Origin of the sequence: Bradyrhizobium sp. Arg816 (assembly GCF_029989365.1) — a bacterium.
Taxonomy (GTDB): domain Bacteria; phylum Pseudomonadota; class Alphaproteobacteria; order Rhizobiales; family Xanthobacteraceae; genus Bradyrhizobium.
Genome location: NZ_JAPRAQ010000004.1, coordinates 513,130 through 561,602, shown reverse-complemented (window position 1 = coordinate 561,602; position 48,473 = coordinate 513,130). Strand labels below are relative to the sequence as shown.

At 65.2% G+C, this 48,473-nt stretch carries 44 protein-coding genes and 1 riboswitch (1 of these 45 running past the window's edge); of the genes, 15 read left to right on the top strand and 29 right to left on the bottom strand.

The annotated features are described in order from the left end of the window. Positions 1–1,013 precede the first annotated feature (1,013 nt). On the top strand, positions 1,014–3,077 hold the full coding sequence (locus OWC48_RS14050; RefSeq protein ID WP_282520515.1) for a M23 family metallopeptidase: 2,064 nt from the start codon (positions 1,014–1,016) through the stop codon (positions 3,075–3,077). Positions 3,078–3,232: 155 nt separating this feature from the next. Further along, positions 3,233–4,852 carry a hypothetical protein gene (locus OWC48_RS14045; RefSeq protein ID WP_282520514.1) on the top strand — a complete coding sequence of 540 codons (1,620 nt, stop codon included), beginning with the start codon at positions 3,233–3,235 and terminating at the stop codon, positions 4,850–4,852. 96 nt (positions 4,853–4,948) lie between these two features. Here OWC48_RS14045 and clpB read toward each other — a convergent pair whose 3' ends face one another. Continuing rightward, positions 4,949–7,588 (bottom strand): ATP-dependent chaperone ClpB, encoded by a 2,640-nt coding sequence (clpB, locus tag OWC48_RS14040; RefSeq protein WP_282520513.1) that lies wholly within the window; start codon positions 7,586–7,588, stop codon positions 4,949–4,951. Positions 7,589–7,829: 241 nt separating this feature from the next. Between clpB and OWC48_RS14035 the strand changes: the two genes are divergently transcribed. Further along, positions 7,830–8,618, top strand: coding sequence for an MOSC domain-containing protein (locus OWC48_RS14035; protein ID WP_282520512.1), 789 nt, complete (start codon positions 7,830–7,832; stop codon positions 8,616–8,618). 113 nt (positions 8,619–8,731) lie between these two features. Here OWC48_RS14035 and OWC48_RS14030 read toward each other — a convergent pair whose 3' ends face one another. Continuing rightward, complete coding sequence (locus tag OWC48_RS14030; protein ID WP_282520511.1) at positions 8,732–9,418, bottom strand: TIGR02594 family protein; 687 nt, start codon at positions 9,416–9,418, stop codon at positions 8,732–8,734. Between the two features lie 215 nt (positions 9,419–9,633). Between OWC48_RS14030 and OWC48_RS14025 the strand changes: the two genes are divergently transcribed. Next, positions 9,634–10,497: an alpha/beta fold hydrolase gene (locus OWC48_RS14025; RefSeq protein ID WP_282520510.1), complete on the top strand. Its 864-nt coding sequence runs from the start codon at positions 9,634–9,636 to the stop codon at positions 10,495–10,497. A gap of 147 nt (positions 10,498–10,644) precedes the next feature. On the opposite strand, the gene metW is transcribed toward OWC48_RS14025, so the two are convergent. Continuing rightward, positions 10,645–11,307, bottom strand: coding sequence for a methionine biosynthesis protein MetW (gene metW / locus OWC48_RS14020; protein ID WP_282520509.1), 663 nt, complete (start codon positions 11,305–11,307; stop codon positions 10,645–10,647). A 15-nt stretch (positions 11,308–11,322) separates the two neighbouring features. After that, on the bottom strand, positions 11,323–12,525 hold the full coding sequence (locus OWC48_RS14015) for a homoserine O-acetyltransferase (protein ID WP_282520528.1): 1,203 nt from the start codon (positions 12,523–12,525) through the stop codon (positions 11,323–11,325). Positions 12,526–12,616: 91 nt separating this feature from the next. After that, positions 12,617–12,696: riboswitch (SAM riboswitch) on the bottom strand. Positions 12,697–12,900: 204 nt separating this feature from the next. On the opposite strand from OWC48_RS14015, the gene OWC48_RS14010 reads away from it, so the two are divergent. Genes OWC48_RS14010 through OWC48_RS14000 form a run of 3 tightly spaced genes read left to right on the top strand, consistent with a single transcriptional unit; the run spans position 12,901 to position 15,815 of the window. Beyond that, complete coding sequence (locus tag OWC48_RS14010; RefSeq protein ID WP_282520508.1) at positions 12,901–13,749, top strand: chorismate mutase; 849 nt, start codon at positions 12,901–12,903, stop codon at positions 13,747–13,749. 36 nt (positions 13,750–13,785) lie between these two features. Continuing rightward, positions 13,786–14,880: a histidinol-phosphate transaminase gene (locus OWC48_RS14005; protein WP_282520507.1), complete on the top strand. Its 1,095-nt coding sequence runs from the start codon at positions 13,786–13,788 to the stop codon at positions 14,878–14,880. Then, entirely contained in the window at positions 14,877–15,815 is a 939-nt protein-coding gene (locus tag OWC48_RS14000; RefSeq protein WP_282520506.1) for a prephenate/arogenate dehydrogenase family protein, read from the top strand. The genes OWC48_RS14005 and OWC48_RS14000 overlap by 4 nt, the downstream gene beginning before the upstream one ends. Before the next feature lie 104 nt (positions 15,816–15,919). Here the strand turns inward: OWC48_RS14000 and OWC48_RS13995 are convergent, their stop codons facing one another. Further along, complete coding sequence (locus tag OWC48_RS13995) at positions 15,920–17,104, bottom strand: DUF2125 domain-containing protein (RefSeq protein WP_038942666.1); 1,185 nt, start codon at positions 17,102–17,104, stop codon at positions 15,920–15,922. 110 nt (positions 17,105–17,214) lie between these two features. On the opposite strand from OWC48_RS13995, the gene OWC48_RS13990 reads away from it, so the two are divergent. Further along, positions 17,215–17,826: a gamma-glutamylcyclotransferase gene (locus OWC48_RS13990; RefSeq protein WP_282520505.1), complete on the top strand. Its 612-nt coding sequence runs from the start codon at positions 17,215–17,217 to the stop codon at positions 17,824–17,826. Here the strand turns inward: OWC48_RS13990 and OWC48_RS13985 are convergent. From OWC48_RS13985 to ftsE, 4 genes are all read right to left on the bottom strand, one after another. Then, the gene (locus tag OWC48_RS13985) at positions 17,823–18,596 is read right to left on the bottom strand and encodes a 1-acyl-sn-glycerol-3-phosphate acyltransferase (protein ID WP_282520504.1); all 774 of its coding nucleotides are present in this window, start codon (positions 18,594–18,596) and stop codon (positions 17,823–17,825) included. The genes OWC48_RS13990 and OWC48_RS13985 overlap by 4 nt on opposite strands. An 11-nt stretch (positions 18,597–18,607) precedes the next feature. After that, positions 18,608–19,312 (bottom strand): YdcF family protein, encoded by a 705-nt coding sequence (locus OWC48_RS13980; RefSeq protein ID WP_282520503.1) that lies wholly within the window; start codon positions 19,310–19,312, stop codon positions 18,608–18,610. Positions 19,313–19,552: 240 nt separating this feature from the next. Then, positions 19,553–20,521: an ABC transporter permease gene (locus tag OWC48_RS13975; RefSeq protein ID WP_282520502.1), complete on the bottom strand. Its 969-nt coding sequence runs from the start codon at positions 20,519–20,521 to the stop codon at positions 19,553–19,555. Continuing rightward, positions 20,514–21,173, bottom strand: coding sequence for a cell division ATP-binding protein FtsE (ftsE, locus tag OWC48_RS13970; protein WP_014491659.1), 660 nt, complete (start codon positions 21,171–21,173; stop codon positions 20,514–20,516). Before ftsE ends, OWC48_RS13975 begins: the two co-directional genes overlap by 8 nt. A 181-nt stretch (positions 21,174–21,354) precedes the next feature. On the opposite strand from ftsE, the gene OWC48_RS13965 reads away from it, so the two are divergent. Together OWC48_RS13965 and OWC48_RS13960 are read left to right on the top strand one after the other, a co-directional pair. After that, a complete protein-coding gene (locus tag OWC48_RS13965) occupies positions 21,355–22,233 on the top strand; it encodes an MJ0042-type zinc finger domain-containing protein (protein ID WP_282520501.1) in 879 nt (292 codons plus the stop codon). 59 nt (positions 22,234–22,292) lie between these two features. Beyond that, positions 22,293–22,667 carry a response regulator gene (locus tag OWC48_RS13960; protein WP_282520500.1) on the top strand — a complete coding sequence of 125 codons (375 nt, stop codon included), beginning with the start codon at positions 22,293–22,295 and terminating at the stop codon, positions 22,665–22,667. Positions 22,668–22,821: 154 nt separating this feature from the next. Here OWC48_RS13960 and OWC48_RS13955 read toward each other — a convergent pair whose 3' ends face one another. Both OWC48_RS13955 and OWC48_RS13950 read right to left on the bottom strand, forming a co-directional pair. After that, entirely contained in the window at positions 22,822–23,910 is a 1,089-nt protein-coding gene (locus OWC48_RS13955) for a Zn-dependent alcohol dehydrogenase (RefSeq protein ID WP_282520499.1), read from the bottom strand. Between the two features lie 44 nt (positions 23,911–23,954). Beyond that, entirely contained in the window at positions 23,955–25,739 is a 1,785-nt protein-coding gene (locus OWC48_RS13950) for an acyl-CoA dehydrogenase family protein (RefSeq protein WP_282520498.1), read from the bottom strand. A 231-nt stretch (positions 25,740–25,970) separates the two neighbouring features. On the opposite strand from OWC48_RS13950, the gene OWC48_RS13945 reads away from it, so the two are divergent. Further along, on the top strand, positions 25,971–26,672 hold the full coding sequence (locus OWC48_RS13945) for an SDR family NAD(P)-dependent oxidoreductase (protein ID WP_282520497.1): 702 nt from the start codon (positions 25,971–25,973) through the stop codon (positions 26,670–26,672). A 123-nt stretch (positions 26,673–26,795) separates the two neighbouring features. Then, a complete protein-coding gene (locus tag OWC48_RS13940) occupies positions 26,796–27,626 on the top strand; it encodes an enoyl-CoA hydratase (RefSeq protein ID WP_282520496.1) in 831 nt (276 codons plus the stop codon). 197 nt (positions 27,627–27,823) lie between these two features. Here the strand turns inward: OWC48_RS13940 and OWC48_RS13935 are convergent, their stop codons facing one another. After that, positions 27,824–28,447: a GNAT family N-acetyltransferase gene (locus tag OWC48_RS13935; RefSeq protein ID WP_282520495.1), complete on the bottom strand. Its 624-nt coding sequence runs from the start codon at positions 28,445–28,447 to the stop codon at positions 27,824–27,826. Positions 28,448–28,516: 69 nt separating this feature from the next. Then, a complete protein-coding gene (locus tag OWC48_RS13930) occupies positions 28,517–28,720 on the bottom strand; it encodes a DUF1127 domain-containing protein (protein ID WP_282520494.1) in 204 nt (67 codons plus the stop codon). A gap of 110 nt (positions 28,721–28,830) precedes the next feature. Between OWC48_RS13930 and OWC48_RS13925 the strand changes: the two genes are divergently transcribed. Both OWC48_RS13925 and OWC48_RS13920 read left to right on the top strand, forming a co-directional pair. Next, on the top strand, positions 28,831–29,730 hold the full coding sequence (locus OWC48_RS13925; RefSeq protein ID WP_282520493.1) for a transcriptional regulator GcvA: 900 nt from the start codon (positions 28,831–28,833) through the stop codon (positions 29,728–29,730). 143 nt (positions 29,731–29,873) lie between these two features. Continuing rightward, a complete protein-coding gene (locus OWC48_RS13920; RefSeq protein ID WP_282520492.1) occupies positions 29,874–31,199 on the top strand; it encodes an MFS transporter in 1,326 nt (441 codons plus the stop codon). Between the two features lie 197 nt (positions 31,200–31,396). Here the strand turns inward: OWC48_RS13920 and OWC48_RS13915 are convergent, their stop codons facing one another. Genes OWC48_RS13915 through OWC48_RS13905 form a run of 3 tightly spaced genes read right to left on the bottom strand, consistent with a single transcriptional unit; the run spans position 31,397 to position 34,058 of the window. Then, positions 31,397–31,810 carry a Rieske (2Fe-2S) protein gene (locus OWC48_RS13915; protein WP_282520491.1) on the bottom strand — a complete coding sequence of 138 codons (414 nt, stop codon included), beginning with the start codon at positions 31,808–31,810 and terminating at the stop codon, positions 31,397–31,399. 52 nt (positions 31,811–31,862) lie between these two features. Beyond that, complete coding sequence (locus tag OWC48_RS13910) at positions 31,863–32,975, bottom strand: amidohydrolase family protein (RefSeq protein WP_282520490.1); 1,113 nt, start codon at positions 32,973–32,975, stop codon at positions 31,863–31,865. 24 nt (positions 32,976–32,999) lie between these two features. Next, complete coding sequence (locus OWC48_RS13905) at positions 33,000–34,058, bottom strand: amidohydrolase family protein (RefSeq protein ID WP_282520489.1); 1,059 nt, start codon at positions 34,056–34,058, stop codon at positions 33,000–33,002. 141 nt (positions 34,059–34,199) lie between these two features. Here OWC48_RS13905 and OWC48_RS13900 point away from each other — a divergent pair, with 141 nt between their 5' ends. Continuing rightward, the gene (locus OWC48_RS13900) at positions 34,200–34,682 is read left to right on the top strand and encodes a CinA family protein (RefSeq protein WP_071916839.1); all 483 of its coding nucleotides are present in this window, start codon (positions 34,200–34,202) and stop codon (positions 34,680–34,682) included. A gap of 169 nt (positions 34,683–34,851) precedes the next feature. Here OWC48_RS13900 and OWC48_RS13895 read toward each other — a convergent pair whose 3' ends face one another. The 13 genes from OWC48_RS13895 to OWC48_RS13835 form a co-directional block, all read right to left on the bottom strand. Then, positions 34,852–35,127, bottom strand: a complete 276-nt coding sequence (locus OWC48_RS13895; protein ID WP_282520488.1) for a DUF1488 family protein — start codon at positions 35,125–35,127, stop codon at positions 34,852–34,854. Between the two features lie 135 nt (positions 35,128–35,262). After that, complete coding sequence (locus tag OWC48_RS13890; protein ID WP_282520487.1) at positions 35,263–35,880, bottom strand: M48 family metallopeptidase; 618 nt, start codon at positions 35,878–35,880, stop codon at positions 35,263–35,265. Positions 35,881–36,000: 120 nt separating this feature from the next. Next, entirely contained in the window at positions 36,001–37,470 is a 1,470-nt protein-coding gene (locus tag OWC48_RS13885; RefSeq protein WP_282520486.1) for an AMP nucleosidase, read from the bottom strand. 215 nt (positions 37,471–37,685) lie between these two features. Then, on the bottom strand, positions 37,686–39,020 hold the full coding sequence (locus tag OWC48_RS13880) for an HlyD family type I secretion periplasmic adaptor subunit (protein ID WP_282520485.1): 1,335 nt from the start codon (positions 39,018–39,020) through the stop codon (positions 37,686–37,688). Then, the gene (locus OWC48_RS13875) at positions 39,017–40,765 is read right to left on the bottom strand and encodes a type I secretion system permease/ATPase (protein ID WP_282520484.1); all 1,749 of its coding nucleotides are present in this window, start codon (positions 40,763–40,765) and stop codon (positions 39,017–39,019) included. The genes OWC48_RS13880 and OWC48_RS13875 overlap by 4 nt, the downstream gene beginning before the upstream one ends. A 261-nt stretch (positions 40,766–41,026) precedes the next feature. Continuing rightward, positions 41,027–41,296: a GlsB/YeaQ/YmgE family stress response membrane protein gene (locus tag OWC48_RS13870; RefSeq protein WP_282520483.1), complete on the bottom strand. Its 270-nt coding sequence runs from the start codon at positions 41,294–41,296 to the stop codon at positions 41,027–41,029. A 417-nt stretch (positions 41,297–41,713) separates the two neighbouring features. Next, positions 41,714–42,688, bottom strand: a complete 975-nt coding sequence (locus OWC48_RS13865) for an ABC transporter ATP-binding protein (RefSeq protein ID WP_282520482.1) — start codon at positions 42,686–42,688, stop codon at positions 41,714–41,716. Next, positions 42,685–44,100, bottom strand: a complete 1,416-nt coding sequence (locus OWC48_RS13860) for an amidase (protein WP_282520481.1) — start codon at positions 44,098–44,100, stop codon at positions 42,685–42,687. Before OWC48_RS13860 ends, OWC48_RS13865 begins: the two co-directional genes overlap by 4 nt. Next, positions 44,097–44,294 (bottom strand): hypothetical protein, encoded by a 198-nt coding sequence (locus tag OWC48_RS13855; RefSeq protein ID WP_071916846.1) that lies wholly within the window; start codon positions 44,292–44,294, stop codon positions 44,097–44,099. Before OWC48_RS13855 ends, OWC48_RS13860 begins: the two co-directional genes overlap by 4 nt. Beyond that, positions 44,291–45,352, bottom strand: coding sequence for an ABC transporter ATP-binding protein (locus OWC48_RS13850; protein ID WP_282520480.1), 1,062 nt, complete (start codon positions 45,350–45,352; stop codon positions 44,291–44,293). The genes OWC48_RS13855 and OWC48_RS13850 overlap by 4 nt, the downstream gene beginning before the upstream one ends. Positions 45,353–45,355: 3 nt before the next feature. Further along, a complete protein-coding gene (locus OWC48_RS13845) occupies positions 45,356–46,258 on the bottom strand; it encodes an ABC transporter permease (RefSeq protein ID WP_282520479.1) in 903 nt (300 codons plus the stop codon). A gap of 3 nt (positions 46,259–46,261) precedes the next feature. After that, positions 46,262–47,215, bottom strand: coding sequence for an ABC transporter permease (locus OWC48_RS13840; RefSeq protein WP_014498430.1), 954 nt, complete (start codon positions 47,213–47,215; stop codon positions 46,262–46,264). Positions 47,216–47,468: 253 nt separating this feature from the next. Then, on the bottom strand, positions 47,469–48,473 hold the 3' portion of the coding sequence (locus OWC48_RS13835; RefSeq protein WP_282520478.1) for an ABC transporter substrate-binding protein. It continues 651 nt past the right edge of the window; only the last 1,005 of its 1,656 coding nucleotides appear in the window; the start codon falls outside the window, past its right edge; the stop codon is at positions 47,469–47,471.

Genomic DNA, 48,473 nt, shown 5'->3' with positions numbered 1-48,473 from the left:
ACCGCCGAAGTCTTTCGTCCCCTCTCAGAACTCAAAAGCCGAAGCTCTTCAGTGTCCGAGAGGCGCAAGGACTCCGCCGTCCACGTTTCTCTTTCTTCATCTTCACTTGTCAAACAGCCCGAGACCGGAGAGGTCTCAACCTTCCCGAGAGGAAGGGTTCCGACACCCTTACCGACGATGAATGAACTCCAATCGACTTACGTCGACTGTTGTGTCACTCAACAAGGTGAGGAGCATCAGTGGCGCGTTCGCTCGCCTTGGTCAGTGACCCGGCGGCGCCGCGCTCAGTGGTCGGGTTATAGGCCCCCCCGCCCGGGATTGTCAACGCCCATTGTCAACAAATCGTCGCACGGTGGATCATCGAAAAAAAATCCAGCAATTCCAGCCAATTAGAGGGGCAGCCAACGGCCGGAGCGAAGCTGCACCGCAAAAAAATCTCAAAAAAAGTTTGCTCGCCGGCGGGCTCCGGAGGGGGCTTTGGACGCCTCTCCGGGCACCCTCCCCCTGCGTCCTTCCAGACGCCCCCGATGTCCTGGCAGGCGAAGGCCCCTCCAGGCCGGACCCAGTCCTCGTCCATGGCAGACGAGCCCATCCCCCAGGCCGGACCGAGCTCTACCCAGGCCAGACCTGGTCCCGCGGCCCCGGCCAGACGGGGCTTCTTGCGCCCGGCCGTTCAGGAAACTTTTTCCATATTAGGCGCCGTACTAGAGCCACAATCCCGCGGCGTTCTGGTACAGACAAGCTTGAATCGCAGGATGCCAGTGGGGGCTGCCGGCGATTTTCATGGGGTCAGAGGAAGGCGATCTTGCAGATGACGCAGCCTTCCTCCGACATTCGAGAGACATCGAGAGACCTTTACCCGTCCAGCTGTTCGTAATTTCGGCCGGCCCCATCGAGGGCTTTCTGAGCGCGGGCGCCTGTGCGGCTTGCCTTTTCCGGCGATCCCCCTTCAAGAGGGCGGCCGGGAGAGGTTCGAAAGCGGGCATCTCGGGTCGTTGATTGGGGGACTTAGGTTGAACCACAGGACGTCACGCGGCGCTTACGGGCGTGAGACCGGGATCATCGATCTCGGCCACGAGCCGCCGCTGTCCGTCGATGGTTCCGAGGCCGCCGTCATCGATCGCCGCCGCGTTTCGGTGCAATGGTTCAGCGGGACAATTCTGACCGGACTCTGCGGCGCAGCCCTGATCGGCGGCGCCGTTTTCGCTTCTCTCGACGGTGAGATGACCTTCGCCAAGGTGCCTGAGCGCGTCGAAGGCGCGCTGCGCGGCGCATTCGGCGCGGCCGATCGCGCCGCCACGCTGCACAAAAGCGACCGCCTGCCGCCGCCGAACGAATCCACGGCCTCGCGCAACATCGTGCGCGTCTCCACCGTCGCCCGCGTCGGCAACCGCGACGTGATGCGGGTGCGCCCGTTCGTCCGGATCGCCGGCAATCTGTCGATGACGACGAGCGATCTGTCGGCAAAGATCCCGCCGTTCAACGCCCAGCGCCTGCTCACCGATGTCGGCTCCGATCCGAAGACCGCGGCGGAAGATCCGAACAATCCCGAAGCCGTCGAGCCCGATGCCGAAGTCTCCTTCGTCACTAAAGACCTGTCACCGGTGCTGCCGAAGGCCAAGATTTCCGCCGTGGTGGCGCTCGACGACATCCTGATGCGGGTGCGCGACGCCGCCAACTGGCGCGGCAATGGCGGGGTGCGCTACGCCTCGCTCGCCAAGGCCACCGCCGACGTCTCCGGGGCGACCGGCCCCTCCGACATGAAGATGGCCTACGCCAGCGAAGTGTCGCCGTCCGATCCCTATGCCGGCTTCGAGACGCGCGTGGTGCCGGAAAACGTCACGCTGCTGCCGAAGACCAAGGAGCAGATCACCGGCGGCAATCCCAACGGCGAACGCGTCCACATGGTCAAGAAGGGCGACAGCGTCGGCTCGGTCCTGCGCGATCTCGGCGCGACGGCCGAGGAGATCAAGGCGATCACCGCGACGCTCGGCCCGCGCGGCCGCGACGGCGGCCTGAAGGAAGGCGAAAAACTCCGCATCCTGATGGCGCCCGCAAGCCCCGGCGCCCGCCTCCAACCCTATCGCGTCGTGGTTGCAAACGACACCATGGTCGAGGCGATCGCGGCGCTGTCCGATCTCGGCAAATACGTCGCGGTCGACGTCTCCAGCATGAACACCGTCGCCGATGCCGCGGCCAGCGCCAACAGCGACGACGATGACGACGATGACGGCACCGGCGTGCGGCTCTACCAGAGCATCTACGAGACCGCGATGCGCAACAAAGTGCCAATGCCGGTCATCGAGGACATGATCAAGATCTACTCCTACGACGTCGATTTCCAGCGCAAGGTGCAGCCGGGCGACTCGTTCGACGTGTTCTATGCCGGCGAAGACGAGGGCGTGACGTCGAGCGAAAAGAACGACGTGCTGTTCGCTTCCCTCACGGTCGGCGGCGAGACCAAGAAATACTACCGCTACCAGAGCCCCGACGACGGCGTCGTCGACTACTATGACGAGACCGGCAAGAGCGCGAAGAAATTCCTGGTCAGGAAGCCCGTCAACAACGCCATCATGCGCTCGGGCTTCGGCGGTCGCCGCCACCCGATCCTGGGCTATGTGAAGATGCACACCGGCGTCGACTGGGCTACCGCCTACGGCACGCCGATCTTCGCCTCCGGCAACGGCGTGATCGAGAAGGCCGGCCCTGAAGGCGGCTACGGAAAGTATATCCGGATCAAGCATTCCAACGGCTATGAGACGGCCTACGGCCACATGTCGGCCTTCGCCAAGGGCATGGAGATCGGCAAGAAGGTGCGGCAGGGTCAGGTGATCGGCTTCGTCGGTTCGACCGGCCAGTCGACCGGCCCTCACGTCCACTACGAAATCCTGGTCAACGGCCGCTTCGTCGATCCGCTGCGCGTGAAATTGCCGCGCGGCCGTTCGCTGGAAGGCACGGTGCTGGCGGGCTTCGAGAAGGAACGCGACCGGCTCGACGCCATGATGAGCGGCCGCAACGGCGCCATCGCCCGCATTTCGGACGCAACCGGCGGCCCGTTGCAGGTCACCAACCGCTGATCCCCTAACCGGCCGAAATCGACCGGACATCTCTGGAAAACATGATCTGGATGCGACGTCGTCAAGCGACGTCGTTTCACCGCGTTACAACGTCAAGTTTCGTTTGCCAAAGCGGCACCAGGGGCGAATACTTTCCAAAAAAGGGAGGTCTCGCCATGAAGAACAGGCTCGCCTGCGCAAGCTTCGTTGCTGCGATTTTCGCCACCACGAGCGTATTTGGCGAGAGCTGGGAGGTCAGCAAGCTCGTCCCCGGCTCGGCGTTCCACGGCGTGCACGGGCTCGGAATCGACAAAGCCGGCCATCTGTTTGCCGGCAGCGTCGCGGGCGCGGCGCTCTACGAGGTCGACATTGCAGGCGGTACCGCCAAGGTTGCAATCCCGTCTCCCGTGGGCATGGCCGACGACATCGCATTCGCGCCCGATGGCACCATGGCCTGGACCGGCTTCCTGACCGGCGATCTCTATTCGCGCAAGGGCGACGGCCCGATCAAGAAGCTGGCTAGCGGCCTTCCCGGCATCAACTCGCTCGCCTTCCGCAAGGACGGCAGGCTTTACGCGACCACCGTCTTCCTCGGCGACACGCTCTATGAGATCGACGTCGAGGGCGTCAAACCGCCCCGCCAGATCATGGAGAAGATGGGCGGCCTCAACGGCTTCGAGTTCGGCCCCGACGACAAGCTCTACGGTCCGCTCTGGTTCAAGGGGCAGGTCGCAAAAGTCGACGTCGACAAGGCCGAGCTGACCGTCGTCGCCGACGGATTCAAGGTCCCGGCCGCGGTGAACTTCGATTCCAAGGGCAATCTCTGGGTGGTCGACACCGCGCTCGGCCAGCTCGTTCGGGTCGATCCCAAGTCGGGCGCCAAGACCATGGTCGCGCAGCTGAAGCCGTCGCTGGACAATCTCGCGATCGATGACAAGGACCGCATCTACGTCTCCAACATGGCCGACAACGGCATCCAGGAGGTCGATCCCGCGACCGGCCAGGCCCGGCAGGTCATCATCGGCAAGCTCGCTTTGCCCGGCGGCATCGGCGTCACCTCGGACAACGGCAAGGATACGATCCACGTCGCCGACGTGTTCGCCTATCGCACGGTGGACGGTGCGACCGGCGAGGTCACCGAGAGGGCGCGCATGCACGCCGCCGGAGCCACGCTCGAATATCCGATGAGCGCGACGGCGAAAGGCAACGACGTGGTCCTGTCGAGCTGGTTCACCGGCACGGTGCAGGTGATCGACGCCAAGACCGGCGCCACCCGCGACATGCTGCACGACTTCAAGGCGCCGCATGACGCAATCGTGCTCGAGGACGGTAGCATCCTGGTGGCCGAGCTCGGCACCAAATCGCTGGTCCGCGTCAGCGGCGAGCACGGCAGGGACCGCACCACGCTGATTGGCGGCCTCGAAGGTCCGGTCGGGCTCGTCGGCGGATCGCGCGGCGAGGTCTACCTCACCGAAGCCTTCGCAGGCGTCGTTTCCAGGATCGAGACAAACGGCGAAAAGACCGTGCTCGCCAAGGAGTTGAAAATGCCCGAAGGCATCGCGCGCGGGAGCGATGGCAGGCTGATCGTGGCGGAAGTAGGCGCCAGGCGGCTGATCGAGATCGCGCCGGACAGCGGCAAGGTCACCGAGGTCGCTGCCAATCTTCCGATCGGGCTGATGGGCGCCCCCGGGGGCCTGCCCAGCAACATCCCGACCGGCGTCGCCATCGGCGCCTCCGGAATCATCTACTTCTCGTCCGATATCGAGAACGCGATCTACAAGGTCGTGAAGAAGTAGCGAGCTCGCTCGAGCGAGCCGCACCCTGCCAAAAAAGATCGCCCCGGAGAGGACGACCCCTCCGGGGCGGATTTATTTAGCGGTGCGCATCAGCGCTCAGTTCAGCTTCCGCTTCGACACCGGCGCCTCGAACTGGGCGATCTCCGCGGTCTGCGGCGCCTTGCCGTTGAAGGTGAGCACGTTGCCTTCGGACGAGATCGCAACCGTATCCCCGTCCCTGACGTCGCCGGCCAGGATCATCTCGGCGAGCGGATCCTGGAGGTAGCGCTGGACCACGCGCTTCAGCGGCCTTGCGCCGTAGGCGGGATCCCAGCCCTTCGCAGCAAGCCAGTCGCGGCCCGCGGCATCGAGCGTCAGCACGATCTTGCGATCGGTCAACAGCTTCTGCAGCCGGGCGAACTGGATCTCGACGATCCGGCCCATCTCGCTCCTCTGCAGGCGGTGGAACAGGATGATCTCGTCGACACGGTTCAGGAACTCGGGCCGGAAATGCCCGCGCACCATTCCCATCACCTGCTCACGCACGGCTGAGGTGTCTTCGCCCTCCGGTTGATTCACCAAATACTCCGAACCGAGGTTCGAGGTCATGATGATCAGCGTGTTGCGGAAATCGACCGTGCGGCCCTGACCATCGGTCAGGCGGCCGTCGTCGAGCACCTGCAACAGGACGTTGAAGACGTCAGGATGCGCCTTCTCGATCTCGTCGAACAGCACCACCTGGTAAGGCCGGCGCCGCACCGCTTCGGTGAGCGCGCCGCCCTCGTCATAGCCGACATAGCCGGGGGGCGCACCGATCAGCCGCGAGACCGAGTGCTTCTCCATGTACTCGGACATGTCGAGGCGGACCATCGCGGTCTCGTCGTTGAACAGGTACTCCGCGAGCGCCTTGGTCAGCTCGGTCTTGCCGACGCCGGTCGGCCCCAGGAACATGAACGAGCCGGTCGGCCGGTTCGGGTCCTGCAGGCCCGCGCGCGAGCGGCGCACGGCGGTCGCGACCGCACGCACGGCCTCGGCCTGGCCGACGACGCGCTTGCCGAGCTGCTCCTCCATCTTCAGGAGCTTCTCCTTCTCGCCTTCCAGCATCTTGTCAACGGGCACGCCGGTCCAGCGCGAGACCACCTGCGCGATGTGGTTGGCGGTGACAGCCTCCTCCATCATCTCGCCGGAGCCCTCACGCGCCTCGATCTCCGCGAGCTGCTTCTCAAGCTGCGGGATCCGGCCATAGGCCAGCTCGCCGGCCTTCTGGAATTCGCCGCGCCGCTGTGCGTCGGCGAGATCGACGCGCAGCGCGTCCAGCTCCGACTTCAGCTTCTGGGCGTTGGAGAGCTTGTTCTTCTCCGCGCTCCAGCGCGACGTCAGGGCCGCGGACTTCTCTTCGAGCTCGCTGAGCTCCTTCTGAAGCCCCTCGAGACGGGTCTTGGAGCCGAGATCGCTCTCCTTCTTGAGAGCTTCCTGCTCGATCTTGAGCCGGATGATCTCGCGGTCGAGCGAATCCAGCTCTTCCGGCTTGGAATCGACCTGCATCTTCAGCCGCGCAGCCGCCTCGTCCATGAGGTCAATCGCCTTGTCCGGCAGGAAGCGGTCGGTGATGTAGCGGTTGGACAGCGTCGTCGCCGCCACGAGCGCGGAATCGGTGATCCGGACGCCGTGGTGCTGCTCGTACTTGTCTTTCAAGCCGCGGAGGATCGAGATGGTGTCCTCGACGGAGGGCTCGCTCACGAAGATCGGCTGGAAGCGCCGCGCCAGCGCCGCATCCTTCTCGACGTGCTTGCGGTACTCGTCGAGCGTGGTGGCGCCGATGCAGTGCAACTCGCCGCGCGCGAGCGCGGGCTTGAGCAGGTTGGACGCGTCCATCGCGCCGTCGCCCTTGCCGGCGCCGATCAGCGTATGCATCTCGTCGATGAAAAGGATGAAATTGCCCTCGCTCGCGGTGACTTCCTGGAGCACGGCCTTCAGCCGCTCCTCGAACTCGCCGCGGTACTTCGCACCCGCAATCAGCGCGCCGAGATCGAGCGAGAGCAGCTTCTTGTCCTGGAGGCTCTCGGGCACGTCGCCGTTGACGATGCGCAACGCGAGGCCCTCGGCGATGGCGGTCTTGCCGACGCCGGGTTCACCGATCAGAACGGGATTGTTCTTGGTCCGGCGCGAGAGCACCTGGATGGTGCGGCGGATCTCCTCGTCGCGGCCGATGACCGGGTCGAGCTTGCCGTCGCGCGCAGCCTGGGTCAGGTCGCGGGCATATTTCTTCAGGGCGTCATAGGCGTTCTCGGCGGTCGCCGAGTCCGCCGTGCGGCCCTTGCGCAGCGCCTCGATCGCGGCATTGAGGTTTTGGGGGGTGACGCCGCCCTTGGCCAGGATCGCGCCGGCCTCGCTGGTCTTTTCCAGCGCGAGGCCGAGCAGCAGCCGCTCGACGGTGACAAAGCTGTCGCCGGCCTTCTCGCCGGCCTTTTCGGCGGCATCAAAAGTGCGGGCGAGTTCGGGCGCCAGATAGATCTGGCCGGCGCCGCCGCCGGAGACCTTCGGCACCTTGTTGAGGGCGTCCTCGGTCGCCTTCAGGATTGCGCGGGAATTGCCGCCGGCGCGGTCGATCAGACCGGCGGCGAGGCCCTCATTGTCGTCCAGCAGAACTTTCAGGACGTGCAGGGTCGAAAACTGCTGATGCCCCTCGCGCACCGCAAGCGATTGCGCGGACTGGACGAAGCCCCTGGAGCGTTCGGTATATTTGTCGATGTTCATGTCTTTTCTTTCCCTCGGCCTGCCCCTGGAGCCCTCTAAGGCACTCCAAACGGCATCTTCATTGGGTTTCCGGTGCCTGCGTTGATGGTCGTCAACCGGCAACGGTCGTTAGCAGCCGGCGCTGGCGCCGGCCTGACCCAGATGTGGGAAGCTTGGCCTCGGATCGGAAGAGGCGCGTTCACAATTTCGTGCACGGGTCCGCCTGCTTGGCGCCGGCAGGTCGAATCCCTTAAGTAGCGACATGACAGCCAGCCAGACCGCCGAAATCACCGGCCTTTACCGTTACCCGATCAAGGGCCTGACGCCGGAATCCCTGCCCCGGGTCCCCTTGCGGATCGGCCAGACCCTGCCGGCCGACCGCCGCTACGCCATCGAGAATGGCCCGAGCGGCTTCGATCCGGAGGCGCCGGCCTGGAAGCCGAAGATCCAGTTCCTGATGCTGGCGCGCAATGAGCGGCTGGCGTCCCTCGACAGCCGGTTCGAGGACGCGACCAACCGCCTGACCATCCGCAAGGACGGCCAGATCGTCGCCAGCGGGGACCTCGAGAGCACTGCCGGGCGCGCCGCCATCGAGGATTATTTCACGGAGAATTTTCAGCCGGAGCTGAAGGGCCCGCCAAAAGTTCTGTCCGGCCGCGACCACAGCTTTTCCGACGTCGCCCGCAAGGTCGTGTCGATCATCAATCTCGACAGCGTCCGCGCGATCGAGACCATGCTCGGCGGCGCCGCAGTGAATCCGCTGCGCTTCCGCGCCAATCTCTACGTGAAGGGCTGGCCGGCCTGGTCCGAGCTCGACCTCGTCGGCGAGACGTTGGCGATCGGTCAGGTCCGGCTCAAGGTGGTCAAGCGCATCGTCCGTTGCCCGGCGGTCAACGTCGATCCCGAGACCGCGCAGCGCGATCTCGAGATACCACCGACGCTCTCGCGCAATCTCGGGCACATGGATTGCGGCATCTATGCCGAGGTCATCGCCGACGGCGACATCGGCGTCGGTGACGCGATCGCGGTGGAAGCGCCGAAGCTGGTGTGACGGCACGCCGCCTCAACACCCTCCGTCATTGCGAGGAGCAAAGCGACGAAGCAATCCAGACTGTCTCCGCGGTGGGATTCTGGATTGCTTCGCTTCGCTCGCAATGACGAGCCTCAGTTCGGCATCACATACGCATAGATCCGGCCGCGCGAGACCGGCGCCTCGCGAACACGATTGCCGTTGTTGCCGGAGATCATGATCGGATTGCCCTGCGCGTCCACGCCGGTGATGATGCCGACATGGCCGCCCCGGCGACCGCGCGACATGACAGCGATGGCGCCGACCTGCGGACCGGAGACACGCGTGCCGTAGCGCGCGAACGAGCTCGCCATGTCGGAGCCGGTGCCCTGATGGCCGGTGTGCTGCAGCACCATGTTCATGAAGCGCGCGCACCACAGGCTGCCGCGCCCGGTCGGATTGCCGCCGACATAGCGGCGCGCCTCGGACACGAGGCCCGATCCGCCGCCGAAGCCGCCACCGCTATTGGCCATTCCAGGATTGGTCATTCCGTTGTTGGCCATGCCGCCGACATTGGCGTTGGGATTGTAGCTGGCCTGGGTGTCGGCGAAGCCGCTCGCCTGCAACTGCGCCGCGCCGCGCTCGAAGCGCGAGCTACGGGCATGGTGGCGATAATGACGGTCATGATGATGTCTGGCGTGGTGCACGTAAGCGTGCCGCTCTGCGCTATGACGATGATGCGGCCGCGCTGAGGCCGGAGAAACGAACGCGGCAACCGCCGCGGAGAAAATCGCCAGCGCGACAACACAACGCGACAGGCGAGACGCAAACAACTCGAACATACTTCATCCTTCTTGACACCCCCACTTCCCCAATCGGCCGTGCGATGGCCGACATCCGTCTGGCCGTTAAGCCGCCGGATGTGGCGAGAAAAAGACGCCACGCCCGCGAATAGCTGCGATGATTTTGTGCAGGTGCTGGCGTGAGGCTGCCGCATTGCGGACAACAGCATTAACTGCAACTCTCCAAAGGCGGCTTGAAGAGAGGGAAATAGTTAATGCCCCACGCCACGACCAGCGATGACGTCCGCATCTATTTCGAAGAAGCGGGCCAGGGAACGCCGATTATTTTTCTGCACGAGTTCGCGGCCGACTACACCAATTGGGAGCCGCAGATGCGCTACTTCTCGCGCGGCCATCGCTGCATCACCTATTCCGCGCGCGGCTACACGCCGTCGGACGTGCCTGACGGCGAGGTCTACACCTACAAGCACTTCTACACCGACGCGCTCGCGGTGCTCGATCATCTCAAGATCGAGCGCGCGCATCTCGTCGGCCTGTCGATGGGCGCCTATTCGTCGCTCCAGATCGGATTGAACGCGCCGCAGCGCGCGCTGTCGATGACGCTGGCCGGCGTGGGCTCAGGATCGGAGATCGAGAATCTCGACAACTGGCGCAAGCAGTGCCGCGCCAATGCCGAGCAGTTCGAGACATCAGGCTCCGCCGAGGTCGCAAAGGTCACGCGCGAGGCGGCGAGCCGGATTCCGTTCCTTGTGAAGGACCCGCGCGGCCATGCCGATTTCTACGCCGCGCTGGCGCGCCACGATGCCAAGGGTTCGGCCAACACGATGCGCGGCTTCCAGGGCGGCAGGCCATCGATTTACACGATGCCGGATGCCATTCGAGGTGTGGCAACGCCCGCGCTGATCATCTGCGGCGACGAAGACGATCCCTGCGTCGGGGCAAGCCTGTTCTTGAAGAAGCACCTGCCCGCGGCGGGCCTGTCGATGTTTCCGAAATCAGGCCACGTGCTCAATCTCGAAGAACCCGCGCTGTTCAACGAGAGCGTGGAGCGGTTCGTGACTTTGGTGGAAGCCGGGCGCTGGCCGGTGCGCGATCCGCGGTCGCTCGCAGCGCATTAAGCACAGTCGCGGCCAAGTACTCCGTCATTGCGAGCGCAGCGAAGCAATCCAGAATCCCTCCGCGGAAAGACTCTGGATTGCTTCACTACGCTCGCAATGACAAAGGATAGACCTCAGCTCCTCATTTTGAGGAGCGCGGGCGAGTAACTATTTCCTTCCGCCCCGGCTCAGCAGAAACACGCCCTGCTCGCCGAACATGTTCCACACCCACCACGGCAATCGCAGCCGCAATGGACGGCCGTAGAGATCCAGCGCCTCGGCGCGCTCCATCTTGACGTGGATCGCGTCGCAGAGCTCGACGAAATCCTTGATGGTGCAGAAATGGATGTTGGCGGTGTCGTACCAGGTCGCGGGCAGATTCTCGGTGCGCGGCATGTGGCCGCCGACCAGGAGCTGAAGCCGCATCTTCCAGAAGCCGAAATTCGGGAACGACACGATGGCGCGGCGGCCGATGCGCAACAGATTCTCCAGCACGACCCGCGGCTGCCGCGTCGCTTGAAGCGTCTGCGACAGGATGACGTAATCGAAGGCGTCGTCGGGATAATTGACGAGATCGGTGTCGGCATCACCCTGCACCACCGCGAGGCCCTTGGCGACACAGCGGTTGACGCCCTCGCGCGACAGCTCGATGCCGCGCCCGTCGATGCCGCGGGTCTCCAGAAGCTGAAGCAGGTCGCCCTCGCCGCAGCCGACGTCGAGCACTTTCGAGCCGGGCTTGACCATCTCGGCGACCAGCAGATGATCGGCGCGAAACGGGCCGGACTGCTCCGTCGCAACGCCGCCCAGCGGCAGCACTTCCTGCACAGACATCGCTAGCCGTCCTTGTCAGTCATTCCTGGCGGTGAGCCCGCGCGCCTTCCCTGCCGATTGCAGGAAGGCACGGGCGATATCGAAGAATTCGGGCACGTCGAGCAGGAAGGCGTCATGGCCGCGATCGGTCTCGATCTCGGCGAACGACACTCGCGCGCTCGACGCGTTCAGCGCGTGCACCAGTGCGCGCGATTCCGAGGTCGGGAACAGCCAGTCGCTGGTGAAGGAGACCACGCAGAAGCGCGTCTCGATGCCCGCGAACGCTTTCGCCAGCACGCCGCCGTGGTCGCCGGCGATGTCGAAATAATCCATCGCACGGGTCAGATAGAGATAGGAGTTGGCGTCGAACCGCTCAACGAAGGACGAGCCCTGGTAGCGCAGATAGCTCTCGACCTGGAAATCGGCGTCGAACGAGAAGGTCGGCAGCTCGCGGTCCTGCATGCGGCGGCCGAACTTGCGATGCAGCGCGGCGTCGGAGAGATAGGTGATGTGCGCGGCCATCCGTGCCACCGCAAGTCCGCGATGCGGATGGATGCCCTGATCCGTGTAGCGGCCGTTGTGCCAGTCGGGATCGGCCATCACCGCCTGGCGGCCGAGCTCGTGGAAGGCGATGTTCTGCGCCGAGTGCCGCGTCGCGCAGGCAATCGCCAGCGCGGAGTACACGCGCCTTGGATAGGCCGAGGTCCATTGCAGCACCTGCATGCCACCCATCGAGCCGCCGACCACCGCGAACAACGTGTCGATGCCGAGCCGGTCGATCAGCATCGCCTGCGCGCGCACCATGTCGGGAATGGTGATGACGGGGAAATCCAGGCCCCACACCTTGCCGGTCGCGGGGTTGATCGAGGCCGGCCCGGTCGAGCCCATGCAGCCGCCGATCACGTTGGCGCAAATGATGAAGTAGTGCTGAGGATCAAGAGGTCGGCCGGGACCGACCAGCGTCTCCCACCAGCCCGACTTGCCGGTGACGGGATGCACGTTGGCGACATGCTGATCGCCCGTCAGCGCATGGCAGATCAGCACCGCGTTGGAGCGATCGGCGTTGAGCTCGCCATAGGTCTGGTAGGCGATCTGGAACGGGGTGAGATCGATGCCGCAATCGAGCCGCAGCGGCTGCTCGGCGCCGAACTGCGCGAGCTGCGAATTCGGATGATCCGCCTCATGCGACCGGTCGTCGGCACTGATCGCGGGGCTCGGCACAGACTTGACGCCACCCATCTCTGACATCGACCTCGTTTGCGATCAGACGTTCGATCGCAGTGACATCAGGCCATGAAAAACCCGGCCTGAACGATAGGTTCGGCCGGGATCGAAAGGGTCCCCGGCCTGTTTAGCGAGTTTTTTAACGTGGCTGCAAGCCGGCCGGCTCAAATGACCACGGAACAGGCAAAACCTACTGTCTTGGGCGGTTTTCGTCAAGTCGCGGTCCGGATTAGCCAAATTCGTCTCTGTCACATCAGCCCAAAAGGACGTCATTTCTCTTTGCTTTCGCCGCCCCGACTGCCTAATCAGGATATCGATCGCAGCGGATCCGAACCTACCAGCTTGCCTGGTCGATCCGCATTGGAACGCCTCTCAACAGTCCAGTCAGATATGTCCCAACGTCCGCCCGCGCCACCATCACTCCAGGAATTGCGCAAGGAGATCGACGCGATCGACGAGGGCATGCATCGTCTCCTGATGCAGCGCGGCGACATCATCGACCGCCTGATCCAGGTGAAGCAGACCCAGGAGGTCGGCTCGGCGTTCCGCCCGGCGCGCGAGGCCGCCATGATGCGTGACATCGTGCAACGCCATCGCGGCATCCTGCCGCTCGACACGGTCGAGAGCATCTGGCGCGTCATCATCTCGACCTTCACCTATGTCCAGGCGCCGTTCTCGGTGCATGCCGACATCTCGGTGAGCGAGCCGGCGATGCGCGATTCCGTGCGCTTTCATTTCGGCTTCACGGTGCCTTACGTCGCGCATTTCAGCGCGCAGGCGGCGGTCGAGGCGGTGGCAAAATCCAAGGGCGACCTGGCGCTGGTCTCGGCAACCTCGAGCCGCACGCCGTGGTGGCTGGAGCTGGAGGCGGACGGCGCGCCGAAGATCATCGCGCGGCTGCCCTTCGTCGAGCGCGCCGACCATCCGGCCTCGCTGCCGGTGTTCGCGATCTCGCGCGTCGCCGACAGCGCCGTGGTGACGGAGGTCGAGACCTTCAGCGTGCGCGTGTCCGGCTGGAACGCCGAGGTCGCCCGCGCCCTGTCGCCGCTCGCCGAGATCGTGGCGGTGCCCGATACCGCCTTCGACGGCGCGGCGCTGCTGGTCTCGGTCACGAGCGCGACCAGCATCGACAAGATCAAGGCTGCCCTGATCGAAGCGGGGGCCTCGGTGCGCTCCACGGCCCTCGTCGGCAGCCACGCAACGCGCTATACGGTGCCCTCGACCGGGTCGAAATCGTAGATCGCGAACCGCCTAAAGCTACTTCCGGAGTTGAAGATGTCCCGCCCCGTGCCGAATCCCGGCATTCTCGATATTGCGCCCTACACGCCCGGCAAGAGCCCGGTGGCCGAGCCGGGCCGCAAGGTGTTCAAGCTCTCGGCCAACGAGACGCCGTTCGGGCCCTCGCCCAAGGCGATCGAGGCCTTCAAGAACGTGGCGGCGCATCTGGAAGACTATCCGGAAGGAACCTCGCGCGTGCTGCGCGAAGCGATCGGCCGTTCTTTCGGGCTCGACCCCAACCGCATCATCTGCGGCGCGGGCTCGGACGAGATCCTCAATCTGCTCGCCCACACCTATCTCAGCCAGGGCGACGAGGCGATCTCGACCACGCACGGCTTCCTGGTCTACCCGATCGCGACCATGGCGGTCGGCGCCAAGAACGTGGTCGCGCAGGAGACCAACCTCACCTGCAATGTCGATGCCATCCTCAACGCGGTGACGCCGAAGACAAAGCTGGTCTGGCTCGCCAACCCGAACAATCCGACCGGCACCTATGTGCCGTTCGACGAGGTCAAGCGGCTGCGCGCCGGCCTGCCGTCGCACGTGCTGCTGGTGCTCGATGCCGCCTATTCCGATTACGTCTCGCGCAACGACTACGAGATGGGGATCGAGCTGGTCGCCACCACCGAGAACACCGTGGTGACGCACACCTTCTCCAAGATCCACGGCCTCGCCGCGCTGCGCGTCGGCTGGATGTTCGGTCCCGAGCACATCATCGACGCGGTCAACCGCATCCGCGGTCCCTTCAACGTGTCGACGCCGGCGATGTATGCCGCGGTCGCTGCGATCGAGGACACAGCGCACCAGGCGATGTCGAAGCAGTTCACCGAGACCTGGCGCAACTGGCTGTCCGAGGAGATCGGCAAGCTCGGTCTGAAGGTGACGCCCGGCGTCGCCAATTTCGTGCTGATCCACTTCCCGGAAAATGGCAAGACCGCGGACGAGGCCGACGCGTATCTGACCAAGCGCGGGCTGGTGTTGCGCGCGCTAAAGAACTACCGCCTGCCGCATTCGCTGCGCATGACCATCGGCACCGAGGAGGCGAACCGCCTCGTCGTCGAGGGCCTGCGCGACTTCATGGCCGGCAAATGAGCACCACACCGCACTTCCAGCGCGTTGCGCTGATCGGCTTCGGCCTGATCGGCGGCTCGATCGCGCGCGCTGCGAAGCTCCAGGGCTTGGCCTCCGAGATCGTCACCACCGCGCGCTCGGAGAAGACGCGCGCGCGGGTGCTGGAGCTCGGCATCGTCGACCAGGTCGTGGCGACCAATGCGGAAGCGGTGAAGGATGCCGATCTCGTCATCCTCTGCATTCCCGTCGGTGCCTGCGGGCCGGTGGCGCAGGAAATCGCTGAACATCTGAAGCCGGGCGCGATCGTCTCAGACGTCGGCTCGGTCAAGGGCGCGATCGTCAGGGACATGACGCCGCATCTGCCGAAGACCATTCATTTCGTGCCGGCGCATCCCGTCGCGGGCACCGAGCATTCGGGCCCCGATTCCGGTTTCGCCGAGCTCTTCATCAACCGCTGGTGCATCCTGACGCCGCCGGAAGGCGTCGATGCGGCGGCCACCGATCGGCTGCGCGCGTTCTGGGCGGCGATGGGCGCGAAGGTCGAGATCATGACGCCGGATCATCATGATCTCGTGCTCGCGATCACCAGCCATCTGCCGCATCTGATCGCCTACACCATCGTCGGCACCGCCGACGAGCTGGCGCAAGTGACGGAGTCCGAGGTGATCAAGTTCTCGGCCGGCGGTTTTCGCGACTTCACCCGCATCGCGGCGTCCGACCCGACGATGTGGCGCGACGTCTTCCTCGCCAACAAGGAAGCAGTGCTGGAGATGCTCGGCACCTTCACCGAGGATCTCGCCAAGCTCACCCGCGCGATCCGGCGCGGCGACGGCGAGGCGCTGTTCGACCACTTCACGCGCACGCGCGCCATCCGCCGCGGCATCGTCGAGATCGGCCAGGATTCGGCTGCGCCGGATTTCGGCCGGCCGCATGCGCAGCTCGGCAAGAAGCCGTAGCGTTCAAGTAGCCCGGATGGAGCGCAAGCGTAATCCGGGATCTCTTTCAGCGCGGCGCGACCTGCCCCGGATTGCGCTTCGCTCCATCCGGGCTACGGAGACACCTAATACAGCGGTGGGATCTGCCCGACCTTGACCGGGCCGAGCAGCACGGCGCCGTCGACGAATTTCAGCGGGAAGCTACGAGCCTTCTTGCCCTCAAGCGTGCTCTCGGTGCCGATCGAATTGATGCCGGCCGCAACGCCGGCATTGGCATTCTGCTTGATGACCTTGCCGAGGCCGGGAACGGCGCGGTCGAGTGCGCCGAACAGATTGTTGAGGTCCTGCGACTTCACGCCGGGCGCAACGCGGTCGAGCGTTGCCTGCGGCACACCCTCCTCCAGCATCTTCTCGATGCCGAGCGCCGGGATCACGCGCTCGAGGCCGGTCACGGTCATCTGCAATTCGCCGTCGAGTCGGCCATTGGCCGAGAGGCCGAGCGTGCCGGCCGCAACCGCGATCATCTCGCCCTGCTGGACGCGCGACTGCACGATCTCGATGTGACCGCCGGCGGCCTGGATCTCGCGGAAGCGTTGCGGCCACGGCTTTGGCGTGAGGTCGGAGAGGCCCGTGATCTTCGCGCGCGTGTCCGCCTCGAACGGCTCGGCGAGCAAGGGATGAACGCCCTGGATGCTGCCCTGCGCGACGTGCAGCACGGTCTCGATCACAGGATGATCCGACGGCGACCCATCCGCGAGGCGACCGTGCAGCTCGACCTGCTTGGCGCGCGCGAGCGGCACCTGCACGCTGCCGTCGAGACGATTGATGACGGGATCGTCGAACACGATGGAGGCGCGATCCGGCACCGCCGGCAGGCCGACCACGCTGCTGCGGCCCTTGCTCCAATTCACCACGAAGGTGTTTTGCGTGACGCCGTCGGTGAGCGTCGCCGGCGCCGAGAATTCGGCGATGACGCGCTTGGGATCGTAGACCTGGGCGACGACCAGGATGTTGTCGAGTCTGGCCGTGAACGGCGTCTTGCTGGCGTTCTGCGACACCAGGGCGACGCTGGCGCCGGAACACTGGACCTCGAAACGGAACGGGAAGCCGGCGATCGAGCGCTTGGCGCAATCATAGATGCGGCCGGACTTGGCCTCCTGCGCCCGCCAGGCGTCCGCGGCGATTTCGGCCTGCGAGGCCGCATAGAACCAGAAACAGCTCCACGCGACGGCGAGGATCAGGAGGATAATGGGGGCGATGAAAAGGCCCCAACGGGGGCGGCGGCCTGTGGCAACGGTCATATCTGACATGCGGCGACCCTTTGACCCCAGATTTTGTCAAATGTAAGCGGGGTTCGGCCGCGCCGAAAGGCCGAGAATTCGCTTCGCTTGGGGGCGTCGTTCTGGTAGCCGTGCCCGAAATGTCGGAAATCACCCTCCCCTCCGTCACCGCAGCCAAGGGCGACCTCTGGGTGTTCGGCTATGGCTCGCTGATGTGGCGGCCGGGCTTCGAATTCAGGGAACGCGTCCCGGCGCGGCTGGTCGGCGAGCACCGCGCGCTCTGCGTCTATTCCTTCGTGCATCGTGGCACGCCGGAGCAGCCGGGCCTGGTGCTCGGGCTCGACCGCGGCGGCGCCTGCCGCGGCATTGCTTTTCGCGTCGCCGAGAAGGACCGCGCCGACGTCGTCGCCTATTTGCGGGCGCGCGAGCAGGTCACCTCCGTCTATCGCGAGGTGATGCGCTCGGTGTGGCTGGAGAACGATGCGCGACAGCGCGTCTCTGCGCTCGCCTATGTGGTCGACCGGGGGCATGTGCAATATGCCGGCCGGCTGTCGCTCGCCGACCAGCATCGCCATGTTGTCCAGGGCCATGGCCAATCCGGGGCCAACCGCGACTACGTGACGGCAACGGTGAAGGCGATCGAGGCCGAAGGTTTTCGCGACACGCAATTGCATCAGCTCGCGACCATGCTGCATGGCGATGCGCATTCCCTGCACGCGCCGGCTCCCGCGGAAGATCGAGAGAACCGCTAGCTCTGCGACGGCGCGTAGCTCGGCGACGAGCCGATCAACTGCTCCTGCTCTCTCCGGCCCGCTTCGACGAGGCGAGCGGTCGCGTCCTCGATGGCGGTTTGCACGCGCGCGAGAAACTCGTCTTTCGGCAGGCCTGATGGCAGCGGATCGAGGAACTCGACCACCAGCGTGCCGGGATAGCGCATGAAGGTGCGGCGCGGCCAGAACAGGCCGGAATTGAGCGCGATCGGCAGGCACCGCACGCCGCATGACGCGTAGATCTGCGCAAAGCCGGTCTTGTAATCGGGCGCAGCGCCGGGCGCCCGGCGTGTGCCTTCCGGAAAGATCACGAGCTGCCCGCCTGCGCGCACCGCCTCGCGTGCCCGCCGCGTCATGTCCAGCAGCGCCTTCACGCCGGCCTTGCGGTCGATCGCGATCATTCCGGTCTTGACCAGGAACTGGCCGAACACCGGGATCTGCATGAGCTGCCGCTTGAGGATGAAGATCGGGCGGTTGAAGAAGCCCGGCAGCACGAACGTCTCCCAGAACGACTGATGCTTCGCCGCGATCACCAGCGGCCCTGCCGGGATCTTCTCCAGCCCACGGAATTCGACCTTGATGTTGCAGATCACGCGCATCAGGAACAGCGTCGCCTTCGCCCACCATTGCGCGACCGTCAGCATCGCGCGCGGCGGCAATGCGAAGGTCGGCAGCGCCACGATCGCGAGACACACCAGCACGGCGTAGAACAGCACGTTGAACAGGAGCGAGCGCAGGAAAATCAAAAACATCGATGATCCGATCAATTGGCCTGGGCCGTGGCGGGCCGCTTCGGCGCCACGCCTGCAGGCTGCTCCGACATCTCGGGTGAAAGGTCAATCCCGAAATCCTCCAGCCGCACCCTCAGCTCGGCGGCGATGTACTTGACGTACTCGGACAGGAGCAGCCGCAAGGTGGAAGGCGAGGTCCACCACGGCTCCTCGCGCCATTTTTCGCCGACCACTGCGAACGGGATCAGCGTGGTCTCCGGCATCGCATGCGAGAACTCCACCAGCGCGCGCGGCATGTGATAGTTCGAGGTGACGACGATCAGCGATCTGAAGCCGCGCCCCTCGGCCCAGCGCCGCGCTTCCGCCGCGTTGCCGCGGGTCGAGACCGCGGTGCGGTCGAGATCGACACAGCAATGCATGAAGGACTGGTTCTCCGGCAGCGTCCGGGAGATGTCGCTCGCCGTCGAGGTCGGGTGCACGCCGGAGATCAGGAGCCGCTTGCCGTAGCCGGCCGCCAGGAGCTCCATCGCATCCGACACCCGCGAGGAGCCACCGGTCAGGACCACGATGCCGTCCGCCTTGCGGTCCGGCGCGATCTCGGCGCCGCGCAATTGCGACAGGAAGGCGATGAAGCCCGCCGCCGCGCCGACGAAGACGAACGCGATCGTCGATACCAATGCCGCGCGCAGCCAGCCACGCGGCAATTTCGGCGATCGATCGTCGGTCGGCGAGGTCATATGATGTCGGTGATCCCTTCCCCGGATGATTTTAGGACGTTTTGAGGCGAAGTGGAGTCCGGTTTATCGGGCTGCTTCCCCTCTCCCCTTGTGGGAGAGGGTGGCTCGCCGCGAAAGCGGCGAGACGGGTGAGGGGTCTGTCTCCGCGAATACGCCTCGACGTTCGTGCGCGCGGACAGAGCCCCCTCATCCGGCGCTTCGCGCCACCTTCTCCCACAAGGGGAGAAGGAAGAAACCATCTCAATCCACGTCATTCAGCGTCGCGAACAGCGTCTGGCGCGAGGCTACCGCGGTGATGGCGCCGATCAGCACCGCTTGCACGGCGAGCACGATGTAGCCCGACGGCCGCAGCGAGAAGGTGCCGAGCAGGGCTGCGAACTGGTCGCCGACGGGGGTCCCGGAAAACCAGCCGGCGATCGACTCGGAGAAGCCGAACACCAGCATGGCGGCGCCCCCGCCGATCACGCCGCCCTCCAGGCCCAGCCTGAGGAAGTGGCGCAGGAAGCGGTTGGCGATGTACCGGTCGCCGGCGCCGACGAAATGCAGGACCTCGACGATCGGGCGGTTCGCCGCCATGGCGCCGCGGGTCGCGAACGAGACCGAGATGATGGTCGCGATGATGACGAGGGCGAGGATGCCGATGCCGGCGAGCACGGTGGCGTTGGTCATCGAGCGCATCCGCTCGATCCAGGCGCGGTGATCGTCGACGCTGGCGCTTGGGGCGGCCTGGGTCACGCGCGCGCGCAAGGCGCCGAGATCGAGCTGCGTGCCGGGCTGCACGCGCGCGATGATCATGCGCGGCACCGGCAAATCATCCATCGACAGGCCGGTGCCGAGCCAGGGCTCGAGCAGCTTGCCGCTCTCGTCCTTGGTGAACGGCTTGACCTCGATGATGCCGGCCTGCGCGCGGATGGCCTCCGTCACTGCCGCGGTGTCGCGATCGAGATCGCGGCCGGTCTGCGGGCGGACCTGGATGGTGATTTCGCTTGCAACGTCCGACTGCCATTCCGCGGCGGAGGCGCTGACGAGCAGCACCGTGCCCGTGGTCATCGAGGCGAGGAAGGTCATGATGGCGACGACGGCAACCAGCGCGCGGCCGTGGATCGAGGCGCGCGGCACGATCGGCGACATGTTGCGCGCCTTGGGCGGAAGCTGCGGACGCTCCTGTCCGAGATCTACCAGCACGCCGCGGTCGTCGGACCTACTCATAGACGTGCAGCCGCCCTTGGTGCAGCACGAAGCGTCGCGCCTCGTACTGGTCCATCAGGCCGATGTCGTGGGTGGCGATGATGACGGCGGTACCCGATTTGTTGAGCTCGATGAACAGCCGCAGCAGCCGGCGGCCGAGCGTCGGATCGACGCTGCCGGTCGGCTCGTCGGCGAGCAGGAGTTGCGGCCGCGAGATCACGGCGCGCGCGATCGCCGCGCGCTGCTTCTCGCCGCCAGACAGGATCGGCGGCAGCGCGTCCATGCGGTCACCGAGGCCGACCCAGCGCAACAGATCGATCACCTCCTTGCGATAGCTCGACTCGCTGCGGCCCATGACGCGGAATGGCAAGGCGACGTTCTCATAGGTCGTCATGTGGTCGAGCAGGCGGAAGTCCTGGAGCACGATGCCGATGCGCTTGCGCAAATCCGCGATCTCGTCCTTGCCGAGCTGCGAGATGTCGTGGCCGAACAGGTTGACGAGGCCGCGCGTCGGCCGGTGCGACAGGAACAACAGACGCAGCAGCGAGGTCTTGCCGGCGCCGGACGGGCCGGTGAGGAACTGGAAGGAATGCGCCGGAATCTCGAAACTGAGGTCGCGCAGGATCTCCGGCCCCAGTCCGTAACGCAATCCGACATTTTCGAACCGAACCAAGCTCAGCTCCGTTCGAGAGGGGGCGCGGGCCGCGCTGCTGCGCTCCGCCACACGCGATCAACGGGTTTTGCGGCCGTTATGGTTTCCGGTTCGTTAACGGTCGCTCTGTAGCATCTGGGATGCCCGGTTCTCCGCGACCGAAGCATCGTCAAGACCAGTCCGTGCATCAAGGCTCGTGTCCATGCATATCGTCTGCCCCCATTGTACGACATCCTACGCCATCAAGCCCGCGAGCCTGGGGGCGAACGGGCGGACGGTCCGCTGCTCCCGCTGCAAGGAGACCTGGGTCGCCTATGCCGAGGATGCCATCGAGGGGGCGTCCGTCCCGGCCATGGCGGCAGCCAGCCAGGCCGACGACCAGTCCGACCTCGCCGAGCAGTGGAACTCTTACGCCAGGGACGACGGCGCCGCCGACACGCCTGTCGTCGACAGCCCCTCGATCGCCAGCGACTGGCCGGCCGAGGACGCCCAGGAGACCGAGGACGAATGGTCAGCGGCGGCCCGCGCCGCCGAGGATGACGTCGCCGGCGCGCAGCACCAGTCCTGGTTCCGCGGCCTGTTCAGCCGCCGCGGGGCACGGGTGAGGCGCCAGGCCCCCACCGAGGCTCCACGAAAATCCCATTTCGGCCTGCCGACCGCCTGCGCCGCCATGGGCGCGCTGGTGCTGGCGCTGATCATCTGGCGCGGCGACATGGTCCGGCTGCTGCCGCAGACGGCGGCGTTCTACAAGATGGTCGGACTCGAAGTTAATTTGCGCGGGCTGGCGTTCAAGGACGTCAAGCTCTCCAGCGAGACCGTGGACGGTAAGCAGGTGCTGGTGATCGAGGGCGTGATCGTCGGTCAAAGCAAGAAGCCGCTCGATATCCCGCGGCTGCGCTTTGCGGTGCGCGACGCGCAGGGAGCGGAAATCTACGCCTGGAACACCGTGCTGGAGCAGACGGTGCTGCAGCCGGGTGAGCGCGCCTTCTTCCGCTCGCGCCTGGCCTCGCCGCCGCCGGAGGGCCGCAATATCGACGTTCGGTTCTTCAACCGGCGCGACATCGCCGGCGGCAGCGTGTAATCGATTCTGCAGGTCTCGCGAGGAAGGTTGGCCGCGAGGTTGGTCCCAAGGTTGGTCTCATGCCCAAAATCCTGATCGCCGACGACGAGGATTCGATGCGCCAGCTGGTGGCGCGCGCCATCGCCATGGACGGCCACGAGATCGTCACCGCGGAGGACGGCGCCGAGGCACTGGAAATCCTGACCCGCGAGAACGGCGCGTTCGATCTCCTGCTCACCGACATCCAGATGCCGGTGATGGACGGCATCGCGCTGGCGCTCTCCGCCGCGCGCGACTTCCCCGACCTGACCATTTTGCTGATGACCGGCTTTGCCGACCAGCGCGAGCGCGCCTCGAATTTGAACGCGCTGGTGCATGACGTCGTGACCAAGCCGTTCTCGGTCGCCGACATCCGTACCGCGGTTGCCGACGCGCTGGCAGCGAAGAAGACGTAGGGCGCCGCGTACTCCGCTGTCATGCCTCGGCTTGACCGGGGCATCCAGTACGCCGCGGCCTTTCGATTCAATCACTGCCGTCTCTGGAAGACTGCATCGCCCGCCTGCGCGGGCGATGACACGTATCTTGGAGTGGCACCAGCGAGCTCCAGGGCTAGCTGTCAAACACAATCACGCTGCGCAGCGTCTTGCCGGCCTTCATGTTGGCAAAACCCTCGTTGATCTCGCTCAGTTTCAGCTTGGCCGAGATCCAGTCCTCGAGGTGCAGCCTGCCGCGCAGGTAGAAATCGACCAGCCTCGGCATGTCCACGCGAAAATGGTTGGAGCCCATCGAGGAGCCCTGGATCCTGCGCTCGCGCAGGAAGTCGAAGCCGTGCAGCTCGATCTTCTGGCCGAACGGGATCATGCCGACGATGGTGGCCGTGCCGCCGGACGCCAGCATGCCAAAAGCCTGCTCCGCGGTTTCCTTGCGGCCGAGCACCTCGAAGGAATAATGCACGCCGCCATTGGTGAGGTCGCGCACCTGCTTCACGACGTCGCCGTCGGCGGGATTGATGATGTCGGTGGCGCCCAGCTTGGTCGCGAGCTGGAGCTTTGCCGGATTGGTGTCGATGGCGATGATGCGTCCGGCCCCTGCGATCTGCGCGCCGTTGATCGCGGCCATGCCGACACCGCCACAGCCGATCACAGCCACGGTCTCGCCCGCCGTCACCTTGGCCGTGTTCACCACCGCGCCGTAGCCGGTGATGACGCCGCAGCCGATCAGCGCGGCGAGATCGAGCGGCATTTCTTTCCTGATTTTGACGATCGCATTCTCGTGCACCAGCATCTGCTCGGCGAAGGAAGAGAGGTTGAGGAACTGATGCAGCTTCTCCGGCTTCGACCATTGCATCCGGTTGGAAGCGCCCGGCAGCAGCTTCACGGTGGTGTCGGTGCAGAGCACCGTGCGGCCGGTGGTGCAGTTGTCGCAGGTACCGCAGAACACCGACAGGCAGGTGACGACGTGATCGCCCGGCTTCACATAGGTGACGTCGGAGCCGACCTGCTCGACGACGCCGGCGGACTCATGCCCGAGCACCGCGGGCAGCGGATGCGGATACAGGCCTTCCATGAAATGCAGGTCGGAGTGGCAGAGCCCGGCAACCGAAGTTCGGATCAGGACTTCGCGCGGGCCCGGCTTCGGCAGGCTGATGTCCTCGATGACCAGCGGCTGATTGACTTCATAGAGAACGGCGGCCTTCATCGAGAACTCCCTATCGCGTTTTTTGTTTGAGCGTGGCGTGCAGCCTACGCTGCCAGAACCAGTTCGCCAACCTCGCTCATGCCGGCATCGCGATCGCCGAGCAGCAGCGCGCCGATCTTCGCTTGCGCGGCATTTTCCGTCAGCCGGAACGGATCGCTCGGCGACACACGATGATCGATGACGAGGCGCGACAGCAGCAGCCGGCGCGCATCGCCGCGCATCTCGTGGATGCGATGCGCTTCCCAGGCGAGCGCGACCGCGCTTGCGACGTGATAGAGCAGGCTGGTCGCACGCCGCGCATCGGCCTCGTTCTCGGAATTGCCCGCGACCTCGCGCGCGAAGCCGACGGCGCGATCGACGAGACCGCGCAAATTGTCGCGCCAGGCCTGCGGGACCGACGCGCTATCATCGAGCCGCGCGTGCAGATCGGCTGAGAGCGCGGATTCGGCGCCGTGGCGGCCGACCGCGCGCCGGAGCGCATCGATCGCGACGATGTTGCCGGTGCCCTCCCAGACCGAGCCGAGATGCGCATCGCGCAGCAGGCGGGGCGTGGCGAATTCCTCGATATAGCCGATGCCGCCGCGCATCTCGAGCGCGTCGCCGCAAACCTTGCGCGCATCGCGCGTCGCACGGAATTTCAGCGTCGGGGTCAGGATACGCAGCAGCGCCGCCGCCTCCTGGCTGCCAGCCTCGGCGCGGTCGAGTGCGTCGGCGGTCAGAAAACTCATCGACAGCGCCTGCTCGACCGGCAGCATGATCTTCAGCATCTGCCGCCGTCCCAGCGGCAGGTCGATGATGCGCTTGCCGAACACGACGCGGTTCTTCGCCACCGTCATCGCATCATGATAGGCGCGGCGCATCAGCGCGGTGGATTTGACGCCGTTGGAGAGCCGCGACGAGTTCACCATCTCGGCCATCTGGACGAAACCGCGGTCGAGCTTGCCGACCACATAGGCGATCGCGCCTTCGAGCTTGATCTCGCCTGACGCCATCGAGCGCGTGCCGAGCTTGTCCTTCAGGCGCACGATCCGGTAGTGGTTCTGCGAACCGTCGTCGAGGAAGCGCGGCATCAGGAACAGGCCGACGCCGCGCGTGCCGGGGCCGGCGCCTTCGGGACGCGCCAGCAGCATAACGACCTTGGCATCGGCATTCGAGCAGAACCATTTCTCGCCATGGAGGCGCCAATGGTCGCCCTCCTGCACCGCGCGCGTGGTCAGCGTACCGACATCGGAGCCGCCCTCCTTCTCGGTCATGAATTGGCCGCCCTGGGTCAGCTTGCTCATGTCGGTCTGGGTGAGACCGTCGAGATATTTCGCCTTCAGCGCCTCGCTGCCGAAATTCGCCAAGAGCTTTGCGCAGCCGTCGGTGACGTTGATCGGGCAGCCCATACCGAATTCGGTCTGGTTGAACAGGAAGGTGAAGGCGTGTTTTGCCACGACGGGATATTTGTCGGGCCAGCCCATGATGCCCCTGCGGATCGAAAGCGCATGGATGCCGAACTCGCCGAACGCTGCGTTCTCCAATTCGCGATAGGCCGGATGATATTCGATCCACTGCACGTCGCGGCCGAACTTGTCGCGCTGGTGCAGCACCGGCGTGTGCCGGTCGGCGAGCCGCGCGCATTCGTCGAGATGGCCGCCGGCCAATTCGCCGAGGCGATCGAGATGCGGCTCGATGTGACGGAACAGTGTCTCCGGCAGATGAATGCGCAGGAGATCCGTCAGCGCCTGATCGGCGCGATAAAAGTTCATGCCGGACGTATCGGGCGCCAGCAGGCCCGGCTGCTCGGCCGCGACATGTTTCGGCTGCGCTGTGACCGGCTTGTGCATGATCGTCCTCTTCGTTCCCGCCCTGCGAACATTTTGCGCTGTTTTGGCGCTTGCCGCGTTGATTGATGTCGATCATGCTCCAGTCGCGGATAGCGATAAAGCCGCAAATTGTCAGGGAGGCATGATCGCCGTGAAGGAGCAATTCGCTCTGCGGAATTAAGATCGACCCGGCTGGTTGTCCGCGCGGCGGATGCATAGATCAGCGGCTTCCCGTCTCCGAGAGATCACGCCATGGAACATCCGAAATACAAGATCGCCCTCATCGTCGGCGCCGGCGAAGGCCTGAGCGCTTCGCTGGCGCGCCTGCTCTCCACGCAAGGCATCCGCGTCGCGCTGGCCGCGCGCAAGATCGAGAAACTAGGTGCGCTTTGTCGCGAGACCGGCGCCAAGGCCTATGCCTGCAACGCCACCGAGCCTGAGGAGGTCGAGCGGCTGTTCGGCCTGGTCGAACGCGAGATCGGCACGCCCGACCTCGTCGTCTACAACGCCAGCGGCCGCACACGCGGGCCGTTCGTCGATCTCGTTCCGGCCGACGTCGCGCAGGCGATTGCGATCAGCGCCTATGGCGGCTTCCTGGTGGCGCAGCAGGCGGCCAAGCGCATGCTGCCGAACAAGCACGGCGCGATCCTGTTCACCGGCGCCTCGGCGAGCGTCAAGGGCTATGCGCAGTCGGCGTCGTTCGCGATGGGCAAGTTCGCGCTGCGCGGGCTGGCGCAGAGCCTGGCGCGCGAGTTGTCGCCGCAGGGTATCCACATCGCGCACTTCGTGATCGACGGCGGCATTCGCAGCGCGGCGCACGCGGAGCCGGCCGACAAGCCGGATTCGATGCTCGATCCCGACGCGATCGCGCAGAGCTATTGGAACGTGCTGCAGCAGCCGCGCAGCGCCTGGAGCTGGGAGTTGGAGCTGCGGCCCTGGGTGGAGAAGTTTTGAGGCAAGCCGATAACCACACCCGTCATTGCGAGGAGCGAAGCGACGAAGCAATCCAGACTGTCTCGCGGAAAGCTTCTGGATTGCTTCGTTTCGCTCGCAATGACGAAAGAAAAAGGGAGCGACATGTCCACGGAAACCACCATCGATACCGGCACCAATGAACTCCTCTGCGTCATCCGCGACCGCGTCGCGGTGATCACGCTGAACCGGCCGGAGGCGCGCAACGCGCTGTCGGACACCTTGACGCCGGCGCTGCGGACGATGATCCGCACCTGCGGCGAGAGCCCCGATATCGGCGCGCTGCTGATCACCGGCGCGGGGGCGGCCTTCTGTGCCGGCGGCAATGTCAAGGGCATGGGCGCGCATCGCGACCAAGCCAAGCTCGATATGTCCTTTGACGACAAGGTCGCCGATCTCCAGGAACGGCAGCGGCTGCTCACCGGCGCGCTGGTGTCGGTGCGCAAGCCGACCATCGCCGCCCTGCCCGGTCCCGCGGTCGGCGCCGGGCTCGCCATCGCGATGGCCTGCGACATCCGCATCGCCGCGCAATCGGCCTTCGTCGCCACCGGCTACGCCCGCATCGCGCTGAGCGGCGACTACGGCATCGCCTGGCTGCTCACGCGGCTGGTCGGCACCGCGCGGGCCCGCGAGCTGCTGTTCACCGGCGATCGCGTCGACGCCGCGCGTGCCGAGGCCATCGGCCTCGTCAACCGCGTCGTGCCCGACGACAAATTGCAGGCTGAAGCCTTTGCGTTGGCCAAGTCGCTCGCGGAAGGCCCACGCCTGGCGCTGCGCTACATGAAGGACAATCTCGACGAGGCGCTGCTGTTCGATTTCGAGACCGCCCGCGACCACGAAGCCGGACGGCTGATCCGCCTGACCACGACCGCCGATCACAAGGAAGCCGTGCAGGCCTTCATCGAGAAGCGCAAGGCAGTGTTCACGGGGAAGTAGGACGTCCGATCAACATCAGGCGCCGTCATTCCGGGGCGATGCGCAGCATCGAGCCCGGAATCCATCAGGCGACAGTACACGCGGTGAAATGGATTCCGGGCTCGCGCTGCGCGCGCCCCGGAATGACGGGAGGAGAGAGCGGGGAAACCACGAAAAAAAGCCCGGCTCTGGATGACCAGGCCGGGCTCGGAGTGGTGTCAGGCCGAGGCTGAGGGGCTGTCGGCCTGACGGGAAAGGGCGGCGAGGCGCCAGCTCGCGCAGGGAATGTCTTTCGGTGCGACGGCGATCTCCTTGTCGAAGCGCACCAGCTTCCAGTCGTCGGGATGATTGACGAAAGCGAAACCGGATTTGCGGGCGAGCGAGATCATGGTCTCGTTGGAGCGCAGCGTGTCGCCGAACATGTGCTCGGCACCGAGGGCGGCCGCGCGGCATTCGAGATTCTTCATCAGCGCGGTGGCGATGCCGTGGCCGTGCCAGCGGTCGTCGACCGACAGGCCGAACTCCAGTGTGGAAGTCTCGGCATGGAAGGCGTAGCGCGCTTCGGCGACGATGGTCTCGAAGCCGTCGACCATCTTGGTCGCGACGACGGTGAAGCGTTCGCGCGCGCCGACATCGAGGAATTCGCTCAGCAGCCCCTTCGGCAGCTCGCTGATGGCGCCGAAGAAGCGGTTGTAGCGGGAGCGGGTCGCGAGCGAGCGGAAATAGTGCTGAAGCTCCTCGGTGTCGCGCGGTTCGACGAAGCGAACATTGACCGCCTCGCCGTCGCGGGTGCGCAGCGTGTCCGAATATTGCTTCAGATCTTCCAGGCGAAGAGTGCTCATGACACATGCCTAAGAGAAAGAGGGACCGCCAGCGCCCCCACAGTCAGGCGGCGCCGGCCTGGCGGCCAATCAGGCCCGCCAGAAGGGTTTGTCAGCCTCGTAGGCGATGTCGGTCCAGGACAGGCCGACGTCGTGGAGATCGCGGGCCGTCCAGTGGGTCAGCTCACGCCGGGTGCGGTAACGCTCGTGCCAGACGTGTAGCGTTTCGCCAATCTGCTGGATGAGACCAGGCGCATGATGATTTGTCATCGAATTCTGGGTCAAAGTAGACATTTTCAGCTCCTTGAGCTAACTTGACCGCTAATATCTGCTTGCCACCGCGCTGCGACAAACGACAATTTGTACCCCTTCGCATGAAATAACGTCATGCATCCTGCTGCCAGATGACTGCCAGATTGCCCTCCCTGAACGGATTGCGGGCCTTTGAGGCCGCCGCGCGCCATCTCAGCTTCACGCTGGCCGCGTCCGAGCTGAATGTGACCCAGACCGCGATCAGCCATCAGATCCGCCGGCTCGAGGAGGAGCTCGGCATTCGCCTGTTCGTCCGGCAGAACCGCGCGCTGGCGCTGACGCCGGAAGCGCGCGACTATTTGCCGGGCGTCCGCGCCGCCTTCAACGACCTCCGCCTTGCGACCGACCGGCTGCTGCGCAAGGACGACGACAAGGTGCTGACCGTCTCGACGCTGGCATCGCTCGCCGCGAAATGGCTGCTGCCGCGGCTGACCGATTTCCAGGAGCAGCACCCCGGCATCGACGTCCGCATCACCACCTCGACCAGCCTCGTCGATTTCCAGCGCGACAATGTCGATGCCGCGATTCGCTATGGCCGCGGTCAATGGCCGGGCCTGCAGGCCGACTGGCTGATGGCAGACGAGCTGTTTCCGGTGTGCAGTCCGTCGCTGCTGCGCGGCGACAAGCCGCTGCGCCAGCCTGAGGATCTCAAAGGCTATCCGCTGCTGCACACCTCCAATGCCAACAGCGATGACTGGCGGCTGTGGCTGACGGCGGCCGGCCTTCCGGGCGACATCGCCAGGCAGCCCGGCATCACCTTCGACATGATCTTCATGACCATCCAGGCCGCAATCGACGGCATCGGCGTGGCGATGGGCCGGACCTCCTATGTCCAGGACGACATCGCCAAGGGCCGGCTCGTGGTGCCCTTCAAGATCGCGCTGCCGGCCGATGCGGGCTTCTACCTGGTCGCGCCGGAGGGTCGGCGCGAGGCGCCGAAGCTGGCCGCGTTCCGCGAGTGGATGATCGCTGCAACGCAGAATAAAGCCTGAAAAATCATCGGCTTCCGCGGTAAAATCGATTGACTCGCCGCCCCCCGCGCGAGAGGGGTAGGACAGATTGTCGCAGCAGGCAATCTGCTGCCCTGCCGTGAAATGAGTTCCGGTCCGGCCGCGCCTTCCAGGGGAGTAACGTCATGGCTGGACCAGCAACCAATCCGCCCGAGATCAAGTCGCGCGTCGGCGCGATCCTGCGCGCCACCTCCGGCAATTTTCTCGAGCAGTTCGATTTCTTCCTGTTCGGCTTCTATGCCGCCGCGATCGGCAAGGCGTTCTTCCCCTCCACCAACGAGACCGCGTCGCTGCTCAACACTTTCGGCGTGTTCTGGCTCGGCGCCTTGATGCGCCCCGTCGGCGCGATCGTGCTCGGCGCCTACATCGACCGCATCGGCCGCCGCCAGGGCCTGATCGTCACGCTCGGCATCATGGCCATCGGCACCGTCGTGATCGCGTTCTGCCCGAGCTATGCGACCATCGGCATCGCCGCGCCAATCATCGTGCTGATCGGCCGCCTGCTGCAGGGCTTCTCCGCCGGCGTCGAGCTCGGCGGCGTCTCGGTCTATCTCGCGGAAATCTCCACGCCCGGCAATCGCGGCTTCTACACCTCGTTCCAGTCGTCGAGCCAGCAGGTCGCGATCTTCGTGGCCTCGATCCTCGGCTTCATCCTCTCCGAGGTGATGCCGGCCGACACCGTTGCCGCCTGGGGCTGGCGCATTCCCTTCTTCGTCGGCTGCCTGATCATTCCCTTGATCTTCTTCCTGCGGCGGACGCTCGAGGAGACACCGGCCTTCCTCGCCATGAAGAAGCATCCGACCGCGAGCGAGGTGTTCGCCTCCGCGTTCGCGAATTGGCGCATCGTCATCCTCGGCATGATGATCGCGGTCCTGACCACGACGACGTTCTACTTCGTCACCGTGTACACGCCGACCTTCGGCAAGACGGTGCTGAAGCTCTCGACGCAGGACGCACTGCTCGTGACGCTGCTCGTCGCCGTGACCAACTTCTTCTGGAATCCGGTCGGCGGCGCGTTGTCCGACCGCATCGGCCGCAAGCCGGTGCTGCTCGGCATCGCCACATTGGCGCTACTCACCGCCTACCCGGCGCTGTCCTGGCTGGTGGCCGCGCCGACATTCGGCAAGCTGCTCGCCGTCGAGATGATGTTCTCATTCTATTTCGGCATGTACAGCGGCACCATGCTTGGTGCGCTGGTCGAGATCGTGCCCGCGCATGTGCGGACCACCTGCTTCTCGCTCGCCTTCGCGCTCGCCGCCGCGCTGTTCGGCACGTTCACGCCGTTCGCCTCGACCTTGCTGATCGACTACACCGGCAACAAGGCCGCACCCGGTCTTTGGCTGATGTTCGCGGCAGCGCTCGGCATCATCGCCGCGCTGGTCGTGTATCGCGGCGGCGGCAAGGCGGTGCCGACATATGATGCGGTGGCGGAGCCGGTCGCGGGGCATTGATTGTCACTTCGATCATCGTCGCCTCTTACCCTCCCCTGGAGGGGGAGGGTCGGCTCACATTGAGCGCAGCGAAAATGTGAGACGGGGTGGGGCGAAGGTCCCTCCGCGTCGAACGCTGCCCGTGGGGAGAGATCACCCCACCCCGCTCGCGCTGCGCGCGATCGACCCTCCCCCTCCAGGGAGGGTGAAGGGTGCAGCTACAGCTCCACCACCACGTAGTCGCTCTCAATCCGCACCAGAACAGTCTCGGCGACATAGGGCCCCTTCACAACGGCCCCACCCGGCTCGACATGCGCCGGATAGGCCTTCACGCGGAAGCGGCGAGGGTCGCAATAGGACTGGCCGGTGCGGATGTCGAACTCCCAACCGTGCCAGGGGCAGCGGATGATCTCGCCGAGCTTGGTGTATTCGATCTCGCCGGGATCCTTTGATTGCGCGAGCCCGATCAGCGGGCCCTCGCACAGCGCCGCGCCCTGATGCGGGCAGCGGTTCATCAGGCCGAAATACTCGCCCTTGATGTTGAAGACCGCGATCGGCCGTCCGTCGATCTCCAGAAATTTTCGCGTGCCCGGCGGAAGCTCATCCACCGCCGCAATCACGTGCCGCGCCATGCTTATGTCTTCCGCATGATCTGATCGGAAAACCGCTTCACACTTTTCCGGATCATGCGGCAATCCCATAGAGCTTGCGCGCATTGCCGAGATAGAACGCTTCGCGGTTGGCGTCGTTGACGCCCGCCGGCAGCACGCGCGACGGCTCGTCATAGTCCCAATGTGGATAGTCGGTCGCGAACAGCAGTCGGTCCCAGCCGATCCATTTGATGACGTCGAACAGGTCCTCGCGCCGCTCCGGGTCCTCCATCGGCTGCGTGGTCCACCACACCTGCTCGCGGATATATTCCGACGGCGGCCGCTTCACATGCGGCACTTCGCTGCGCAGCCGGTGCCAGACCTTGTCGAGCCGCCAGGCGAGCGACGGGGCCCAGCCGAAGCCGGCCTCGATCATCACCATCTTCAGCTTCGGAAAGCGCTCGAACACGCCTTCCAAGACAAGGCTCGCCAGCGCCGATTGCTGGCACTGCGAGTGGCCCACCATCTCCTCGATGTAATAGGACGGCCAGCCGGACGGCGTGATCGGATTGCCGCCGAAGCCGAAAGCGTGCACGCCGACGGGAAGCCCCGCCTCTTCCGCGGCCTGGTAGATCGGCCAGTAACGGCGCTGGCCGAGCGGCTCGACGTTGCGGCTGAGCAGCAGCACCTGCACGAAATTCTTGTCGCCGGCGCGCTCGCGGATTTCGGCGGCGGCCGACAGGCCGTCCTCATTGCCGACGACAATGGACGCCTTCAGACGCTTGTCCTTGCTGGTCCATTTGTCGATCTGCCAGTCGTTGATCGCCGAGCACAGCGCCGCCGAGAGCTCGTGATTGCGGATGCCCTGCCCGGTGTTGAGCGGATTGAGCACGCCGAGTTCCACGTTGTTGGGATCGAGCAGCTGCTTCTGCATGAAGGACAACGAAGAGCCCTGCGGCCCGCCTTCCGGCGGATAGGCGTCGCGGCGCGATGCGTTGGGCTGGGCCTTCGGATAGGGCGGGCCTTCCATCATGCCTTGATAGGCATGGACGCCGTAGACTTCGAGATGATGCTGCCAGCGTTTGGCCAGATAAGGATAAAGCTCGGTGCGGGTGGCGCGTGCCGGATGGATGTCGCAGTCCGCGATCGCGGCCTTGACGGTCTGTGGGGAAGCGGCTTCTAGGCTCTCGCGGAATTGGACATTCATCGCCTTGCCTCCTTTGGCAGCGGGCTAAGTCAGGCGGGGATAGGTCGCATGCGGGTTTTCGATCATGATCTTGCGCACGAGATCGGGGGAAAGACCTTCGGGCAACGCGTCCTGGCCGTCGAACTGCCAGTGCGGATAGTCGGTGGAGAATAGAACCAATTCGTCGGACTGCATATGATCAAACAGGCGAATTAATGTCTCAGGTTCCGGCGGCACATCAAATGGCTGTAAAGAGAACCGGATGTTGCTGCGCACAATGTCAAGCGGCGCGCGATCGACCCATGGCGTCTCCATCCGCACCCCGCGCCAGAATTTGTGCAGGCGCCAGAGAAAAGGCGAGATCCAGGAGACGCCGGATTCGAGCATCACCATTTTCAGTCGCGGATATTTGACGAACACGCCCTCGACGATCACGCTGGTGAGCTGGGTCTGGAACGCTTGAGCCTGACCGACATAATCCTCGATGTGATAGGAACCCCACCCCACGGCAGTCGGCGGATTGTGATAGGCGGAACCGGCGTGTATCCCGACGGGCAGCTGGAGCCGTTCCGCCGCCTCATAGATCGGCCATAGCGCGCGCTTGCCGAGCGGCGTGTCGCCCATGACCAGCATCAGCACCTGCACGAAGCGGCGATCCTGCGCGCAACGCTCGATCTCGGCGACGGCTTTCTCGACACTTTGCGTGGGGATCACGATCGAACCACGCAGTCGTGAATCGCGATCGAGCCATTCCTTCACCAGCCACTCGTTCAACGCGCGGCAGAAGGCGGCCTGCAAATCTTCCGAAAACACCATCTGCACGCCGTAGAGTGGATTGCAGACGGCGTACGTAAGCTGGAAGGGATCGAGCAGATGGCGCTGCATGTCCTCCAGGCTTGCGCCGGGCTTGCCGGTTTCCGGCCGCCAATCGGGACGCGCCACGATCGGCGAGTTCTGCGGATAGGATTGCGAGACAAGGTCGACCATGCCGCGCGTCGTCACCTGATCGCGCCAATAGTCGTTGAGATACGGCAGCAGGCTGGTCAGATGCGGCACGGCCGGATGCACGTCGCAATCCACCCCGCCGGCGATCAGGGACGCCATCACGTCTCCTTCACGTTTCCTCGTCACGTTTTGTCTTGCCCACCATTCAAGCAGGCCTGCCCGTCGCCCGCAACTCGGCCAAGGCCGCTGTCATATGCTAGGAAGGCACAGCTCCGTTGCTAGGACTGAGAGGTTAGAAGGATGAAAGAGCTCGTTGGCATTGCGGAACAGGTCGCGGCCCGACTAATCGCGCGCAAACAGACCATTGCAGTGGCTGAATCCTCGACCGGCGGCCTGATCTCGGCCAGCTTGCTCGCGGTGCCCGGCGCCTCCGCCTATTTCCTCGGTGGCGCGGTGGTCTACACCCGCGATGCCAGGCGCGTGCTGATGGATATTTCGGACGAAGGAATGAAGGGCTTTCGCTCTTCGTCGGAGCCTTATGCAAAGCTGCTGGCCGAACAGATGCGCAGCCGCTTCGGCTGCGACTGGGGCCTGTCTGAGACCGGCGCCGCCGGCCCCACCGGCAACCGCTACGGCGATGCCGCCGGGCACAGTTGCATGGCGGTCTCGGGACCTGCGGCAGAGGTGATCACGCTGGAGACCGGCAACAACGACCGGTTTGCGAACATGCAGGTGTTTGCTGCCACGGCGCTGAAGCTGTTGCTGAGGAAGCTGGAGGGGTGAACTGCTGCCCTAGCTCGCGTGAGTCGGAACATTCGCCACAAACACTGTTGTCGTCGCCCGGCTTGACCGGGCGATCCAGTATTCCGAGAAAGTCATAGTTGAATCGACAGGCCGCGGCGTACTGGATGCCCCGCCTTCGCGGGGCATGACAGCGGGAGGCTTGTCGACACTACCTCCCCAGATGCCGCATGAAGATCCGCACCACATATCCCTGGACCCGCGGTGCCTCGTCATAGATATCCGACGCGAGCCGCTCGATGGTCTCACGCAGGGACAGGAACTGCACCTGGCGCGCGCTGCTCTCGGTGCCCTGCATGCCCGCGAGCTCGTCCATCGCGGCATCGCTGATCTGGCAATGCACGACCTCATCCTCACGCATCATCGTGAAGCGGAAGGCCAACCGTTCGAGGTCGTGGCCGATGATCCTGTCGCGCGACAGCGGCATCCAATTGTCCCGTTCGCGCCCCCGAACGGGACAATGCTGAAAATCTGACGCTTTGTCACCATCCGCGCCAGGAGGCATCGCTGTCATGCGATGTTCATCAACAGCGCGCTTCCATCGGTCGGCCCGGCGCCAACGTCAGTAGGCGAGCGCCGTGCCGGTCGGCTTGTCGAGTGCCGCGGCCAGCGATCGATACTCCTCACAATCCGTCCCGCAGATGGCGGCAATCCGGCTGAGATGATAGAGCGCCTGCTCACGGTTACCCCGCTCGAGCTGCCACAGTCCATAGTACTGCCACGTCAATACGTGGTTCGGATCTACCTTCAACGCGCGCTCGTACCAGACCTGCGACTGCTCGTAGTCGCCGAGCTTGCGGTAGGAATAGCCGATCAGGTTGGCGACGTTCGGATGGTCGTCATGGCCGAGCGATTTTAATTGCGCGATCGCGGTCGCATAGTCGTTGCGCTCGTAGATGGTGTCATAAGCCACGCGGTAGCCGGCCGCGAAAGCGGGATCGCCGATACTGGACTGGTTATTCGGCTTCCTGCCCTTGTGTGTTGCCTTGGTGCCCCAGCGCTTCGGGTAGACTGGCTGCGGCTGCAGCCTCTGATCCGCGTAGGCTCCGGCATAGGGATCAGTGGAGCTGATGCCGCCTCCACCGCCCCCGCCGCCCCCGCCGGCGGCAAAGGCCGGCGAACTCAACAGCACTGCCGCAAATGTACCGAGCGTGACGAGCCTGATCATCGCTGTGATCATGTCTGCCTCCTGTCCTGTTCAAGCGGCCCCGGACGAATTGATAACCCTGCCTCGGCAGCGATATTCCGGGACGCTGCGCTCACAGAGACGTCAGCGTTCGTACGACAGTCCCGTTGTCCTTTACTGGAACGCGACCTCGGCGAAGCTTCGCAGCTTTCGCGAATGCAGCCGTTCCGATTCCTGCTGCTTGAGCCGCTCCAGCGCCTTCAGGCCGATCTCGAGATGCTGGCCGACGCGGCGGCGGTAGAATTCGCTGGCCATGCCCGCGAGCTTGATCTCGCCATGCAGCGGCTTGTCGGAGACGCACAGCAGAGTGCCGTAGGGAACGCGGAAGCGGTAGCCGTTGGCGGCGATCGCGGCCGATTCCATGTCGAGCGCGACCGCGCGCGACTGCGACATGCGGCGGATCACCTCGGGCCCCGAGATCTCCCAGTTGCGGTTGTCGACGCTCGCGACGGTGCCCGTGCGCATCAGGCGCTTCAGCTCGAAACCTTCGAGGCCGGTGACGTCCTCGACCGCCTGTTCGAGCGCGACCTGCATCTCGGCCAGTGCCGGGATCGGCACCCAGAGCGGCAGCTCGCGGTCGAGCACGTGGTCCTCGCGCACATAGCCGTGGGCCAGCACGTAGTCGCCGAGCCGCTGCGTGTTGCGCAGGCCTGCGCAATGGCCGAGCATCAGCCAGGCATGCGGGCGCAGCACCGCGACGTGGTCGGTGACGTTGCGCGCGTTCGACGGGCCGGTGCCGATGTTGATCAGGGTGATGCCGCGATAGCCAGGCGCGACCAGATGGAAAGCCGGCATCTGCGGCGCGCGGGCAGGTGCCACCCCGCTGGTTGCGCCGCCGCTGCGCGTGATCACATTGCCGGGCGCGACGAAGGCTTCGAGGCCGGCTTCGCCGGATTGCAGCCGCTGCTGGCAGAGCTGTGCGAAGGCATCGACATAGAACTGGTAGTTGGTGAAAATGACAAAGTTCTGGAAATGCTCGGGGTCGGTGCCGGTGTAGTGATAGAGCCGCCGCAGCGAATAATCGACACGAGCAGCCCGGAACAGGGACAGCGGCTCGGGCGCGCCCGCTTGGAGCTCGAAAGTGCCGTCGGCGATCGCATCATCCATGGTGGCGAGATCAGGCACGTCGAACGCATCGCGCAGTGATCGCGTCACCGGCGAGTTCTCGCTGGTGGTGATGGCTGCCTCGATGTTGATGTCCCGCCGGTAGGCGAAGTGGACGGGGATCGGCTCGCTGGACTCGCCGACCTCGACGGGCACACCGTGGTTCTGGATCAACAATCCGATCTGCTCGGTGAGATAAGTCCGGAACAGATCCGGCCTGGTCACGCTGGTCTCATGCACGCCGGGCCTTGCGACAAAGCCGTAGGAGAGACGCGAATCCAGCCGCGCATACGTCGCAGTGGTGACGCGGACGAAGGGATAGAAGGCCCGCACGCGCGTGGTGATCGCCTCGCCGTTGACATAGGCCTCGAACCGGTCACGCAAGAATTTCGTGTTGCGCTCGTAGATCTCCTCGAGGCGGGCGACAGCCGCGGCCGCGTCGGAAAAGGCTTCGGTGGCGATGGAGGGTGGGGATTGCATTGTTCGACCGCCGGGTTGCTGGGCTTGAGTCGAACTATAGCAAAGAACGATGAGCCGTAGGGTGGGCAAAGCGAAGCGTGCCCACCATCGTGACCATCACACGAAGAGCGGTGGGCACGGCGCGTTGCGCCTTTGCCCACCCTACGAGATCGCGTATGTCGCCCGAGTTCCCGGATGCGCGCTAAGCGCGCTCCGGGATGACGCGCTTTCGCGCGTCACTTCTCGCGGAAGGCCCGCATCAGCTGGTCGTGCAGCGGCTTCATCAGATAGGACAGCATGGTGCGGTCGCCGGTCTGGACGAAGGCTTCCGCCGGCATACCGGGGATCAGCTTGGAGTCGCCGAGCTTGGCGACCTCTTCCGGGGACATCGACACGCGGATGGTATAGTAGCTCTGGCCGGTGCGCTGGTCGGTGGTGACGTCGGGCGAAACCCGGCTGACGACGCCGTTGAGCTCTGGCGTAGTACGCTGGTTGAATGCGGACAGGCGCAGCAGCGTCTTCTGGCCGATCTGGAGCTTGTCAATATCGACAGGATTAACCTTGGCCTCGACCTGGAGGTCGTCCGCCTGCGGCACGATCAGCATCAGGGCATCGCCGGCGGTGACGACGCCGCCGACGGTATGCACCGTCGATTGCAGCACCATGCCGTCCTGCGGCGCACGGATGTCGACGCGGCGGAGCTGGTCTTCGGCGGCGACCTTGCGCTCGATCATTTCACCGATCTTGTCGTTGGTCTCGCGCAGATCCTTCGAGACCTCGCTCACCATGTCCTTGTCGACCTGGATGATCTGGAGCTCGGTCTCGGTGATCTTGCCCTTGGCCTGCGCGCGCGAGGCGATGTATTGCGCGCGCTCGCCGTTGAGGCGGGCGCTGTCGCGCTCCAGCGTGGTCAGGCGCGAGATTTGCACCAGGTGCTTCTCATAGAGATCGCGGACACCGACCAGCTCCTGCTGCACCAGGACGATCTCCCTGTCCTTGGCCTTTTCCTGAGCGGACAGTCCTTCGATCTCCTCGTTGAGCTGTTGGACACGCTCGCGGAGCTGCGCCTTCTGCCCGGCGCGGCCGTTGACGCGGACGTCGAACAGCTTGGTTTCGGCGGAGAGCAGGTTCTTGACGTCGGGATCGCTGCCGCGATCGAGCAGCGATTGCGGAAACTCGATCTTGTCGACACCGCGCTGCTCGGCCTGCAGCCGCGCCGTGCGCGCCTGCGCGGCGTCGAGATTCTTGGTGACGATGGCGAGGTTCGCCTTGGTGACGGTGTCGTCGAGCCGTACCACGATGTCGCCGGACTTGACCACGTCGCCGTCGCGGGCGCGCAGCTCGCCGACCACGCCACCGGTCGGATGCTGCACCTTCTTGACGTTGGATTCGACCACGACCTGGCCCGGCGCGATCAGGGCCCCCGAGATCTGCACCGTCGAGGCCCAGCCACCGAGGCCGACGACGAGGGCCGCCACGATGGCCAGTCCGAGCATCAGGTGAAACCTGATGGAATCCCGCACGGTCCTCTTCGCGGCGGGCTTTCCGCCGCCGATAGCCATCGTGCTCATGATTTGGGCACTCCGCCTTCGCTGACGATCTTGATCGGTGCCGGCGGCGTCACGCGCGGCTGAAGCACCTGCGCAAGCACCTGCTCCTTCGGCCCAAAGGCCTGCATGCGGCCGTCGCGCAGCACCAGGATCTGGTCGACCGCTTCGACGCCGATCGGGCGGTGCGCCACCACGATGACGATGGCGCCGCGCTCGCGCGCCGCGCGGATGGCGCGGGTCAGCGCCTCGTCGCCCTCGGTGTCGAGATTGGAATTGGGCTCGTCGAGCACGATCAGGAACGGGTTGCCGTAGAGCGCGCGCGCCAGCGCCACGCGCTGCGCCTGGCCCGCGGAGAGCGCGGTGCCCTGTTCGCCGACCTGCGTGTTGTAGCCCTCGCGCATCTTGATGATCATCTCGTGCACGCCGGCTTCCTTCGCCGCGGAAATGATGCTGTCAGAGGTGGCCTCGGGATCGAAACGGCCGATGTTCTGCGCGATGGTGCCGCCGAACAATTCGACGTCCTGCGGCAGATAGCCGATGTGGCGGCCGAGCATGTCGGAGGCCCACTGGTCGAGCGCCGCGCCGTCGAGCCGCACCTTGCCACGGACCGGGTGCCAGACGCCGACCAGCGCGCGGATCAGCGACGATTTGCCGGAGCCGCTCGGTCCGATCACGCCGAGGCCATTGCCGGCGGCAAGCGCGAAGGTGACGTCCTGCACGATGAGGCGCTGATCGCCCGGCGGCACCATGGCGATGCCCTCGACCGAGAGCCGGCTGGTGGGCGCCTGCAACTGGGTCGGCATCGCCTGCGCCGGCATCTGCTCCAGCAGACGCGTGAGGCGCTGCCAGCTCTGACGTGCCGCGACAAAGGATTTCCAATGCGCGATGGCGAGATCGACCGGCGCGAGCGCGCGGGCGGAGAGGATCGAGCCGGCGATGATGATGCCGGCGGTCGCCTCCTGGTGGATGACGAGATAGGCGCCGACCGCGAGCACGGCCGATTGCAGCATCATGCGCAGCACTTTTGCGACCGCGCCGAGACCGCCGGCGACGTCGCTCGCACGCTGATTGCCGTCGAGGTATTTTTCGTTGGCCTCGCTCCAGCGCTGGTTCATCCGGCCGGTCATGCCCATCGACACCATGACTTCGGCGTTGCGCCGGCTGGAGGCGGCGAGATCGTTGCGCTGAGCGGCAAGGCCCATCGCCTCCTTCGCCGGCTGGCGGGACATGAATTCGGTGACCAGCGTCAGCCCGACCAGGATGATGGCGCCGACCAGAGCGGTGAGGCCGATCATGACGTGGAAGGCGAAGCAGATGGCGAGATAGAGCGGCAGCCAGGGCAGGTCGAAGAACGCGCTCGGGCCCATGCCGCCGAGGAAGGAGCGGACATTGTCGAGGTCGCGCAGCGGCTGCAGGCCCTCGTTGCGACTGCCGACCAGGAGCGGCAGGCGCACGACCGTGTCGAACACGCGCTTGTTGAGGGCTTCATCGAGCGCCGTGCCGATCCGCCCCAGGATCCGGTTTCGGATCATGTCGAGCACGCCCTGCGCCATATAGAGGAAGCTGGCGATGATGATCAGGCCGACGAGAGTCGGAACGCTGCGGCTCGGCAGAACCCGGTCGTAGACCTCCAGCATGAAGATCGACCCGGTCAGATAGAGCAGGTTGATCATGCAGCTCATCAAGCCCACGCCGACGAACGCCGTGCGACAAGCACGCAGGGCGTCACCGAGCTCTGAACGGCGGACGCCAGGTACGGCTGCCATCAGTCTGATCTCTTTCGGGTAAGGGGCAACGCCCCTGATTTCCTAGGTCGTTCTGGGGTACGCGACCCGGATTAACATCGTATTCCTCCGCGACGAACGCGGTCGAATTAATCCAGGTCCCTGATAGGCCACCTCTACCCCTGACGACCTCGCACGCAAGTCCGGTATTTCACAGTCTTTGCGGCTTTTTATAGCAGACATCGCGGCCTCTCCCCAGCGGGGGAGAGGCGAAAAGTGCCGGCTCGCTGAGCCAATGTGACGCTAGAACCGGCCGCCGCCACGCACCAGCCGCACCACCAGGAGCAGGATGATGGCGCCGATGGCGGAATAGATGATCTCGGACACGAGCCCGGTGCCGAGATGGATGCCGAGCTTCGGGAACAGGAAGCTTGCGACAAACGCGCCGGCGATGCCGATCACGATGTCGCCAATGATGCCGAACCCGCTGCCGCGCACCACCTTGCCGGCGAGCCAGCCGGCGACGAGGCCGACGAACAGGATGACGATGAGGCCTTGGCCAGAAATGTACATAAGTCGAAGTCCCTCTCCATGAACGGGGGCATGGAACCGGAACCGGGATGAATGGGGTCTGAATGCTGTTCCCCAAGATCCGGTTGCGGCTATGGAAACAAAAATGTCGAAAACAACCCCATGCACAGTAGGGGTGCAGTTGGCGGGTGGTGCGAGGTGAACTGTGACAAGTCGGTGTTGTCGTAGAGGGATTCTGAAGTCGCGCGCGATTTGAAGTGAGGGACGCACCGCTCTCTCATTCCCTCCTCCCTTGCGGGGGAGGGGCAGCCACGGGCGAGGTCTGAGTTCGTGGCCACCCCTCTCCCCCGCCCTCCCCCGCAAGGGGGGAGGGAGCGCAGTTGTGCGCGGGGCTGCACCTCAGCTCGCACCGGCAGGGTTAAATCGACGCCACGCTCGCTTCGAAGAGAACCGTTGGTGCTATGACGCCGTCACCGGCTCCGCCAGCACGCACCTCGCCGCTCGGCCCGGTCCGACCTCCACATTCGCGGGCAATTGCTCCAGACACCGCGGCTGGGCGACCGCACAACGGGGGGCGAAGGAGCAGTTGTTCGGCTTTTCGGCCAGCGGGGGCGGGGTGCCGGGGATGGTCTCCAGCCGGGCGCCCCGCTTGGCGCCGTGGATGGTGGAGGCGAGCAGGCCCTTGGCGTACGGGTGCACCGGCGTGCGGACGATGTCGCGGAGCGTCCCCTGCTCGACGATCTGGCCGGCATACATCACCGCGACACGGTCGCAGATCTCGATCGCAACGCCGATGTCGTGGGTGACGAAGATGACGGACATGCCGAACTCGCGCTGAAGCTCGCGCAGCAGCAGCAGGATCTGGATCTGCACGGTGGCATCGAGCGCGGTGGTCGGCTCGTCCGCCAGCAAAATCTTCGGACGGCAGGCGAGCGCCAGGGCAATCATCGCGCGCTGGCGCATGCCGCCGGACATCTCGTGCGGATAGGCATCGAGCCTGCGTTTTGCGGAGGGAATGCGCACGACCTCGAGCATTTCGAGCGCCCTCGCCCGCCCTTCCGCAAGGCTCTTGCCTTCGTGGCGCACGACGCTTTCGGCGATCTGCGCGCCGATGGTGTAGACCGGATCGAGCGCGAGCGCGGGCTCCTGAAAGATCATCGACACGGTCTGGCCGCGAAACGACGACAGCTCCTCGTCGTTCATGGCGAGCACGTCGCGGCCCATCACGTTGACCTTGCCCGTGATCTGCGTGCGCTTCTTCGGCAGCAGCCGCATCAGCGCACGCAGGGTCACGCTCTTGCCGGAACCGGACTCGCCGAGCAGGCCCAGCACCTCGCCGTCACCGAGCGAGAGACTGAGATCGTTCACGGCATAGACCGTGCGCTCCCCGGTGAAGCGGATGTTGAGGCCTGAGATGTCGACGAGCTTTGTCATGACGGCAGTTTGGGTACCCGGTCGTGGTAGTCGGTGACGCACTGGAAGGCGGCGCCGATGGTGAGCAAGGTCGCTTCATCGAAGGAGCGGCCGATCAGCTGCATGCCAACCGGCAGGCCGCTTTTGGTGAAGCCGGAGGGAATGGTGAGCGACGGCAGGCCGAGGAAATTCACCGGGCGGGTGAACAGCGTCAGTCGCTGCACCATCGCCGGCGCGTTCGGGCCGCCGCCGACGTCGCTCTCCTCGATCGTCGGCGCCGGCACCGGCGATGCCGGCGCGATGATCGCGTCAACACCAGCCGTGGCTGCATTGTGGGCGGCGAGTGCCGGACCACGCCAGCGCATGGCTTCGAGATAGGTGATGGCGGGAACGGCGAGACCGTTCTGAAGCCGCATCAGGACCTGCGGGCCGTAGTCCTGCGGACGCTCGATCATCCAGCGCTTGTGGAAGGCGGCCGCTTCGGCCGCGAGCACGAGCTGGCTTGCCGCAGACAATTGCCGCTGGTCCGGCAGCTCGACCGTGACGATGTCGGCGCCCTCGCGCTTGAGCACCGCGATGGTCTCGTCCAGCACGCGCGCGACCTCGCCGTCGAGATCGTCGACATAGAAGGAGGCGGGCACGCCGATTTTCAGGCCCTTGAGCGAACCCTTGGTGGCGCCGACATAGTCGGACAGCGGCTCGTGGCTGCAGGTCGAATCCGCGGGATCGGGACCGGCCATCAGCGCCAGCAGCAGTGCACAATCCTCGGCGGTGCGGGCGAGCGGACCGACCGTGTCGAGCGATTGCGACAGCGGCATCGCGCCGGCGCGGCTGACGCGGCCGACGGTGGTTTTCAATCCGGTGACGCCGCAGAAATGCGCGGGCATGCGGATCGAACCGCCGGTGTCGGAGCCGAGCGCCGCGAAAGTCAGGCGCGCCGCGACCGACGAGCCGGAGCCCGACGAGGAGCCGCCGGTGATATGCGCGACGTTCCAGGGATTGCGCACCGGACCGTAATGGGCGTTGTGGCCGGTCGGGCCATAGGCGAATTCGGCCAGATGCAGCGTGCCGAGGCGGACCTGCCCGGCGTCCTTCAGCCGCTGCAAGGCCGTGGACGTGACGGTCGGCACGAAATCGCGGCGGATCAGCGAGCCGCAAGTCGAGACGTGGCCTGCGTCGTAATACATGTCCTTGTGCGCGAGCGGCACGCCGTGCAGCGGACCGCGGACATTGCCCTTGGCAAGCTCGGCATCGGCTGCCTCGGCAGCCTTCAACGCGGACTCGGCTTCAACCGACATGAAAGCGTTCAGATGCGGCTGCCACTGTGCGATGCGGTGCAACAGCGCGCGCGTTACCTCATGCGAGGACACCTGCTTCATCGCGATCGCGCGCGCGACCTCGGTGAGCGTCATCAATGCAGGCTCACGGCTCATTTCGACACCTTCTGCGTCTGCGCGATCGGATAGAGCGCGGGCTCGAGGTCGAACGGCAGCGTGCCGGCGATGGCCGCAAAGCCTTCGAAGGCCGGTCCGATGGAATTGGAGATACGCGTCGCGATTTCATCGTCGACCGGGACGCCGGCGACTTGCGCGATCGGCTTGATCTCTTTCGGTGTCGGTCTCGTCATGCGGTTTCCTCCCTGGGCGCGCGGCTATGGCCTGATCCCGGTATCGCCATGTAGCACGCGGCCTCGTGGCCCATTCTATCGAGCGCGGTGAGCTTTGGTGCTGCATTTGCGCAGAGCGGCTCCGCGAACGGGCAACGGGTGTGGAAGCGGCAGCCCGGCGGCGGGTCGATCGGATTGGGCGGGTCGCCGGTGATCGGCGGCTTCTCGGTGCGACGATCGGGATCCGAGGACGGCATCGCAGCAAGGAGCGCACGCGTATAAGGATGCGCAGGATTGTCCCAGACCTGATCCACCGGTCCGAGCTCGACGACCTCGCCGAGATACATCACCAGCACGCGGTCGCTGATATAGCGCACGACGTTGAGATCATGGCTGATGAAGAGATAGGTCAGACCAAACTCGCGCTTGAGATCGGCGAGTAGATTCAGCACCTGCGCCTCGACGGATTTGTCGAGCGCAGAGACGGCTTCATCGAGAATTACGAGCCGCGGCGACAGCGCCAGCGCACGCGCGATGTTGACGCGCTGGCGCTGGCCACCGGAAATCTCGTGCGGATAGCGGTTGGCGAAGTTTTCCGGCCGCAGGCCGACCTTGCCGAGCAACTCGCGCGCCAGCGCCCGCGCCGTACCATCGGCCATGCCGTGCACTTTCGGGCCGAACGCGATCGATTCCTCGATCGTCAGGCGCGGATTGAGCGAGGCGTAGGAGTCCTGGAACACCATCTGCATGCCGCGGCGCAGCTCGCGCAACGACAGCGACTGGCCGACGGTCATGCCGTCATAGATGATGTCGCCGGTATCGCGCGGCATCAGATGCATCAGCAACCGCGCGGTGGTCGACTTGCCGCAACCGGATTCGCCGACGATGCCGACCGTCTCCCCCTTCGCGACCGAGAAGGAGACGTCGTCCACCGCGCGCACCGTGCGTTTCGCGGCGAACAATCCGCCGCGAACGGGGAAATGCTTGGTCAGGCCGTTGACCTGGAGCAGCGGCTGCGCGACGCCGCCGCGGTCTTCGACCGGCTCCAGCATTTCAACGGATGTGTTGCTCTCGCTCATGGCCTAGTTCCTGATGTCCATGGCGCTGCGCAGGCCGTCCGAGAGCAGGTTGAAGCAGATCGAGACCGCGAAGATCATCGCGCCCGGCAATGCCGCGACCCACGGATTGACGTAGATCGCGGTGCGGAGCGTGTTCAGCATCAGTCCCCATTCCGGCTCCGGCGGTTTTGTGCCGAGGCCGAGGAAGGAAAGACCGGCGGCCAAAATCATCGAAACCGAAATGAGACTGGTCGCATAGACGAAGATCGCGCCCAGCACGTTGCCGAGGATGTGCACCCGCATGATGGTGAAGGGCCCCGCGCCGGAGGCGCGCGCGGCCTCGACGAAATCCATGTTGCGCACGCCGGTGGTGACGCTCTCGGCGACGCGGGTGATCTGCGGCACGAACACGACGGTCAGCGACACGATGGAGTTGAGGATGCCGGCACCGAGCGCGCCGGAGATCGCGATCGCGAGCAGCACGGAGGGAAAGGCGTAGAACACGTCGATCGTGCGCATGATCGCGGTGTTGAGCTTGCCGCCGACATAGCCGGCGACGAGGCCGAGCGAGGTGCCGATGCAGAAGGCGAGGATCACGGGGAGGATGCCGATGACCAGCGACAGCCGCCCGCCGTAGATCAGCCGCGCCAGCATGTCGCGGCCGAGCTCGTCGGTGCCGAGCGGGTAGCCGACCGTGCCGATGTGGCGCAGGCGGCGGATCATCGAGCCCTTGTAGGGATCTTCAAGTCCGAGCCACGGCGCGAGCACCGCGGACAGGAAGATCAGCAGCAGCACCAGCGCGCAGGCCATGCTGACCTTGTCACGCCGGATGCGGCGGCCGACAGTCGCCCAATAGCCGCGCGCCTTGGTCGCGGGCGCGGCCTGCAGCGCGGCATCGGCGGTCGCGGACAACGGAAGCTCGCTCATCGGCTAGCCCCGCTTGATGCGCGGGTCGATCGCGGCTTGCGCGATGTCGACCAGCAGATTGAGGAAGACGAAGAACAGCGCCAGGATCAGGATCGTGCCCTGCAGCAGCGGCAGGTCGCGCTGGAAGATCGCCGAATTGAGCAGGAAGCCCGAACCAGGCCAGGAGAACACGGTCTCGATCAGGATCGAGCCGCCGAGCATGTAGCCGAGCTGAAGCCCCATCACCGCGAGCGCGGTGGGCGCGGCATTCTTGATGACGTGGCGAAACACGCCGGTTTCGTGCAGGCCTTTTGCACGCAGCGCCTCGACAAAGTCCTGGCTGAGGATGTCACCGGTGAGTGCACGCACCGTGCGGGTGACGATGCCCATCGGGATCACCGATGTCGTGATCGCCGGCAACACCAGATATTTCAGGTGCGCCCAGTCCCAGGCCCAGGAGTTGGAGCCGTTCGGCCCGGCGCCGACCGCGGGCAGCCAGTTCAGCTGCACCGAGAAGATGATGACGAGCACCATGCCGAGCCAGTAATGCGGCACGGAGACGCCGGCGATGGCGAAGGAGGTCGCGACCTTGTCGATCCAGGTCTCGCGGAAATAGCCGGCGATCAGGCCGAGCAGGATGCCCATCGTGAAGCCGATGATGGCGGCCGCGATCGCGAGCGTGACGGTGTTGCTGACCGCGCGCATGACCTCGGCGAGCACCGGGCGCCCCGTGGCAATGGAATTGCCGAGATCGCCGTGAAGGGCGCGAAGCAGCCACAGGCCGAACTGCACCGGCAGCGGGCGGTCGAAGCCGTAGGCAGCGCGGAGCTGCGCCGCGAGTTCCTGCGAGGCGTCGGCCGGCAGCACGGCAACCAGCGGATCGCCCGGCGTGATGTGCACGAGCAGAAAGCACACCAGCGCCACGCTGATGACGATCGGGATGACATAGACGATGCGGCGAGCGATATAGGCGAGCACTGGTCTTCTTTCTTCCTTCTCCCCTTGTGGGAGAAGGTGGCATAGGCCGCCTTCGGCGGCCGTTTCTAAGTACGACGCCGAAGCGAAGCTTCGGCTACGGCGCCGGATGAGGGGTATCTATCCGCGGATAAAGCATTATCGAATAAGAGAGAGGGTCACTCGCGGAGAGAGACCCCTCACCCGGCTTCGCTAAAGCGAAGCCACCCTCTCCCACAAGGGGAGAGGGTGCAGCGAGTACGCTGCTAGCAGCTCACTACTGCATCGACACCAGCGAGAAGTCGATGAACCAGCTCTTCGGCTGCACGACGCCCGTTACCTTCGGGCTGATGGCGCGGGGGCCGACGTCGTGGGCGACGTAGAGGAAGGCTGCATCGTCGACGGAGGCCGCGTGCAGTTCGGCGAGGGCTGCGTCACGCGCGGCGGGGTCGAAGGTCTGGCGTGCCTTCTTCACGAGATCGTCGAACTTGGGCTCGTTGATGAAGCCCCAATTGTTCGAGACCGGCGGCGCCATGCCCGACTGCAGGAAGCGCACCAGCGCGAAGAACGGGTCCATCGCCGCATAGGTGACGTTGGTCGCGTTCGAGCCGTTGGCGCTGGGATCCTTGGCGCCGCGGCGCCAGTTGGTGAACAGCGTGTTCCACTCGATGACGTCGAGCTTCACATCAAAGTAGCACTCGGCGAGCGCCTGCTGGAGATATTCGTTCATCGGCAGCGGCTGCATCTGGCCCGAGCCCGACGCAGACGTCTGGATCTTCACCGTCAGCTTCTTTGACGGACCGAAGCCGGCCTCCTGCATCAGCTTTTGCGCAGCCGCCTTGTCGTACTTGATCTCGAAGGTCGGCTTGCCCCGCCAGGGATGGCCGGGCTCGAATGTGCCGGTCGCCGGCACCATCAGGCCCGCGAGCAGGCCGTCCTTGAGACCTTCGCGATCGACGCAGAGGTTAGCGGCCTTGCGGACGCGAATGTCGTTCCAGGGCGAGCCCTCGACGCGCGAGAACTGCCACGGCCAGACATGCGGCTGCTCATTGGCATAGAGCTTGAAGCCGCGCTGCTTGAGCTCGGGCAGCGCGTCCGGCGCCGGCGCCTCGACCCAATCGACCTGCCCCGAGAGCAGCGCCGCGGTGCGCGCGTTCGCCTCCGGCATCGGCAACAGCACCATCTTGTCGACCTTGGGCACGCGATCCTTGTTCCAGTAGCTTGCGTTCTTCACCAGCTCGAGCCGCTCGCGCGGGGTGAAGCTCGCCATCTTCCACGGGCC

Excerpts from the sequence above, each read along its gene's own strand:
- OWC48_RS14045 (WP_282520514.1), top strand. The coding sequence starts at position 3,233 with ATGAAGAACAGGCTCGCCTGCGCAAGCTTCGTTGCTGCGATTTTCGCC.
- clpB (WP_282520513.1), bottom strand. The coding sequence starts at position 7,588 with ATGAACATCGACAAATATACCGAACGCTCCAGGGGCTTCGTCCAGTCC.
- OWC48_RS14035 (WP_282520512.1), top strand. The coding sequence starts at position 7,830 with ATGACAGCCAGCCAGACCGCCGAAATCACCGGCCTTTACCGTTACCCG.
- OWC48_RS14030 (WP_282520511.1), bottom strand. The coding sequence starts at position 9,418 with ATGTTCGAGTTGTTTGCGTCTCGCCTGTCGCGTTGTGTTGTCGCGCTG.
- OWC48_RS14025 (WP_282520510.1), top strand. The coding sequence starts at position 9,634 with ATGCCCCACGCCACGACCAGCGATGACGTCCGCATCTATTTCGAAGAA.
- metW (WP_282520509.1), bottom strand. The coding sequence starts at position 11,307 with ATGTCTGTGCAGGAAGTGCTGCCGCTGGGCGGCGTTGCGACGGAGCAG.
- OWC48_RS14015 (WP_282520528.1), bottom strand. The coding sequence starts at position 12,525 with ATGGGTGGCGTCAAGTCTGTGCCGAGCCCCGCGATCAGTGCCGACGAC.
- OWC48_RS14010 (WP_282520508.1), top strand. The coding sequence starts at position 12,901 with ATGTCCCAACGTCCGCCCGCGCCACCATCACTCCAGGAATTGCGCAAG.
- OWC48_RS14005 (WP_282520507.1), top strand. The coding sequence starts at position 13,786 with ATGTCCCGCCCCGTGCCGAATCCCGGCATTCTCGATATTGCGCCCTAC.
- OWC48_RS14000 (WP_282520506.1), top strand. The coding sequence starts at position 14,877 with ATGAGCACCACACCGCACTTCCAGCGCGTTGCGCTGATCGGCTTCGGC.
- OWC48_RS13995 (WP_038942666.1), bottom strand. The coding sequence starts at position 17,104 with ATGTCAGATATGACCGTTGCCACAGGCCGCCGCCCCCGTTGGGGCCTT.
- OWC48_RS13990 (WP_282520505.1), top strand. The coding sequence starts at position 17,215 with ATGTCGGAAATCACCCTCCCCTCCGTCACCGCAGCCAAGGGCGACCTC.
- OWC48_RS13985 (WP_282520504.1), bottom strand. The coding sequence starts at position 18,596 with ATGTTTTTGATTTTCCTGCGCTCGCTCCTGTTCAACGTGCTGTTCTAC.
- OWC48_RS13980 (WP_282520503.1), bottom strand. The coding sequence starts at position 19,312 with ATGACCTCGCCGACCGACGATCGATCGCCGAAATTGCCGCGTGGCTGG.
- OWC48_RS13975 (WP_282520502.1), bottom strand. The coding sequence starts at position 20,521 with ATGAGTAGGTCCGACGACCGCGGCGTGCTGGTAGATCTCGGACAGGAG.
- OWC48_RS13965 (WP_282520501.1), top strand. The coding sequence starts at position 21,355 with ATGCATATCGTCTGCCCCCATTGTACGACATCCTACGCCATCAAGCCC.
- OWC48_RS13960 (WP_282520500.1), top strand. The coding sequence starts at position 22,293 with ATGCCCAAAATCCTGATCGCCGACGACGAGGATTCGATGCGCCAGCTG.
- OWC48_RS13955 (WP_282520499.1), bottom strand. The coding sequence starts at position 23,910 with ATGAAGGCCGCCGTTCTCTATGAAGTCAATCAGCCGCTGGTCATCGAG.
- OWC48_RS13950 (WP_282520498.1), bottom strand. The coding sequence starts at position 25,739 with ATGCACAAGCCGGTCACAGCGCAGCCGAAACATGTCGCGGCCGAGCAG.
- OWC48_RS13945 (WP_282520497.1), top strand. The coding sequence starts at position 25,971 with ATGGAACATCCGAAATACAAGATCGCCCTCATCGTCGGCGCCGGCGAA.
- OWC48_RS13940 (WP_282520496.1), top strand. The coding sequence starts at position 26,796 with ATGTCCACGGAAACCACCATCGATACCGGCACCAATGAACTCCTCTGC.
- OWC48_RS13935 (WP_282520495.1), bottom strand. The coding sequence starts at position 28,447 with ATGAGCACTCTTCGCCTGGAAGATCTGAAGCAATATTCGGACACGCTG.
- OWC48_RS13930 (WP_282520494.1), bottom strand. The coding sequence starts at position 28,720 with ATGTCTACTTTGACCCAGAATTCGATGACAAATCATCATGCGCCTGGT.
- OWC48_RS13925 (WP_282520493.1), top strand. The coding sequence starts at position 28,831 with ATGACTGCCAGATTGCCCTCCCTGAACGGATTGCGGGCCTTTGAGGCC.
- OWC48_RS13920 (WP_282520492.1), top strand. The coding sequence starts at position 29,874 with ATGGCTGGACCAGCAACCAATCCGCCCGAGATCAAGTCGCGCGTCGGC.
- OWC48_RS13915 (WP_282520491.1), bottom strand. The coding sequence starts at position 31,810 with ATGGCGCGGCACGTGATTGCGGCGGTGGATGAGCTTCCGCCGGGCACG.
- OWC48_RS13910 (WP_282520490.1), bottom strand. The coding sequence starts at position 32,975 with ATGAATGTCCAATTCCGCGAGAGCCTAGAAGCCGCTTCCCCACAGACC.
- OWC48_RS13905 (WP_282520489.1), bottom strand. The coding sequence starts at position 34,058 with ATGGCGTCCCTGATCGCCGGCGGGGTGGATTGCGACGTGCATCCGGCC.
- OWC48_RS13900 (WP_071916839.1), top strand. The coding sequence starts at position 34,200 with ATGAAAGAGCTCGTTGGCATTGCGGAACAGGTCGCGGCCCGACTAATC.
- OWC48_RS13895 (WP_282520488.1), bottom strand. The coding sequence starts at position 35,127 with ATGCCGCTGTCGCGCGACAGGATCATCGGCCACGACCTCGAACGGTTG.
- OWC48_RS13890 (WP_282520487.1), bottom strand. The coding sequence starts at position 35,880 with ATGATCACAGCGATGATCAGGCTCGTCACGCTCGGTACATTTGCGGCA.
- OWC48_RS13885 (WP_282520486.1), bottom strand. The coding sequence starts at position 37,470 with ATGCAATCCCCACCCTCCATCGCCACCGAAGCCTTTTCCGACGCGGCC.
- OWC48_RS13880 (WP_282520485.1), bottom strand. The coding sequence starts at position 39,020 with ATGAGCACGATGGCTATCGGCGGCGGAAAGCCCGCCGCGAAGAGGACC.
- OWC48_RS13875 (WP_282520484.1), bottom strand. The coding sequence starts at position 40,765 with ATGGCAGCCGTACCTGGCGTCCGCCGTTCAGAGCTCGGTGACGCCCTG.
- OWC48_RS13870 (WP_282520483.1), bottom strand. The coding sequence starts at position 41,296 with ATGTACATTTCTGGCCAAGGCCTCATCGTCATCCTGTTCGTCGGCCTC.
- OWC48_RS13865 (WP_282520482.1), bottom strand. The coding sequence starts at position 42,688 with ATGACAAAGCTCGTCGACATCTCAGGCCTCAACATCCGCTTCACCGGG.
- OWC48_RS13860 (WP_282520481.1), bottom strand. The coding sequence starts at position 44,100 with ATGAGCCGTGAGCCTGCATTGATGACGCTCACCGAGGTCGCGCGCGCG.
- OWC48_RS13855 (WP_071916846.1), bottom strand. The coding sequence starts at position 44,294 with ATGACGAGACCGACACCGAAAGAGATCAAGCCGATCGCGCAAGTCGCC.
- OWC48_RS13850 (WP_282520480.1), bottom strand. The coding sequence starts at position 45,352 with ATGAGCGAGAGCAACACATCCGTTGAAATGCTGGAGCCGGTCGAAGAC.
- OWC48_RS13845 (WP_282520479.1), bottom strand. The coding sequence starts at position 46,258 with ATGAGCGAGCTTCCGTTGTCCGCGACCGCCGATGCCGCGCTGCAGGCC.